This is a genomic window from Pseudofrankia coriaricola, assembly GCF_032027725.1.
In the GTDB taxonomy this organism is placed as follows: Bacteria; Actinomycetota; Actinomycetes; order Frankiales; family Frankiaceae; genus Pseudofrankia.
The window spans coordinates 1-57,671 of sequence record NZ_JASNFO010000084.1 but is presented as its reverse complement, the minus strand read 5'-3'; the positions used below and the strand labels follow the sequence as shown (position 1 = coordinate 57,671).

The 57,671-nt window shown below is 65.5% G+C and carries 49 protein-coding genes (1 of these 49 running past the window's edge); 35 read left to right on the top strand and 14 right to left on the bottom strand.

Annotated features, from left to right (window positions below; translation table 11 throughout):
* On the bottom strand, window positions 1–1,446 hold the 5' portion of the coding sequence (locus QOZ89_RS35930) for an MFS transporter (protein WP_312628328.1). 57 nt of this gene lie to the left of the window's left edge; only the first 1,446 of its 1,503 coding nucleotides appear in the window; its start codon is at window positions 1,444–1,446; the stop codon falls past the left edge of the window.
* A gap of 307 nt (window positions 1,447–1,753) precedes the next feature.
* Here QOZ89_RS35930 and QOZ89_RS35925 point away from each other — a divergent pair, with 307 nt between their 5' ends.
* The 5 genes from QOZ89_RS35925 (at window position 1,754) to QOZ89_RS35905 (ending at window position 7,103) form a co-directional block, all read left to right on the top strand.
* Complete coding sequence (locus tag QOZ89_RS35925; protein ID WP_312628326.1) at window positions 1,754–2,449, top strand: TetR family transcriptional regulator; 696 nt, start codon at window positions 1,754–1,756, stop codon at window positions 2,447–2,449.
* Between the two features lie 477 nt (window positions 2,450–2,926).
* Window positions 2,927–3,631 (top strand): GntR family transcriptional regulator, encoded by a 705-nt coding sequence (locus QOZ89_RS35920; protein WP_083419437.1) that lies wholly within the window; start codon window positions 2,927–2,929, stop codon window positions 3,629–3,631.
* A 369-nt stretch (window positions 3,632–4,000) separates the two neighbouring features.
* On the top strand, window positions 4,001–4,912 hold the full coding sequence (locus QOZ89_RS35915; protein ID WP_071051828.1) for an LLM class flavin-dependent oxidoreductase: 912 nt from the start codon (window positions 4,001–4,003) through the stop codon (window positions 4,910–4,912).
* Window positions 4,913–4,967: 55 nt separating this feature from the next.
* On the top strand, window positions 4,968–5,657 hold the full coding sequence (locus QOZ89_RS35910; protein WP_312628325.1) for a GntR family transcriptional regulator: 690 nt from the start codon (window positions 4,968–4,970) through the stop codon (window positions 5,655–5,657).
* A 288-nt stretch (window positions 5,658–5,945) separates the two neighbouring features.
* Window positions 5,946–7,103 carry an NDMA-dependent alcohol dehydrogenase gene (locus QOZ89_RS35905; protein WP_312628323.1) on the top strand — a complete coding sequence of 386 codons (1,158 nt, stop codon included), beginning with the start codon at window positions 5,946–5,948 and terminating at the stop codon, window positions 7,101–7,103.
* A gap of 340 nt (window positions 7,104–7,443) precedes the next feature.
* Here QOZ89_RS35905 and QOZ89_RS35900 read toward each other — a convergent pair whose 3' ends face one another.
* The 7 genes from QOZ89_RS35900 to QOZ89_RS35875 all read right to left on the bottom strand — a co-directional run bounded on the left by QOZ89_RS35900 (window position 7,444) and on the right by QOZ89_RS35875 (window position 16,827).
* Window positions 7,444–8,646, bottom strand: a complete 1,203-nt coding sequence (locus tag QOZ89_RS35900) for an acyl-CoA dehydrogenase family protein (protein ID WP_312628321.1) — start codon at window positions 8,644–8,646, stop codon at window positions 7,444–7,446.
* Window positions 8,647–9,058: 412 nt separating this feature from the next.
* Window positions 9,059–9,535, bottom strand: coding sequence for an SDR family NAD(P)-dependent oxidoreductase (locus QOZ89_RS47805; protein WP_083418322.1), 477 nt, complete (start codon window positions 9,533–9,535; stop codon window positions 9,059–9,061).
* Window positions 9,536–9,584: 49 nt separating this feature from the next.
* Entirely contained in the window at window positions 9,585–11,375 is a 1,791-nt protein-coding gene (locus QOZ89_RS35895; protein WP_131803841.1) for an AAA-type ATPase lid domain-containing protein, read from the bottom strand.
* A gap of 208 nt (window positions 11,376–11,583) precedes the next feature.
* Window positions 11,584–13,026, bottom strand: a complete 1,443-nt coding sequence (locus tag QOZ89_RS35890) for an MmgE/PrpD family protein (RefSeq protein WP_198543148.1) — start codon at window positions 13,024–13,026, stop codon at window positions 11,584–11,586.
* On the bottom strand, window positions 13,023–13,901 hold the full coding sequence (locus QOZ89_RS35885) for a mycofactocin-coupled SDR family oxidoreductase (protein WP_071047716.1): 879 nt from the start codon (window positions 13,899–13,901) through the stop codon (window positions 13,023–13,025). The genes QOZ89_RS35890 and QOZ89_RS35885 overlap by 4 nt, the downstream gene beginning before the upstream one ends.
* Before the next feature lie 216 nt (window positions 13,902–14,117).
* Window positions 14,118–15,104, bottom strand: a complete 987-nt coding sequence (locus QOZ89_RS35880; protein WP_312628317.1) for an amidohydrolase family protein — start codon at window positions 15,102–15,104, stop codon at window positions 14,118–14,120.
* Between the two features lie 238 nt (window positions 15,105–15,342).
* Window positions 15,343–16,827: an aldehyde dehydrogenase family protein gene (locus tag QOZ89_RS35875; RefSeq protein WP_312628315.1), complete on the bottom strand. Its 1,485-nt coding sequence runs from the start codon at window positions 16,825–16,827 to the stop codon at window positions 15,343–15,345.
* 268 nt (window positions 16,828–17,095) lie between these two features.
* Here QOZ89_RS35875 and QOZ89_RS35870 point away from each other — a divergent pair, with 268 nt between their 5' ends.
* The 5 genes from QOZ89_RS35870 (at window position 17,096) to QOZ89_RS35850 (ending at window position 22,470) form a co-directional block, all read left to right on the top strand.
* Window positions 17,096–18,034 carry a zinc-binding dehydrogenase gene (locus tag QOZ89_RS35870; RefSeq protein ID WP_071047713.1) on the top strand — a complete coding sequence of 313 codons (939 nt, stop codon included), beginning with the start codon at window positions 17,096–17,098 and terminating at the stop codon, window positions 18,032–18,034.
* A 297-nt stretch (window positions 18,035–18,331) separates the two neighbouring features.
* Window positions 18,332–19,780 carry an aldehyde dehydrogenase family protein gene (locus tag QOZ89_RS35865; RefSeq protein WP_241841588.1) on the top strand — a complete coding sequence of 483 codons (1,449 nt, stop codon included), beginning with the start codon at window positions 18,332–18,334 and terminating at the stop codon, window positions 19,778–19,780.
* Between the two features lie 249 nt (window positions 19,781–20,029).
* Window positions 20,030–20,494: a cupin domain-containing protein gene (locus QOZ89_RS35860; RefSeq protein WP_198543147.1), complete on the top strand. Its 465-nt coding sequence runs from the start codon at window positions 20,030–20,032 to the stop codon at window positions 20,492–20,494.
* 122 nt (window positions 20,495–20,616) lie between these two features.
* The gene (locus QOZ89_RS35855; protein ID WP_312628310.1) at window positions 20,617–21,681 is read left to right on the top strand and encodes a zinc-dependent alcohol dehydrogenase family protein; all 1,065 of its coding nucleotides are present in this window, start codon (window positions 20,617–20,619) and stop codon (window positions 21,679–21,681) included.
* 69 nt (window positions 21,682–21,750) lie between these two features.
* A complete protein-coding gene (locus tag QOZ89_RS35850; protein WP_198543146.1) occupies window positions 21,751–22,470 on the top strand; it encodes an SDR family NAD(P)-dependent oxidoreductase in 720 nt (239 codons plus the stop codon).
* Window positions 22,471–22,489: 19 nt separating this feature from the next.
* Here QOZ89_RS35850 and QOZ89_RS35845 read toward each other — a convergent pair whose 3' ends face one another.
* Window positions 22,490–23,326, bottom strand: coding sequence for a mycofactocin-coupled SDR family oxidoreductase (locus tag QOZ89_RS35845; RefSeq protein WP_312628308.1), 837 nt, complete (start codon window positions 23,324–23,326; stop codon window positions 22,490–22,492).
* 161 nt (window positions 23,327–23,487) lie between these two features.
* Here QOZ89_RS35845 and QOZ89_RS35840 point away from each other — a divergent pair, with 161 nt between their 5' ends.
* From QOZ89_RS35840 to QOZ89_RS35770, 15 genes are all read left to right on the top strand, one after another.
* Window positions 23,488–24,348: a TIGR03619 family F420-dependent LLM class oxidoreductase gene (locus QOZ89_RS35840; RefSeq protein ID WP_312628306.1), complete on the top strand. Its 861-nt coding sequence runs from the start codon at window positions 23,488–23,490 to the stop codon at window positions 24,346–24,348.
* 50 nt (window positions 24,349–24,398) lie between these two features.
* The gene (locus QOZ89_RS35835) at window positions 24,399–25,277 is read left to right on the top strand and encodes a TIGR03620 family F420-dependent LLM class oxidoreductase (protein WP_312628304.1); all 879 of its coding nucleotides are present in this window, start codon (window positions 24,399–24,401) and stop codon (window positions 25,275–25,277) included.
* 89 nt (window positions 25,278–25,366) lie between these two features.
* Window positions 25,367–26,830, top strand: coding sequence for an aldehyde dehydrogenase (locus QOZ89_RS35830; protein ID WP_312628302.1), 1,464 nt, complete (start codon window positions 25,367–25,369; stop codon window positions 26,828–26,830).
* Window positions 26,831–26,932: 102 nt separating this feature from the next.
* On the top strand, window positions 26,933–27,769 hold the full coding sequence (locus tag QOZ89_RS35825) for a mycofactocin-coupled SDR family oxidoreductase (protein ID WP_071047705.1): 837 nt from the start codon (window positions 26,933–26,935) through the stop codon (window positions 27,767–27,769).
* A 64-nt stretch (window positions 27,770–27,833) separates the two neighbouring features.
* Complete coding sequence (locus QOZ89_RS35820) at window positions 27,834–28,712, top strand: mycofactocin-coupled SDR family oxidoreductase (RefSeq protein WP_083418320.1); 879 nt, start codon at window positions 27,834–27,836, stop codon at window positions 28,710–28,712.
* Window positions 28,713–28,723: 11 nt separating this feature from the next.
* Entirely contained in the window at window positions 28,724–29,542 is an 819-nt protein-coding gene (locus QOZ89_RS35815) for an N-acyl homoserine lactonase family protein (protein ID WP_312628297.1), read from the top strand.
* A 22-nt stretch (window positions 29,543–29,564) separates the two neighbouring features.
* Complete coding sequence (locus QOZ89_RS35810; RefSeq protein WP_071047702.1) at window positions 29,565–30,374, top strand: SDR family NAD(P)-dependent oxidoreductase; 810 nt, start codon at window positions 29,565–29,567, stop codon at window positions 30,372–30,374.
* Window positions 30,375–30,504: 130 nt separating this feature from the next.
* On the top strand, window positions 30,505–31,368 hold the full coding sequence (locus tag QOZ89_RS35805) for a TIGR03619 family F420-dependent LLM class oxidoreductase (protein WP_312628296.1): 864 nt from the start codon (window positions 30,505–30,507) through the stop codon (window positions 31,366–31,368).
* Between the two features lie 314 nt (window positions 31,369–31,682).
* Complete coding sequence (locus QOZ89_RS35800; RefSeq protein WP_312628294.1) at window positions 31,683–32,054, top strand: cupin domain-containing protein; 372 nt, start codon at window positions 31,683–31,685, stop codon at window positions 32,052–32,054.
* A gap of 798 nt (window positions 32,055–32,852) precedes the next feature.
* On the top strand, window positions 32,853–33,692 hold the full coding sequence (locus tag QOZ89_RS35795) for a mycofactocin-coupled SDR family oxidoreductase (protein ID WP_198543145.1): 840 nt from the start codon (window positions 32,853–32,855) through the stop codon (window positions 33,690–33,692).
* Window positions 33,693–34,291: 599 nt separating this feature from the next.
* The gene (locus QOZ89_RS35790; protein WP_071047699.1) at window positions 34,292–35,449 is read left to right on the top strand and encodes an MFS transporter; all 1,158 of its coding nucleotides are present in this window, start codon (window positions 34,292–34,294) and stop codon (window positions 35,447–35,449) included.
* A gap of 425 nt (window positions 35,450–35,874) precedes the next feature.
* Window positions 35,875–36,909 carry an ABC transporter permease gene (locus QOZ89_RS35785; RefSeq protein WP_198543144.1) on the top strand — a complete coding sequence of 345 codons (1,035 nt, stop codon included), beginning with the start codon at window positions 35,875–35,877 and terminating at the stop codon, window positions 36,907–36,909.
* Window positions 36,906–38,429, top strand: a complete 1,524-nt coding sequence (locus QOZ89_RS35780) for a sugar ABC transporter ATP-binding protein (RefSeq protein ID WP_071047697.1) — start codon at window positions 36,906–36,908, stop codon at window positions 38,427–38,429. Before QOZ89_RS35785 ends, QOZ89_RS35780 begins: the two co-directional genes overlap by 4 nt.
* A gap of 131 nt (window positions 38,430–38,560) precedes the next feature.
* Window positions 38,561–39,625 carry a sugar ABC transporter substrate-binding protein gene (locus QOZ89_RS35775; protein ID WP_157910446.1) on the top strand — a complete coding sequence of 355 codons (1,065 nt, stop codon included), beginning with the start codon at window positions 38,561–38,563 and terminating at the stop codon, window positions 39,623–39,625.
* A gap of 438 nt (window positions 39,626–40,063) precedes the next feature.
* Entirely contained in the window at window positions 40,064–40,255 is a 192-nt protein-coding gene (locus tag QOZ89_RS35770; protein WP_312628286.1) for a hypothetical protein, read from the top strand.
* 34 nt (window positions 40,256–40,289) lie between these two features.
* Here the strand turns inward: QOZ89_RS35770 and QOZ89_RS35765 are convergent, their stop codons facing one another.
* The 5 genes from QOZ89_RS35765 to QOZ89_RS35745 form a co-directional block, all read right to left on the bottom strand.
* The gene (locus tag QOZ89_RS35765; RefSeq protein WP_198543143.1) at window positions 40,290–40,721 is read right to left on the bottom strand and encodes a MaoC/PaaZ C-terminal domain-containing protein; all 432 of its coding nucleotides are present in this window, start codon (window positions 40,719–40,721) and stop codon (window positions 40,290–40,292) included.
* Window positions 40,714–41,166 carry an FAS1-like dehydratase domain-containing protein gene (locus QOZ89_RS35760; RefSeq protein ID WP_131803837.1) on the bottom strand — a complete coding sequence of 151 codons (453 nt, stop codon included), beginning with the start codon at window positions 41,164–41,166 and terminating at the stop codon, window positions 40,714–40,716. The genes QOZ89_RS35765 and QOZ89_RS35760 overlap by 8 nt, the downstream gene beginning before the upstream one ends.
* Window positions 41,167–41,315: 149 nt before the next feature.
* Window positions 41,316–42,107, bottom strand: a complete 792-nt coding sequence (locus QOZ89_RS35755) for an SDR family oxidoreductase (RefSeq protein WP_241841586.1) — start codon at window positions 42,105–42,107, stop codon at window positions 41,316–41,318.
* 315 nt (window positions 42,108–42,422) lie between these two features.
* A complete protein-coding gene (locus tag QOZ89_RS35750) occupies window positions 42,423–43,229 on the bottom strand; it encodes an SDR family NAD(P)-dependent oxidoreductase (RefSeq protein ID WP_071047694.1) in 807 nt (268 codons plus the stop codon).
* 315 nt (window positions 43,230–43,544) lie between these two features.
* Complete coding sequence (locus QOZ89_RS35745; RefSeq protein ID WP_071047693.1) at window positions 43,545–44,720, bottom strand: CaiB/BaiF CoA transferase family protein; 1,176 nt, start codon at window positions 44,718–44,720, stop codon at window positions 43,545–43,547.
* 496 nt (window positions 44,721–45,216) lie between these two features.
* Between QOZ89_RS35745 and QOZ89_RS48415 the strand changes: the two genes are divergently transcribed.
* The 10 genes from QOZ89_RS48415 to QOZ89_RS35695 all read left to right on the top strand — a co-directional run bounded on the left by QOZ89_RS48415 (window position 45,217) and on the right by QOZ89_RS35695 (window position 57,310).
* Complete coding sequence (locus QOZ89_RS48415) at window positions 45,217–45,399, top strand: hypothetical protein (protein WP_312628279.1); 183 nt, start codon at window positions 45,217–45,219, stop codon at window positions 45,397–45,399.
* A 632-nt stretch (window positions 45,400–46,031) separates the two neighbouring features.
* Window positions 46,032–46,961, top strand: coding sequence for an HpcH/HpaI aldolase/citrate lyase family protein (locus tag QOZ89_RS35735; RefSeq protein ID WP_312628277.1), 930 nt, complete (start codon window positions 46,032–46,034; stop codon window positions 46,959–46,961).
* 16 nt (window positions 46,962–46,977) lie between these two features.
* The gene (locus QOZ89_RS35730) at window positions 46,978–47,445 is read left to right on the top strand and encodes a MaoC family dehydratase (protein WP_071047691.1); all 468 of its coding nucleotides are present in this window, start codon (window positions 46,978–46,980) and stop codon (window positions 47,443–47,445) included.
* A 39-nt stretch (window positions 47,446–47,484) separates the two neighbouring features.
* Window positions 47,485–49,440 (top strand): AMP-binding protein, encoded by a 1,956-nt coding sequence (locus QOZ89_RS35725; protein ID WP_071047690.1) that lies wholly within the window; start codon window positions 47,485–47,487, stop codon window positions 49,438–49,440.
* A complete protein-coding gene (locus QOZ89_RS35720) occupies window positions 49,437–50,597 on the top strand; it encodes an acyl-CoA dehydrogenase family protein (protein ID WP_071047689.1) in 1,161 nt (386 codons plus the stop codon). The genes QOZ89_RS35725 and QOZ89_RS35720 overlap by 4 nt, the downstream gene beginning before the upstream one ends.
* 603 nt (window positions 50,598–51,200) lie before the next feature.
* Window positions 51,201–52,412, top strand: coding sequence for an acetyl-CoA C-acetyltransferase (locus tag QOZ89_RS35715; RefSeq protein ID WP_071047687.1), 1,212 nt, complete (start codon window positions 51,201–51,203; stop codon window positions 52,410–52,412).
* A 28-nt stretch (window positions 52,413–52,440) separates the two neighbouring features.
* On the top strand, window positions 52,441–53,616 hold the full coding sequence (locus QOZ89_RS35710; protein ID WP_071047686.1) for a CaiB/BaiF CoA transferase family protein: 1,176 nt from the start codon (window positions 52,441–52,443) through the stop codon (window positions 53,614–53,616).
* Entirely contained in the window at window positions 53,613–54,419 is an 807-nt protein-coding gene (locus tag QOZ89_RS35705; RefSeq protein ID WP_071047685.1) for an enoyl-CoA hydratase/isomerase family protein, read from the top strand. The genes QOZ89_RS35710 and QOZ89_RS35705 overlap by 4 nt, the downstream gene beginning before the upstream one ends.
* Window positions 54,416–55,801 carry an acetate--CoA ligase family protein gene (locus QOZ89_RS35700; RefSeq protein WP_071047684.1) on the top strand — a complete coding sequence of 462 codons (1,386 nt, stop codon included), beginning with the start codon at window positions 54,416–54,418 and terminating at the stop codon, window positions 55,799–55,801. Before QOZ89_RS35705 ends, QOZ89_RS35700 begins: the two co-directional genes overlap by 4 nt.
* Before the next feature lie 84 nt (window positions 55,802–55,885).
* Entirely contained in the window at window positions 55,886–57,310 is a 1,425-nt protein-coding gene (locus QOZ89_RS35695; RefSeq protein ID WP_071047683.1) for an MmgE/PrpD family protein, read from the top strand.
* The last annotated feature ends 361 nt before the right edge of the window (window positions 57,311–57,671 follow it).

The window sequence follows — 57,671 nt, the reverse complement described above, 5'->3', positions numbered from 1 at the left end:
AGTACCAGGCGCTCCGATCCGCAACGCCCGCGCGGGTCTACGCGGAGCCAGGCCCGCCACTATCGCGGCGACGACGAACCCAATCGCCATGACCGTCCAGGCGTTAACGTAGCCGCCTTCGGTCGGGACGCCGCTCGACGTAGCGCCTCCCGCGACGATGCCAGCAGTGACTGTCGTCCCGATCGAACCACCGATCGTCCGGATGTTGTTGTTCATCCCCGACGCGACGCCGGTCTGTTCGGCCGGCACCGCCTCCACGACGAGTTGCGACATCGACGAGAACCCGAGCCCGACCCCAGTCCCGAACAAAGCAGTCGCCACATAAACCAACAAACTGTGGTCATGGTTGACGAGCAGGACGACCGGGCCGAGAGCCGCGATCAGCGCCCCCGCGACCAGGACGGTCTTCCAACCGAAACGGCCCGCGAGATCCGCCGCGACGACGCTCGCGACCAGGACGCACAGCGTCGACGGCAGCAGGTACGAGCCTGCCTCGCTGACGCTGGCCCCGAAGCCGTAGCCGGCAGACGGCGGCGTCTCCACGAACTGCGGGTTGATCACGACCATGGAGTAGACAGCGAACCCGAACAGCAGCGCCATCACGTTCGTCCGCAAGACCGTCGGGTGGCACAACATCCGCATGTCGACCACTGGATTGGAGGCCCGCCGTTCGGTCGCTACCCAAGCCGCCACGAGCAGGGCGGTGACGACGAACAGCGCGATCACCTGAGGCGAGGTCCATCCCCACCTCGGGCCCTCGCTGGCCCCGAGCAACAGGGCAACGAGCCAGCTCGCCAGCAACAGTCCGCCGAACCAGGAGACACGGCGGTCGGCTCGCACGCCGGAATCCGGCACCGCCAAGACCGCCGCCATCGTGACAACTCCGATCAGCCCGGCTGGCAGCCAGAACAACCACTGGTAGCCGAGGTGGTCGACGATCGGGCCGGCGAGCGTGACGCCGAGGCCGGCGCCCCCGCCGAGCATCGCGGAGAGTACGCCGATCCGGCTGCCGACCTGCTCTCGCGGGAAGGTCTCACGGATGATGCCGAAGGCAATCGGAAAGATGGCACCGGCCGTACCCTGCACCAATCGCCCAACAATCATGACGGACAGTGACGTGGCCAGTGCGGCGATCAGACTTCCGACGGCGAAGGCGGCCAGAGCGCAGACCAGCATCCGCTTGCGGCCGCAAGCGTCACCCAGGCGGCCGAGCAGAGGCGTCGCCACAGAGGAACTCAACAGGAAGGACGTCATGATCCACGATCGGCCGACCGGACTGAGATGGAGTTCGCTTCCTATCTGGGGGAGGGCAGGGGACACCATCGACGCCTGCAGTGCATAAGCCAGCGCAGCCAGCACCAGGACGCCGAAGACTACCGCCGTCGACGCACCGTAGGCGGGTGCCGAAGCCTGCTGCACGATCATCGACTTCGCTGCCCGCGTCAAGCGCACTCCTCAAGCAGACCCGGCCGGCTCGTCGACGCGAGCTAGGCCCCGAATGCCTGGGTCGTCAGGCGCGGACCGGGGCGGAAGCCGTCGAGATGCGAAGGCGGACTGAGTACCTATCTGAGACTCAGTCTCAGTACTGTATCCCGTCTTGCATGGCATGATTGACGAACACAGTGTGATCTGCGCTTCCCTCCGCGCTTGTTCCCACTGGGCTGCACCAGCGGACGACCGCGAGGGGCACGCCCAGGGAGGATGTACAAGAAGTTGTGCCCTGGTGGCGGCACGCGCGAAAGGAAGGTGGCCGATGACTGCTACGGGCTCGGCTGCAGGAGGCACAGCTGCGGGCTCGCACCCGACGGATACTTCTGGCGCGGCGGCGGTAGGCCTGCGCGAGCGGCTGCGCCAGACCGTTCGGGACGAGCTGTCGACGGTCGCGTTGCAGTTGTTTCTCGACCGCGGATTCGACGCCACGACGGTGGACGAAATCGCGGCTGCGGCCGGGGGCTCGCGTAGCACCTTCTTTCGGTACTTCGCCAAGAAAGACGACGTCATCCTGGCGCAGCTGGAGGCCCGAGCCGACGCGCTGCACGCTACCGCGCTCTCACGCCCGCAGGGTGAACCCCTGATGGTTGTCGCGCGGGCGGCGCTGGACCCGCTCGTGGAGGCGTTCTCGCAGGACCGGGAACGCTCGATCGCGTTGGGTCAGCTCGTGGCCTCGACTCCCTCGCTGGGCGCCCAGGAACTGCGCAAGTACCAGTACTGGCGGGCGGTGCTGGCCGAGGCGCTGGGGCACCGGCTCGGCGTCGAGGCCGATGCCGGGATGCGGGCCTCGGTGGTCGCGTCGGTCGCCGTGAGCGCATTCGACGTCGCTGTGCGCGTGTGGCGAACCACCGACACGGGCAGGAGCCTGGCGGCCACCGTGGACGACGCCTTCGCCGGCCTCGCCACCGAATTCGCCTCCGCCGGGGACTGGCCCACCACCACCAGCCCAACTGCGTGAACTGGGCACCATTGTCGGCGTCCTCCGCTCGGTGCCACTCACCGAAGATCGGCACGACTGCGGATTGCGGTCCACGGCCCAATCATCACATCAATCCGCCGTCTTTGGACTTGCCGGCGGACCCGACCGGACTGGAGCAGCTGCCTCCTGGCCAGTTCCGAGAAGACCACCAGGTCGGTGGCTCCCGACCCGGGCGCCTTGAGCAGCACCCGGCCAGACAGGCCCAGCACGTTCGAGGCTACCGACGACAACGTCACTTCCCGCGCCTTCGAGGATCTTGTCCAGGCGTTGGAGCCCCCGGTCTGACATGCCCACCGAGCACGGCGACACGCTCCACGCCCGTTCCGAGACAGGACACGAGATCGCACGCGGCCGGAGGATGCCCGGCACTCCGCGGCGGATCCCCATGGGATCGCGTATCCTGGATAAAATACTGCCGTTCGCTAGAGTAACCGGGAGAAGGGCACAACGAGCGCCATGGTTGGCATCACCCCGGAGCGGAGAACGAAACGAACACAGCTCCCCGACGAAGTCGCATCCTACGTTCGCGAACTGATCGTCTCTGGGACTGTCCGTCCCGGTGAGTATCTTCGGATGGAGCCTATTGCAGAGGCAGTAGGCGTGAGCAACACTCCCGTCCGTGAAGGGCTCCTAACCCTGCAAAGCGAGGGGTTCGTCCGTCTGGTGCCCCACCACGGGTTCGTCGTGGCGCCGTTCACCCAGCGAGACATCCGCGATCTCTTTTGGGCCCAGGCCCAACTCGCCGGCGAACTCGCCGCACGCGCCGCCGAGAATAGGACCGACGAGCAGCTAGACCGGCTGGCGGCGAATCTTGAGCGCTACGACCAGGCAGTGGCGAACAGCGACAGCGAGCAGATCACGATAATCGGGCATTTGTTCCACCGCGAAGTCAACCTCGCTGCAGGCTCACGTCGCCTTGCCCTCTTGCTGGCTTCCGTCGTGAAACACCTGCCGAACAGGTTCTACACCACGATCGAGGGCCAGGTCAAAGGTGCCCACTTCGAGCACCCCATGATCCTGACTGCCCTGCGAAAGCGGGATGCGCGCCAGGCGCGCCTGCTCATGGAGCAGCACATCCTGGAGGGTGGCGAGCACCTCATCGCGAGGCTCGAAGATCAGGGGCTCTGGACAGAAAAAGCGGAAGACGCGTCGGCCTCATGACGCCGGGTGCGGTGTCGACTCTGCGGTCGACTCGGCACCAGGCCCACGGCTCAGGCCGATGAGCGGTGTCCAGTCTGCGACCAGGCTCGCGACACTCGCGCGGGCCGTCCACGCGCCCGAACCGTGACAGCGACAGCGAGCCCTCCCGCAAGCGGCCTCCGTGCACCTCCCCTACCCCTCTGACAAGGCCTCCTTCGCGCCCGAACCGAACCTCGCCTTCCCCAGCCAGCGACCACCCGCTGCAGGGACGACGCGTCTATGGTGTGTACCGGCTGGGGACCAGTCCGGCCGTCTCGGGCACCCTGAACATAGAACATATATGATGCTCGCATTGAGCAGCGTCGGTCACGCCACACCCCCGAGGTTTCCATGGTCAGCAGTCCACCCATCCCTGTCGGCGTCCGACTCCCGCTCGCCAGCGACAGGCTTCCGCCCGCTCAGCTGCTAGGGATGTGCCGGGCCGCCCTAGAGATGGGGTACAGCTCGTTCTGGGTCGGCGACCACGTGCTGCTACCCGAGACCAGCGCCTCGGCTTACCCACACACCGAGGACGGTCAGCGTCCCTTCCGTGCGGACACACCGTGGCTGGATCCGCTTCTCACGCTGACGTGGCTGGCCGCGCAGCTTCCCGAGGCACGTATCGGGACGAGCATCATCATCATGACGCTACGAAAGCCCGCACTGCTCGCCAAGCAGATCGCTAGCGTGTCATGGCTGACCGAGCGCCCGATCTCGCTCGGCGTCGGGACAGGCTGGCTCCGCGACGAGTACGACGCCGTCGGCATGCCCTTCGAGCGACGTGGCACTCGCGCAAGATCCGACATCGCCGAGATCAAGCAGCTGATCAGCGCAGGCAATCGTAGCTACTCCGTGCACGTTGAGGGCGACGAACCCGCCGAAAAGCCCTTCCTCATGAGGCCGACCGCTCCGGCACCGGTCGAGTTCCTGTGGGGAGGTTTCAGCCGGATGGCGATGCGGCTCATCGCGTCGTCGTGCGATGGCTGGCTCCCCGCAAAGCAGAGCCTGGAAGCCCTCGAGCGGTACCGCGGCCATCTTAAAGCAGCCTGTGACGACGTCGGCCGAGACTTCAGCGAGTTGCGGCTCGTCGCAAAGCCGGGGTCAGGTCCGGACCCGAGGTCTGGCCCCATTGACAAGGACAACCTTGCTGGATACGCCGAGCTCGGCTTCCACGAAGTGGTGCTCGAGATGCCGTACGAGCCGAACGGACTGGCTGACGCGGTCGAGACGCTCGAGCGGGTGGCGGCACGGACCTGGTTGTGATGTTGCCGATGCCGAGGGGGGCGTAGTGGCTGCTCGCGGCCGCGGATCCAAGCGGATGCAGTTGCCAGAAGAGGTCGCGACGTACGTCCGGGAGCTGATCATATCCGGGGCCGTTCGCCCAGGTGAGTTCCTACGCATGGAGCGGATCGCCGAGGCTCTGGGCGTAAGCAATACCCCGGTGCGTGAGGGACTGCTTACGCTGAGGAGTGAGGGGTTCGTCCGTCTCGAACCTCGCCGCGGCTTCGTCGTAGCACCCTTCACCCAACAGGACATCCGTGATCTGTTCTGGGCACAGGCAGAACTGGGCAGCGAACTCGCGGCCCGCGCCGCCATGAACATGACACCGGAACGATTGAGGGTTTTCGAAAAAAATCTGGAGGACTATGACCGTGCCATCGCGAGCGACGACAAGGCAGCCATCGCCAAGATTGGCCACCAGTTCCACCGCGAGGTCAATTTGGCAGCAGACTCGCACCGCCTTGCATTGCTTCAGGGTGCAGTCGTCAGGCACCTGCCCAACAGATTCTACGCCACCATCGAGGGCCAGGTCGCGGGTGCCCGTGCCGAGCACCCAATGATCGTTGAGGCATTTCGGCGGGGCGACGCCCGAAGAGCACGATCCTTGATGGCGGTCCACATCCTAGAAGGTGCGGACCGCCTCATCGACACGCTGGAGAAGCAAGGTCTGTGGGATCCGGAAGGCGCGGAGCCGGCTTCCGGAACATCACCCGGCCGAGTTTCTTGACGTCGCGGCGGGATCACGACGCGTAGCAACGTCAGGTGCCCTTTGCTCGGGCCCGCTCCCCGCCAGGTCCGCCGAGGGCGGCTCGGACACTTCCGAGCGCCGGCACCACCGACCTGATCTGTGACGTGCCCTGGCTTGGTCAGGGCCATAGTGCTGGCCGCGTGGGTCGCGAATCCGCACGTCGGTCGACAGCGCTTCCAAGTTGGAGGGCCCGGCGGAACTGCAGGCTCTGGCGCGCTCAGTTGAGCGTTCCACGGTCTCGGTGCCGCCTTCCGACATATATAGAATATGATATGCAATCAACCTCTCACTGAAGGTGACCATCTGATGCTGACCCGTGGAGCCATCCTTCGGCAGGCGCCGGGCGAGTTCGAGGTCGCGGACCTCGAGTTGGACGACCCGCGCCGCGACGAAGTCCAAGTCACACTGGTCGCGTCGGGGATGTGCCATTCGGACGACCACATCGCGACGGGCGACCTACCCGTCGGCACGTATCCGTTCGCCACGGGACACGAGGGCGCAGGCATCGTCACGAAGGCGTTCGCCAACGATAGGGGGATCAACGAAGGCGACCACGTGGTCTTCTCGTCGATGCCCTCGTGCGGACATTGCCGCTACTGCGCTTCCGGAATGCAGACGCTGTGCAATCTCAGTGCCGGCATGCTTGCAGGGGTGCGGTCGAGTGACGGCAGTTACCGGTTGCACCTCACCGACGGCACTCCCGTCGGGCAGATGTGCGGCATCTCGACATTCACAGCGACCACGACGGCGCCAGTGACGTCGGTCATCAAGATCGACAAAGACATCCCCCTGGACAAGGCATGCCTCGCCGGGTGCGCTGTCGGCACCGGCTGGGGATCGGCGGTCAACTCCGCGAATGTCCAGCCGGGCGACATCGTCGTCGTGATGGGGATCGGCGGCATCGGCGCCAATGCACTGCAGGGAGCGGTGCACGCCGGGGCGTCCCAGATCATCGCCGTGGACCCGTTGGCCTTCAAGCGTGAGAAGGCGATGGTGCTCGGCGCCACACATGCGGTCGCGTCGATGGAGGAGGCCAGCGAGATCGCCCGGCAGTTCACGAACGGCCAGGGGGCGGACTCGGTCGTCATCACGGTCGGCGTCCTCAAGCCCGAGCATGTGGGACAGGGGGTTGCTGCCATCCGGAAGGCCGGCACCTGCGTGCTCACCGCGGTCGCCCCGACAGTCGACGTCGGGGCTCAGATCCCGCTGTTCGACTTCGTGCTCTCGGGGAAGCGGCTCGTCGGTTCCCTCTTCGGCGAGACGAATCCCACCAGGGACATCCCTCGTCAGCTACGCCTCTACCAGGAGGGCAAGCTCAACCTCGACGCCATGGTCACCAACACCTATACGCTCGACCAGGTGGCGCAGGGCTATCGGGACATGCACGCAGGCAGGAACATTCGCGGAGTGATCCGCTTCGACTGATTCTCTATGGAGGATCGTCTGTCCAGCGGAGGCTGGCGGGTGCGCTGGCTTGACCTGGCCGTGTCGCGGCGCGGCGCGGCGCGGCGCGGACGATCGTGGGCGGGGAAGGTCGCCCCGTGTTCGCGTGCTTCGGGCGCGTTGCGTGTCAAGCCCTGTGTGGGCTTGCCGGGGGCCTTCCCCGCTTTCGCTGTCTTGGTGGAGCGTCGTCGGGCGCGGATGTCGGGTAGCACGGTCCACCGCTCGGTCTCGAGGCCTGCGGACAGACAGCGCTGCGGGCACAAGCTTTGTGCCTCACCCGATCACGTGGAAGTCCACTATGCGCGGCGGCGGTGGGACACCGCTACTGGTGATGGATCTCGTACTCCTTGAGCAGGGCGCGGCTGATGATGCGCTTCTGGACCTCGGACGTGCCCTCGCCGATCAGCATGAACGGCGCCTCGCGGAACAGCCGCTCGATCTCGTACTCCTTCGAGTAGCCGTAGCCGCCGTGGATGCGGAAGGCGTCGGTGGTGACCTCGTGGCAGTACTCGCTGGCGAGGTACTTGGCCATGCCGGCCTCGACGTCGTTGCGCTCGCCGCGGTCCTTCTTGCGGGCGGCGCTGACCATCATGAGGTGGCCGGCCTCGACCTTGGTCGCCATCTCGGCCAGCTTGAACGCGATCGCCTGGTGGTCGGCGATCTGGTGGCCGAACGTCCTGCGCTGCTGGGCGTAGGCGATCGCCAGCTCGAAGGCACGGATCATGATGCCGCAGGCGCGGGCGGCGACGTTGACCCGGCCGACCTCGACGCCGTCCATCATCTGGTAGAAGCCCCTGCCGGCCGCCTCGGGCCCGCCAAGAACCGACGTCGCCGGCACCCGGTGGTTGTCGAGCACCATCTCGGTGGTCTCGACGCCCTTGTAGCCCATCTTCTCGAGCTTGCCGGGAATGGTGATCCCACCGGTGGTACCGAACCCCGGCTCCTTCTCCAACAGGAACGTCGTCATGTTCCGGTAGACCGAGGACGCGCCCTCGTCGGTCTTGACCAGGGTGGCCACGATCCCGGCCCGGGCGCCGTTGGTCAGCCACATCTTCTGGCCGTTGATGACGTACTCGTCGCCGTCCCGGTCGGCCCGGGTGGTGATCGCGGAGACGTCCGAGCCGCAGCCTGGCTCGCTCATCGAGAAGGCGCCGCGGATCTCGCCGGTCGCCATCCTCGGCAGGAGCCGCTGCTTCTGCTGTTCGCTGCCGTGCTGGATCAGCAGGTAGGCGAGGATGAAATGGGTGTTGATGACGCCCGAGACGCTCATCCAGCCGCGGGCGACCTCCTCGACCACCAGCGCGTAGGTGAGCAGCGACTCGCCGAGCCCGCCGTACTCCTCCGGAATCGTGATCCCGAACAGGCCCATCTCCTTCATCTGCTCGACGATCTCGTGCGGGAACTCGTCCTTGTGCTCGAGCTCGGTCGCGTGCGGCAGAATCTCCTTGTCCACAAAGATGCGCACCGCCGACAGAATGTCGGCCTGAACCTCCGTGAGACCGTCAGTCTGCGCGATCCTGCCCATCCCAGCTCCTAGCATTGTCACTGACCCCGTTGCAGACGGAGTCGCTGGCGGTCGGGTCCACACGGCGAACTGCTGCGAGTTCCCGGCTTTGGGCGCCTCTCACCTCGCGGCGCCGAGGTGGACGGACAGCCGCGTCTCCACCACCGGCGGGATGTGCCGTGACCCATCGGATGCCTGGTCGGCCCGCGGCGGGTGGGCTGGTGATGTCCACGGGGCACCGCGGGACTCGCGCACGGGCAGGGGGCGGGGACGGTCGGCCGAGGCCTGGGCTCTTCGCCTTCGACCAGTTCGGCTTGGCCCGCGATCCGGGCGCCGTAGACGAGCGACTGAGGAGTCCACCGCGGCTGCCGGCCGATGAACGTGTTGTGATCGACCTCGTCCAGGTCAAGGGGGGCGACAGTCTCCGGCATCGCTACCCGACCTCAGGCTCTGGCCCCAACGCCCCGAACACGCCTGCATCCGCGCCAACGCCAGCAACGCTGGGGATTACCCGGCGCCCGAGCCTCCATGCCGATCTTGTGTTCGACCGCCATGGGCGTGTCCATGAAAACCAGGAGGATGACGTTGGCGCGGATGCCGTAGGCGCATTGGCGATCGTCAGGTGCGGCGTGAACGTCACGATGCCCGCCTTGGAGGTCTGGTAGCCCGCGTAGGGGTAGTCGACTAGCACCGCGTTGGACGAGATGTCGGTGATCACGCCAGCGCCCTGCCAACGCGTCACAGGGACGACGTGCTTGCACGTCAGGACCATTCCCTGAAGGTTGATCGCGACCACGCGGCTAATCCCTCCGGGTGTGATCTCTTCCAGCGTTGCGTTGCCCGCCGACCCGGACGTTGTCGTCGAGGATGTCGATCGTCGACCAGCGCTCCAGGCCCACTTAGCTGGTATTTCCGCTCAGACTTGCGAGCGACTGGCCGCGCGTGTTTCGAGCTGCCTGTCAGTAGTTGACCAAAGCAAGATCAAGACCTAGCGAGCGCATCCGCCGGTAGAGCGTGGACCGGGCGATTCCCAGCCGTTGAGCGGCCGCGAACTTGTTACCGTCTGACTCGCGCAGGGACGCCAGCAGCTCAGAAATTTCGAGTTGTTCCAGCCGGGTGAGCTGGCGACCAGCGGCCCTGGCTTGGACGCCGTCCGGAAGCTGGCGTGAATCGACGTACCCGGTTTGGCAGCGGCGCGCGACGCCGTCGACTACCGACTCGAGCGACCGCAGGTTCTCGGGCCAGTCCACCCGGGCCAGAACCTGTAAAGCGTCTGGCAGCCAGCGCACCGGTTCACGGCCGGCCTCGGTGCGACTGGCGGTCATCTCGGCAACGAGGTCCGGAAGATCGTCTAATCGATCACGCAGTGCGGGAACTCTGACCCATGGACCGACACCGGTTCCGCGCTGGGTGAGACGAGCGGCCTCCCCGCAGACCTCCGTGAGCGTGAGCACGACCGGCGCCTCATGGTGCTGGTCGCCGAGAACGATCTCCTCGACCTCGGCCATAGCGGCGTCGGACAGCCGCTCGAGGTGGGTCACGATCAGGGGACACGGCGCTGAACGCCGCTGGCGCAGAAGTTGGAGCATCTCGGCCTCGGCCGAGCAGTCGACCTCGAGAGCGTCGGAGGGCACGAGGGCGCGAGCGATGTGCCGCTTGCCGGTTCCTGATTCTCCGACGAGAACGACGCGGTCGGAACTGGAACGTGCCGACTGCAGATCCTCGAGCAGTCGGTTCCATCGGCGGCTCTTTCCTGGCAGCGAACACGTCAGACCGCTTCCTGAAGACGGCCGCAGCCGGCCCGATGCTGGCCGATCCTTGCGCGGGCGCAGCGTGATGCGAACACCTACTGGGCCGTCGCGACCGGGAATCCGCTCGAAGCGCGCGTGTTGTGGCCCCGCGTTGGTGAGCGTGAGAACGGCGGTGTCGGGTCGCTCGCCCATGAGGAACTGGGACGCATACTCCCACAGCGTTGCCTGGTCGCCGCCGCCGAGCAGCCGCGAAGCCCCGACGTTGCACAGCAACGTCTGCTGGTTGAGGCAGATCACTGGGCGGCGGTTGGCGGCCCGCGCCGAGAGAAAGTCGCGCATCAACAGCATCTCGCGCTCGTTGGAGTCCTGCCGCAGGCTCTGGCGCATGGCAGCGGCGATCTCGGACGCCCAGGGAAGCAAGAGTGCGCTCGCTGGCATGGCGTTTTCGATCACGAGGGCCCCAGCGGTGCGCTGGGTTGTCGGGCTGATGATCGGGATCGCGATCGAATGGGTACCCAGATAACGTTCGTGGAGGTGCTCGTGACCGACGACCTGCTCGGGACCGCCCGACTCCAACGCCATGTTCGCTGCATGGGTTCCGATACTTGCCTCAGACAGGGACGAGCCAATCGGTGGGAGGCCACCGAACCTTAGGAGCTGCGGGTTCCGAGCGGCGTCGGGAAGACCGTAGTGACTGACGACGACCGAGCCGCGGTCCACCAGGATGGCCATGAGCCGCAAATGGTCAAGTGTGGCCAGCCGCGAGCGCAGCTCCTGATCGAAGGCCCGGGAGAGACCGCATTTGTCGGGAGGCGAATGCACCGGCGCCCAGTCCGCTGTTGTGGACACGAAGCCGCTCGCCCGGGACCGCTGCCACGACTTAGCGATCTCGGGCCGCACGCCCGAAGAGACGGATCTCGTTGCAAGGTATTTCACCCGAGCCGAGTTGATTGTCGGGGAAATATCGCCCCGACTGCGTTCGAACTGAAGTGGCCTCACCCGTCCTCCTAAGTTCGGCCCGGTAAGATGCACAATATATCGAGGATGAGAACGGTTGCTGGTTCACCGGGGTCTGAGTGATCTGAGCGATCCAGCCGACAATGGTTACCCCGGCCACGGCGCTAGCCAACGGCCCCCGCGCGCCGACGGGCCGTGGTCCAGTAGGCAGTGGTTGGAGCGGCGGCGCTACTAGGACAAGACATGGCAATTACGGCCGCAGGAGCCGGGTGAGGTCTCGGACATCGGGGACTTCTTGAAGGTCGAGAACCGTCGCGACGATCGCATCCACAGCTGCGTCTGGCAGCTCACCGTCTGCGTTGGTCCGGAACTTGGCCACAAGTTCCTCCGTGGACATCGTGGTCGACGGGTCGATCGACGGAGTTCCTTTCGGGAACATTCGCTCGGCCGCGAACATAGTTCCCCGTGCGTCGATCTCGATGCGGGCCGGCCGGTTCGCGGGATACTCATTAAGGTACCCGGTATAGCTCGGATGAATTTTTGTGACCACCCTGGTCATCAGACCCATGACGGACGAGTCGAACACGACCTGTTGGTCTTGCCATCGCTTGCTCGGGGGGATGCGGTGAGCCGCCAGAGCCAGGCCGTGAGACATGCTGTTCTGGGCGTCGACGACATGCTCGATGTTCGTGTTCAGCCACGTGGGCTGGCGGTGCCAACCCTCGCCCCAGGACCGAATCTCCTGAATCTCGTCAGGCTTCAGGTCGTGTTCCTCGACCAGCAAGACGAGTGTGTCGATCAGACCATGGAGAACCCGACAGTGAGGGTACGGCTTGTACGTCTGGGCCTTGGGGAACAGCCATTCGACTCCCAGCCCACGCGTAATGGACCGATGGTCCCACCGCGAGGTTCCGATGAACCGTGGGAACCCGAACTCCGTGTCGTCCAGCATCTCGCGGTCTCCGCGATGGCCGAATTTTCCCATGTAAGCGGCCGTCAAAGCGGTTTGTGCGAACGCGCCACCGACCATGTACTTGACTGTCGTACTGGGAGTGTGCGCGCTCCACGCACCGTGCGAATGGACGGGTGCGATACTGCCGACGATACCGATCGCGCTCGCTGTCGGCCCTGGCGGGAGATTCATGAGCTTCGTGCTCGTCGCCGCGGCGCCGAAAACGATGCAGCTATAGCCGACAACCGGCCGTTGCAGGACCTTTCCGCTCTCGACGTCACGCAGACCGTCCATCGCATAAGCGATGCGACAGGAGATTTCGTGTCCGATCGCGATCGCTGTAAGTACTTCCTTCCCGCTGGCAGCCGCCGACTCTCCGGAGGCAAGCGCAACCGGGATCACGACGGGTGCCACGTGCCCGGGCGCGAGGATCGCGTCGAAGTCCAGCGCACTGATCAGTTCCGAATTGGCGAACGCCGCGCCGAACACCGAGCTTGATTCACTGCTCCCGATGACCGTGGCATCGTCTCGAGCCCCGTGACTGAGACTCGCGAGCTCGATGCCGACGATCCCCTTAAGCTGGTCTTTCCCGGCGAGGCCGCAGCCGATGGAGTCGAGAAGGACTCGCTTGGATTCCGCGACGACCTCGGGCGGCAGTTTCGAGAAATCAGTCGCACACGTGAAATCGGCGAGGGCCTCAACTATCGTCGGCCTCAGGCCGGGGGCTCCGGCAGCCGTCACTGCGACAGTTCCGCGAGTCGCTGGCCGACGAAGGGAGTGATTCCGGGTGGTTGGGAGGTCATGCCAGCATCGACCGGAAGCGCGACCCCGGTGACGTACTTGGCATCGTCAGAAGCGAGATACAGCATGGCGCTCGACACCGCCTCGGGCTCGATCCAGGGAACCGGAAGCAGATTTAGCGACTGCGCTGGAAACACCATGTCCTCGACTGTCTTGCTCGGGTCGTCCCCACAGAAGGCGCGCACATGTGCTTCGTTGAGGAACAGCGGCGTCGCAACAGCGGTGGGGCACACCGCGTTCACCCGGATCCAGTACGGCGCGAGTTCTGCGGCGAGCGTCTTGACCAAGCCGATCAACCCGTGCTTGGCCGCGGCATAGGCGGTGTTTCCGAAGAGGGGAACGAGCGCCGCGGCGGATGCCGTCACAAGGATCACGCCCCCCTTCGCCTTCATGTGCGGAAGGACGGCTCGGACGGTCTTGAACACGGCGGACAGATTGGTGTCGACGATGAGGTCCCAGATCTCGTCTGCTTCCTCGCTCTCGACACCGTGCCGGGTGGAGATGCCGTGATTGACGATGACCGTGTCGAGGTGGCCGAGCTGGCCCACGGCGTCGTCGACCGCCTCACGCATCTTCGTCACATCCCGCGCGTCAGCCACATAGCTTAAACAACGGCGCCCCAGCTTCTCGACCAAAGCCACGGTCTCAGCGAGGTCCGCTGGCGTCGCCATGTCGTAATCGACGTACGGAAGCTGCTCGCACACATCCGTCACGACGATGTCCGCGCCCTCCTCGGCCATCCGCACCGCGTGGGAGCGACCCTGCCCCCTTGCCCCGCCCGTGATGAGTACGACCTTGCCGGTCATCTTGCCCATGACTACCCCTCTCCGGCCGGCGCCACCGACCGGCTGACCTGTATGACGTGAGACCCGTCGGCAACGCGGCCGGACGGCCTCGGGAGAGTGGTGACGGCCCTGCGGACACGCCAACGTCGGGCGAACGTGCGTACGAGTTGCAAATGTTCCTCAGTAGAACGAAACGAATGGCCTCGCTGTTCGGACCGCCGCCACGCGGTGACGACGGGTGGGCAGCTACAGGCGGTAAACACGACTGGCCGTCCCAGCGAACATGGCCGCCTTCTCTTCGGCCGTGTACACCGAGGCGACGAGCTTGAAGGAGTTCCACAACGTACGATACGAGCCAGAGAGCTTGTCCGGCGGAAAGTTGCTCCCGAACATACAGCGGCCCGGCCCGAAACTCTCTATGCCGTGTGAGTAGTACTTGCCAGTCGCATCGACGAGCTGAGTCGAGGACGGCAGCCGATCTCCATGGTGCCAGTTGAAGCCGGGGATAAACATGTTGAGCCCGCCGAGTTTGAGGTACACGTTCGGCTCACGGGCAATCGTCGCAATGTCGTCATGCCACTGTGCCCAGAGCTCGTCCCTGCGCCCGACCCACGGCCTGATGCCGATCAGGCCGCCGAGATGGTTCAACACGAAGGTCACTTCGGGAAGCGCCCTTACGGTGGCGATCGCGTCCCCGAGCTGGACCTGGAAGACATATAAGTCGAAGGTCAGACCGCGAGCCGCGAGGCGCCGCAGGCCCTGACGGAAATCCGGCTGCAGCAGTCGGTGCGGATCCCTTTCCGGGGCTGAGCGATCAAGAGCAGCCATGTCCCGAATTCCCCGCAGCCGGTCCGGCGCGGCGGCCTGGTGCGCGTCGAGAACAGCATCGACGTCGGCGCCGAGGTCGAGATCGGCGTACGCGACGATACCTGCGGCAATACGCGTCTTGAGCCCGCGTGCGGCAGCCTCTTCCCCCGAGGCGTTCGCGAACTCGGTCTCGCCTACGCAGCGCAGTTGAGCGGGTCCGTCCGGGCGGTAACGGGCCTCTGCCTCTACGAACACTGTAGACTCGATGTTGTGACCGCTGGCGAGGTCGTCTATGAAATGGTCGAGATGGTAGTCCTCTCGCTGCATCGACGCATCCCGGTCCCAGAGATGGTAGTGAGCGTCGACGATCGGCAGCTCTGGCTCGAGAACATCTTCGAGAACTTCCGGTTCAGCCCTCTTCCGCATTGTGCTACCCCCTAGCTCGTGCTAGCTCGTGCCACCGACGGGACGAACGTTGGATCTCGGACCGTCCGGCAGCCCCGGTGGACTCGTGGGCGTGGCGAGGACTCGTCGGCGTAATGAATCCCGAATGTCGAGACTGTCCACGTCTCACGTACCGCGGACAGCGACGAGCTCGTCCCGATTGCTATTCGCTCTCGGTGACCTGGCCACCGGAAGCGGTGTCCCGACGAGCTGACCGACCTCAGGTATACGGCAGCGGGCGCTCGGTCGAGAGATCCCAGACCACGGCCTTGGACTGTGTGTAGAGGCGGAGAGCCTCGAATCCATTCTCTCGACCATAGCCACTCTCCTTCATGCCGCCAAACGGAACAGTGGGATGAATGGCGCGGTAGGCGTTGACCCAGACCGTCCCGGCGGAGAGGTTCTGCACCAGATGCTGGATCTGGGATGCGTCGTTGCCCCACACCTGCGCCGAGAGACCGAACGGGCTGCTGTTGGCACGGAAGAGCGCCTCGTCGACATCGGTGTAGGGCAGCACGCTCGCCATCGGACCGAACGCCTCGGTGGTCGCGGCAGGGTTGTCGTCGGTGACGTCCACGAGCACGGTCGGAGCGTAGAAGGCGCCGCCTTCCAGGTCGCCCGTGGTGACGGGGGCGCCACCCGCCAGACAGGTCGCACCGTGGGATATCGCGCCCTGGACCAGAACGTCGACGTGGTCGCGGTGCCGCTGGGTGATGAGGGTGCCCATTTGCGAGGCCGGATTCGTGGGCTGTCCAACCTTGACCGCGGCCGCTCGGGACGCAAGCTCGTCGCACACCTGCGCGTACATCGAGCCGTGGACGAAGATACGCGAGCCCGCGACGCAGCTCTGTCCACTCTTCACGAAGTTGGAGTGGAGCACCGAAGGAAGCGCGAGCCGGAGATCTGCATCCTTGAGCAGGATGGCGGGACTCTTTCCACCCAGCTCGAGGCTGACCGGCACGATGTTGCGAGCGGACTGCCTGATGACGGCTCGGCCGGCCTCGGGGCCGCCCGTGAACGCCACCAGGCCGATGCCAGGGTGCTGTGTGAGCAGCGGGCCGGTGACCTGACCACGGCCCGTGACCACGTTCACGACCCCCGGCGGGATGCCGGCCTTCAGGGCGAGCTCGACGATCCGGAACGTCGACAACGGCGCCACGTCCGGTGCCTTCAGCACGATGCAGTTACCGGCGACGACGGCTGGCCCTGCCTTGTAGGCCACGAAGACGGCGTTCGCGTTGTACGGGTTGATGCCAGCGACCACGCCGTACGGTTCGTTGACGCCGTAGGCAACCCGTCCTGGATACGGGGCGTAGGAGCGGCCCTCGAGCTTGTCTGCCATGCCGGCGTAGTAGGTCAGGACGCGCACGCACGCGTCGACGTCCCCCATCGTTTCGGCACGAAGGTTCCCGACGTCGGCGACCTCGAGGTCGGCCAGTTCGTCGCGGTGCGCACGGACCAGATCGGCCCAGGCACGCACGAGTTCACCACGGACGTCCGGCGCCGTCGTCCGCCAAGTGGACTCGTAGACCGTGCGCGCCTGCTCGACGATCTCGTCGAGATCGTCGGCCTGGACCTCGTACGCCTCGCCGATCGTCTCACCTGTGGCCGGATTGAGGACGGGAAGGTAGTGGTCCGAGCGGGGGACGACGGCACCCTTCGCTCCGATGAAGCCGACCCGGCGCAGGATGGTCGAGCTCGCCATGCTGGTCTCCTAGGGTGGCTAGGCCGCCGGCGGCTGACAACGGGGCCAAGACTCAGTCCGTAGCAGCGGCACGATGTGCATGATATATGAAAGGCAGCCTCTGGCAAGGCCTCGCTCGTTGCGGAGGGCTGCCACGACGGTGTATTGCTGGCCAGGAAGATATATGATATAGAGCGGGTCGGCGGAGCGAACGGGATCGGTGCTCGCAGGCGTCAGCTTCGGCGGCGAGGCCTTCGTTCGTCGTCGACCTTGGCGTGAAGGGGTAGTCATGCAGGCTTGGCAGTACGTCGGCGACCACCAGCCGATCACCCTGAACGAGATCGACGAGCCGGTCGCTGGGCCCGGGGAGGTCCTGCTCGAGGTCAAGGGCGCGGGCATCTGCCACACCGACGTGGGACACCTCGAGGGCACCATCAGTCATTTCCTGGCGTTCCGGCCGATCACGCTCGGTCACGAAGTCGCTGGCGTCGTCAGTCAGATAGGGGAGGGCGTCACCAGTTTCTCGGTGGGTGACCGGGTCGCGGTGCGCTCCGTCGTGGAAGGCCCAGGAACCGGCCGCGACGGTGGGTTCCAACCGAGGCTGGCGGTCCAGACAGACGTCCTCGTGCCGGTGCCGGACGGTGTGCCGTGGGACCAGGCGGCGGTCTCCACCGACGCGGGCATGACGTCCTACCACGCGGTCATGGCGCGCGCCGGCGTGAAGGCGGGGGACAAGATCGGGATCATCGGTTTTGGTGGACTCGGGTCGCTCGGGACCCACATTGCGCTGCGAGCGGGCGCGCAGGTCTTCGTGGCCGAGACGAAGCGGTCGTTGCATCCGAAGATCATTGAGGCGGGTGCCGCGGCGGTCTCGTCCACCGTCGAGGACTTCAAGGGCGAGGGACTTGACGCGATCATCGACTTCGCGGGTTTCGGGACGACGACCGCGTCTGCCGTCGAGACCGTGAAGCCCGGAGGGCGGGTTGTCCAGGTCGGGCTCGCCGAACGGTTCGGGACGTTGGACCTGATCGCGTTGACCATGAACCAAGTCGACCTCCTGGGATCGCAGGGAGGAACGAACGAAGACAACGCCAAGGTCCTGCAGCTCATGGCTGCCGGTCATCTTCAGTCAGAGACAGAGCGCATCGCTTTCGACGAGATCGGCGAGGCGATCGAGAGGCTACGGCGTGGGGAGAACGCCGGACGTCTGGCCGTGATCTACGACTGAGCGCGGAGGATGTGGGCGACGCCGGAGAGATGTCGGCGGCTGCCTGCGCAGCCCGCTTGAGACGCAGTCGGTTGGAGATCTTGTCACCCAGTGTGACGGATCGCATCTATCTGAGTTGTGCGAGGGAGCCGGGCCGCCGTCGGCCGCCGTCGCAAGGCTCTGACGCCACGCCCCCGTCAAGGGACTTTCGGGGAGGCGGGCCGGGCAGGAGGTCGAACTCCGCTACGTGAATCCGGCGACCAGCGGCGGGTGGTCGAGGCGGGTGACCCTTGGTTGACCTACTAGTGAGGAACAGCGGTGCCCAGGACGACCGATGCGACGACGCGCGACCTTGCCGCCGAGGCAAGCGTCGCCATGACAATTGACGGGCGGCGCGTGACGGCGGAGCGCGTCTTCGAGGTGCTGAATCCGGCGACCGGACGCCACCTCGCGAAGGCGCCGGACTGTACTCGCGGCCAGGTGGACGACGTCATGGAAGGCGCGCAGCGCGCCTTCCAGACGTGGCGCCGTGACGACGCCGCTCGATGTGCTGCCATGCTGGCGGCAGCCGACGAGCTCGAAACGGTGGCGGAGGAACTCGCCCTGATTCTGACCGCGGAGCAGGGAAAGCCGTTGCGCGACTCGCTCGCGGAGGTTGCAACCTCCGCGAAGTGGCTCCGGTGGTACGCCCATCCCGATCTCCTCACTCCGGAGATCGCTGAAGACAGCGATCAGCGCAAGGTCAGTGTCCACCGTCGCCCGCTCGGGCCGACGGTGGCCATCTCGCCGTGGAACTTTCCCATCCAGACAGTGGGGAAGAAGGCATCTCAGGCACTACGTGCCGGCAACACCATGGTGGTCAAGCCGTCGCCCTATACGCCGCTGGCGACACTGAAACTCGTCGAGGTGCTTCAGCGGGCCTTCCCGCCCGGCGTCCTGAGCGCGGTGAGCGGCGGTGCGGAGCTGGGCGGCTGGTTGACCGGGCACCCGCTGACCCGCAAGATCAGCTTTACCGGTTCGACCGCGGTGGGCAAGCTCGTTGCGGCGGCGGCGGTGCCAGACCTCAAGCGGATCACGCTCGAGCTCGGCGGGAACGACGCCGCGGTGGTCCTGGACGACGCCGAGCCGGACGTCGTGGCGCGGGGTATCTTCGACCGCGCACTGGTGAACTGCGGGCAGACGTGCGCCGCTATCAAACGAGCGTACGTTCCTGAAAGGCTGTACGACGAGGTCGTCGAGGCGCTCGCAGAGTGTGCGCGTGCTGCCGTCATCGGTGACGGCATGGACCCGCTCACCGACTACGGTCCGCTTAACAATCGGCCTCAGCTGCGGATCGTGTCGGACCTCGTCGACGACGCGCTGCACCGCGGAGCGCGGGCCGCGGCTGGCGGCGAGGCTCCTGAGCGTGCGGGGTTCTTCTACTGGCCGACGATCCTGGCCAACGTGGACGATCGGATGCGCATCGTGGACGAAGAGCAGTTCGGCCCGGCCTTGCCCGTGCTGTCGTACGGCAGCCTGGACGAGGCCGTCGAGCGCGCGAACAGCGGAAAGTACGGCCTCGGCGGATCAGTGTGGACCTCCGACCCGCAGCGTGGCGCCCTGGTGGCAAGTGAGCTCGTGTGCGGCACGTCGTGGGTCAATACACATGCGGTCACGCTCCCGCATCAGCCGTTCGCGGGCGCTAAGTGGAGCGGGGTCGGCGTCGAGAACGGCCGCTGGGGCCTGTACGACTTCACTCAGATACAGGCCGTCCACACAGCCTTGTAGCCGTGGTCCGTCGAGTCTTGTCGCGCGGACGAGGTGGCCTGGTGTCGGTCCGCCGCGAGCTTCGTCCGGTCCCGAAAACCAGACCGAACACCTATTTCGTACATTATATATTGTTCCTGCTGATGAAACTCGGTTCTCCAGCAGCAGTTCATCGTCTCTGAGAAGGGCGGCACCATGCCAGGCGAACACCTTCAGGTTCAGGCCCGCCGAGTCGTCACTGGCCTCGACGAGTCCGGAAGATCGACGTTCGTGGCCGACGGGCCGACGCCCGTACGGGTCGCGACACCGGGGTTCACAGTCTGCGACATCTGGCGGGTGGAGACCCTGCCCACGGACGTCCTGAACGAAGACGGCACTACGGGGAAAGTCTTACTCGACCCTCCTCAAGGAGGCTTCGTCTACCGAATCACGACCTTCCCACCTGACAGCGAGTGGGATGCGGTGGCAGAGTACCGCGCCTCACTCGAGGCGATGAGCGGGGCAGCGGCCGTCGACCGTGCCGGGTCGAACGGCGACGTCGTCGGCCTGCACCAGACCGACACAGTCGACATCGTCACGATCATCTCGGGTGAGCTGTACGCGGTCACGGAGACAGGCGAGACGCTCCTGAAGCCGGGCGACACCCTGGTGCAGCGTGGCACCGTTCACACCTGGAGCAACCGCGGCGACAAGCCGTGCATGAAGGTGGCGGTGCAGGTCGGCGGGAAGAGGTGAACAAGGTCGCCGTGTTGCGCTGGGTCCGCGCCGGCAGCTGCCCGTAGTCCGCAGGAGGTCGTGCGAGCTCGGTGACGGCTGGGCGGCCAGGTAGTCGTTCGTCGTACCAGCGAGGAGATGCAATGCGTGGTGTCGTCTTCCGTGGAGACCGTAAGATCGAGATTGCCTCGTTCGACGATCCGGTGCCCAGCTCGAGCGAGGTGGTCATTGAGGTCAAGGCGTCGGGGATCTGCGGCAGTGACCTCAAGTTCTACCGGGGAGGCGCGAATGCTGCCTTAGCCGCGTTCGGTACTGGTCCAGCTGACCTCGATGGCGACGCTCGCGTCATCGCTGGGCACGAACCGTGTGGAGTCGTCGCCGCGACGGGGCCCGGGGTGGACGAACGGTCGGTCCGGGTGGGCGACCGCGTGATGGTCTACCACTACACCGGGTGCGGGATGTGTCGCGAGTGCCGTGCCGGCTGGACGCAGATGTGCGAGCACGGGGCCGGGCTCATCGGGTCGACCGTCGACGGCGGCCATGCGGACTTCCTGAAGGTCCCCGCGGTCGCCGTGCTCCCGTTGCCCGATGAGCTGAGCTACTCTGCCGGAGCAGCAATCTGCTGCGGTACCGGCACCGCCTACGGTGCGTTGACCAGGTTGGACCTCTCTGCCCGCGACACGATCGCCGTCTTCGGTCTGGGACCTGTGGGCCAGTCGGCCGTGCAGTTGGCTGCCTCCATGGGGACGTCAGTCATCGCGGTCGACGTCTCAGAAGAACGAGTCGCTCTGGCTGAAGGCTTTGGTGCGGCTCACGCCATCGACTCGAACAAGGTCGATCCGGTGGAGGCCATTCGCGAGCTGACCCGGGGCCGAGGGGTGACCTGTGCACTGGACGCGGCGGGTTCGTCAGGGGCACGGCGGGACGCCGTGCGAAGCCTGGCGAACTGGGGCAGGGTCGCCTTCGTCGGCCACGCTGAGGCGGAGACGACTTTCGACGTGAGTCGCGAGGTCATCCGAAAGCAGCTCACGATGATCGGGTCGTACACCTTCTCCGACGTAGTGCAGACGGACTGTGCTCGCTTCGTGGCCGATCGCGGTGTCGACGTCGACAAGGTGTTCACCGATCGGTGGACGATCGACGCCGCCGCGCACGCATACGTCGAGTTCGACAAGCAGCTCGGAGGCAAGGCAGTGATCGAGTTCTGACGTCGGGGACACTCCCGACCAACTGAGAGGACGACGAACATCAGCGAACGACTGAGTGGCAAGGTCGCGTTGGTCTCGGGCGGTGCCCGGGGCCTCGGAGCCGCACACGTCGAGTTGTTCGGCGAGGAAGGTGCGTCCGTCTTCTTCGGTGACGTGCTGACCGACGAGGGGTCAGCACTCGAGGCCGAGCTTCGACAGCGTGGCCTCGACGTTCACTTCCTCCGCCTCGACGTGACCCGACCGGACGACTGGAGCGCTGCGCTCGACCGCGTACTCTCCGTGCGCGGCACGCTCACCACGCTGGTGAACAACGCTGCGATCTTCAGTCCGGAAGGAACCGAGGCGCTTTCCCAGCGGCGGTGGAGGCAGGTGATGGGTGTGAACCTGGAGGGCCAGTGGCTCGGTATGCGGACCGTCCTACCCACGCTGGTGGCCTCGGGCAACGCCTCGATCATCAACATCTGCTCCGTGTACGCCCAGATCGGGAGCCCTGACGCGATCGCATACCACGCCTCCAAAGGTGGGGTTCGGATCATGACCAAGTCGACCGCCCTGGAGTATGCCGGCCGGGGAGTGCGAGTCAACTCGGTCAACCCAGGCGTGATCGACACGCTCTTTGCCGGTCCGGCAACTCCCGAAACCGAGTCTGCCGAGATCGGTCTCGTGCCGCTGGGCCGAAAGGCCCAGCCGCGCGAGGTCGCACACGCTTCCTTGTTCCTCGCCTCCGACGACGCCAGTTACGTGACGGGCGCCGAGATAGTCGTCGACGGTGGGTGGACGGCACACTGACCCAGAAGCTCTCTGAGCATTACAGAGTGCGACCGGCGTCGACGACAAGCGTCGTGCCTGTCACGTAGCGGGAGTCGTCTGAGGCTAGGTACATCACCGCGTTGGTGACGTCGTCGACCTCGACCCAAGGGATTGGGATGGTGTGCATCTGCCGGGCCGCCGAGTTGGGCGCCTCGGCATCGGCACGGCTGGGGTTCTGGACGTCGGGGAAGAACAGCTTCCACGTGAGGTCGTTCTGGAACATCGGGGTGGCGACGTTGGTCGGGCACACCGCGTTGACCCGCACCCCCTGCTCGCCCAGTTCCAAGGCCAGGGTCTTGGTCAGTCCGACCACGCCGAACTTGCTCGCGTTGTAGTGGCCGATGCCGGGAACGGCCTGAAGACCGCAGGTCGAGGCGGTGAAGATCACTGATCCGCCGCGACCCTGGCTCAAGATGTGGGGGATGGTGGCCTTCGCTGTGTTGAACGAACCGGTCAGGTTGACGTCGATCTGCTCCTTCCACTCCTCTGCTGTCAGGTCGAGGACGTTCCCGAAGCCGCAGACGCCGGCGTTGACGGAGACGACGTCTAACCCACCGAGTTGGGAAACGGCTGCGGACACGACGGCGTCAAGTCGCTCTGCGTCGCGGACGTCTACCTGGGCGGCAGCAACGCGTCGGCCGCGCGCCTCGACACCGGCCGCGGTCTCGTCGAGCTCGCCCTTGGTACCCAGCGCGTAGCCGATCGTGGGGAGATCGGCGCAGATGTCAAGAACTATGACGTCCGCTCCCTGTTCGGCAAACCTCCAGGCGTGGTTTCGGCCTTGCCCGCGCGCAGCACCAGTGACCAGAGCAATCTTGCCATCGACACGGCCCATCGTTTCCTCCGGCGTAGGGGTAGCAGGATATTCCCACATCATATATAGTATGTCCAGAGAAGCGCTGCCGCCCGATGGTCTCGCTCTCTGCCGTCTACGGGCCGTCCTGGGTCGCACGTGACGAGGTGCTGCCTGACGCCCGGTCTCGACCTGGAGCGTGCATGAAGTTCGGAATCCGCTACTCGGACACCGGGGTGGCCGACATTGTCACGATCGCCCAGGCGGCCGACAGCGCTGGGATCGAGTCGATGTGGCGTGGCGAGCACGTCCTCGTCCCGCGGGAGATCAAGTCGATCGACCCCTACTACGCGCGCGGGTTGCCTCCGGGAATGGAGCGGTTCGCCTCCTTGGACCCGAACACGCTCGCGGCGTATCTTTCGGCGAGGACGGAGAGCATTCGCTTCTGCATGGGTGTCAACCTAATCGCGTTGCACAACCCTTACCAGCTCGCCCGCGTCGTGGCGACCGCCGACATCGTGAGCAACGGGCGGATCATGCTGGCGGTGGGAGTCGGGTGGCTTCGTGAAGAGTTCGACATCATGGGAATCGACTGGGCCACGCGAGGATCGCGGACCGACGAGGCAATGGCGGTGGTACGGGCGCTTTGGCGCGATCCGCATCCTCAGTTCGAGGGCAAGCACTTCCATCTCCCCCCGGTCACTTTCCAGCCCAAGCCCGTCCAGGCGAGTCCGCCACTGTACGTGGCGGGCCTCTCCAGGTTTGCGTTCAGGCGTGCGGCGCGTCACGGTGACGGTTGGTACGGGCACGACCTGTCGGTCTCCGAGGCCGCCGGGATCATGCGTCGCATCGAGGAAGAACGCGTCGCGGCGGACCGTATGGATCATCCGTTCGAGTACACCACTCGAGCCCCCCACGACATCTCACCCGCCCAGGTCGAGGAGTTCGCGGCCATCGGGGTGCACCGGCTGGTCCTCGATGTCGGCTCCGCGGCCTTTGACGGGCTTTCCGTCGTGGTCTCGCGTCTCGAAAAGATCGGCAAACAGCTGGTGTCAGCCCAGTGAGCGCAGCCGCGGGCGGGCCGGGTTCCGCGCCAGAACTGAGAGAGAATAAGATGGATCTTGGCAAGGTCGGTATCTGGACCAACCAGCTCACGCGCCTGACGTCGCCGGAATTCCGTGACACGGTTCAGGAGATCGAGGAGCTCGGCTTCGGGACGCTGTGGTTCGGCGAGAGCGCGTTGGGCCGCGAAGCGTTCACGAACGCCGCGCTTACGTTGAGTTGGACCGGACGCATCGTGGTCGCCACGGGCGTCGCGTCCATCTACGCGCGTGACGCGTCGGCGACGGCGTCAGCCCAGCGGGTGCTCTGCGAGTCGTTCCCTCATCGGTTCTTGCTGGGACTGGGAGTCAGTCACGAAGGACTGGTGAAGGCCCGGGGGCATTCCTACGACAAGCCCCTTGACGCGATGCGACACTATCTGCGCGGGATCGACGTGCATCCGGCGGGAGACCTGCCGCACCCCCCTGCCCCACCGCCGCGAGTCCTCGCCGCATTGGGGCCCGGCATGCTGGAGTTGGCCCGAGACCACGCGCAGGGCGCCCATCCGTTCCTCGTCACGCCGGAACACACGCACCTGGCCCGAGAGACCTTGGGTCCTGGTCGGCTGCTGGCCCCCGAACAGGGTGTCCTGCTGGAAGAGGACCCGGAGGTCGCACGCTCGATCCTGCGAGCCGAGATCAAGAATCGCTTGGGGTACCCCAACTATCGCAAGAGCCTCGTCCGGCTCGGCTGGACCACGGACGACTTCGCCGGCGGTGGTAGCGACGCACTGGTCGACCGCCTGTTCGTGTGGGGCTCGGCGGCGGAAGTCGCCGCCCGCGTGAAGGAGCACCTGGCCGCAGGGGCCGACCACGTTGCCCTGTACGTTCTTCGCGCCAAGGCGGGCGGAGTCCCGATCGAGGAATACCGTCAGCTCGCCCCGATCGTCTGACTGTCGTCCGTTGGACCGTCTCGCCGCAGCAGCCAGCGGCCCGTCCCGAGGCTCCACGGAGAACTTCCTATCACGACCGAGGGTTTATCATGGCGTGGACTGGAAAATACGATCGCCTCTTCATCGGGGGCGAGTGGGTCGAACCCAAGTCGAACGACAGAATCCAGGTGGTCTCGCCGTACACAGAGCAGGTGTTCGCCGAGGTTCCTGCCGGGTCGAGGGCGGACGTCGACCGTGCGGTGCAGGCTGCGCGTGCTGCCTTCGACGGCGGGCCGTGGCCTCGGACCACAGTGGGCGAGAGAATCGAGCTGCTTCGTCGGCTGAGTGCCGCGTTCTCGCAGAACCGGGAGGTGCTCGCTCGTCTCATCACTCAGGAAATGGGATGCCCGATCACCCTGTCCCGGGTCCTGCAGGCCACCAGCCCGCAGATCGTGATCGACACCTACGCGAGGATCAGCGCTGAGTACCCCTTCAGCTCGCTGCGGCGTTCCGGCACCGGCAACGCGCTCGTGACGCGTGAGCCGGTGGGTGTCGTGGCCGCGGTCGTGCCGTGGAACGCCCCGCAGTTGCTCACGCTGTTGAAGCTGGCCCCCGCGCTCGTCGCCGGCTGCACCGTCGTGCTGAAGCCGGCACCGGAGACGCCGCTGGACGCCTATCTCCTCGCCGAGATGCTGCAGAATGCGGGCGTGCCCGAGGGCGTGGTGAACATCGTGCCCGCGGATCGGCAGGTGAGCGAGTACCTCGTCACCCATCCCGACGTCGACAAGGTCACGTTCACCGGATCGACTGCCGCAGGTCAACGCATCGCGTCATTGTGTGGGAAGGATCTCCGAAGGGTCACACTGGAGCTAGGAGGCAAGTCGGCCAGCATCATTCTTGACGACGCCGACATGGACCTGACGGTCGGAGCCGTTGAGGGATCCTCCTTCCGCAACGCCGGGCAGGCGTGCAGCGCCAAAACGCGCCTCGTGGTCTCGCGCAGGCGCAAGACGGAGCTTGTCGAGCGGCTGGTCGCCTTAATCGAAAAGATGCCCGTAGGCGACCCGTTCGATCCCGCCACGAAGATCGGTCCCTTGGTCACGGCTCGCCAACGAGATCTCGTCGAGGGGTACATCGAGTCGGGGCGCTCCGAGGGCGCCAAAGTCGTGGTGGGAGGCAGGCCGCCGCGTCTCGATCACGGCTGGTTCGTCGAACCGACCGTCTTCGACCAGGTCCGACCCGACATGCGGATCGCCCAGGAGGAGATTTTCGGCCCGGTGGTCTCGGTGCTCACTTATGAGAGCGAGGACGAGGCGGTCTTGATCGCGAACAACTCCAGGTACGGCCTCAGCGGCTCCGTCTTCACTAGCGACCTTCAGCACGGAATGGATGTGGCCAGGCGGCTGCGCACTGGCACGGTCGAGTTGAATGGCAGCCCCGCGGGCTATGAGGCGCCGATGGGCGGCTTCAAGAACAGCGGGATCGGCCGCGAGTTCGCTCTCGAAGGCATTGACGGCTACGTCGAATTCAAGTCAGTGGGTGTGCCGGACAGCCTCGCGGACTCGCTGTCCTAGAAGCCGCCGAGCCCGCCGCGACACCCGTCTGCCAATACGATATATAATATGTAATTTCTTTACCTGGTTCGAAGGTCTCGACGCGCGCATCAGGAGGAGCTCATGGCCGGCCGCGTAGACGGCAAGGTGGCACTCGTGACGGGAGCAGCCCAAGGGCAAGGCCGCAGCCATGCCGTCAGGCTGGCGGAGGAAGGCGCCGACATCATCGCGGTGGACATCTGCGAGCGGATCGCCTCCGTGCCCTACCCCCAGGGAACGGAGGAGGGCCTGCGGGAGACGGCGAGCGCGGTGGAGGCGCTGGGCCGGAAGATCTTTGCGGTGCGGGCCGACGTCCGCGACTTCGAACAACTCAAGCGTGCCGTCGACGACGGGGTGGCCCTCCTCGGCCACCTGGACGTCGTCTCGGCCGGCGCCGGCATCCTGAACTTCGGTGAGCTCGCGTCGCTGTCGGACGCCGACTGGCAGGACCTCATGGACGTGAACCTGACCGGCGTCTGGCACACCTGCAAGGCTGCGGTCCCCCATCTCCGGGCCGCCGGCGGCGGATCCATGATCTTGACCAGCTCGACGGCAGGTTTTATCGGCATGCCGGGCATCGGACACTACGTCGCAGCGAAGCACGGTGTCATCGGACTCATGAAGACGCTCGCCCTCGAGCTGGGTGGCGACAAGATCCGCGTAAACACCGTCAACCCGACGAACGTGAAGACCGACATGCTCATGAACGACGCCGTCTTCGCGCGATTCGCCCCCGACCTCCCCGCCGAGGAGCGGACGCTGGAGAACCTGATACCGCGGTTCAAGGCGCCGCACGCGCTCGACGTCGGCTGGATCGATCCGATCGACGTGTCGAACGCAGTTCTGTGGTTGGCATCGGACGAATCCCGCTACGTGACGGGCGTGTCCATCACGATCGACGCCGGTCACACCGCTCAATAGCAGCTCCAGGCCTGTCGCTCCCCGCACGGGTCGCCTGCCCAGCGCTAAGTGAGGAGTTCTCATCATGGGAAAGATGGACGACAAGGTCGTTCTGGTCACCGGCGGAGCGCGGGGCCAGGGGCGGTCCCACGCTATCCGCATGGCTGAAGAGGGCGCCGACGTCGTCGTCACCGACATCTGTAAACAACTGCCCTACGTCGACTACGCGATGGGCACCCCTGAAGAGCTGGAGGAGACCAGGCGGCACGTCGAGAAGCTCGGCCGCCGCTGCCTGGCCTACCAGGTCGACGCACGCGACCGTGCCGGCATGCGAGAGGCGGTCGACACGGCCGTCGCCGAGTTAGGGCGGCTCGATGCCGTCATCGTCAACCACGGCATCGCCGTGCCGCACACTACCCTGGGGCCGGACCACGATGACGACGTCTGGGACCTCGTCATGGACGTCAACCTCAACGCCGTATGGCGCACCGTGCGGGCCGTCGTCCCACACCTGAAGGAGAACGGCGGATCTATTACGGTCACGTCGTCGGCGGCTGGACTCGTCGCACTATTCGGTCGGGCCGCCTACGTCGCGTCCAAGCACGGTGTCATCGGTTTGGTGAAGACTCTCGCCGCCGAGCTTGCGCCGTACTGGATCCGCGTCAACGCGGTCTGCCCGACCGGCGTCGACACCCCGCTCTACCTCAACCAGCCGATCATCGAGGCCTTCACCGGCAAGCCGAACGGTACGCGGGAGGACATGATCTTCCCGGCGACGTCGCTCAACCTGCTGCCCGTGCCGTGGATCGAGCCAGTGGCGGTGTCCCACGCCATGCTGTTCCTCGCCAGCGACGAAGCCCGGTACATCACAGGGGTCGCGCTTCCCGTCGACGCCGGGATGACCACTCAGCCTCCAGGCATCACGCCGTACGTCGGACAGCGACTGGCCGAGCTGGGGAACTGAGGAAGCCTGACATGCTCTACACACCTCGTGCAACAGCCAAGCGGATGGCGGCGCTCCCAGGCGCGGCCTTCGTCAGCCAGCCCCGGCACGTAGGCAATGCGGAGCTGGGTCTCATCGGTGCCACGTCCACCCTCGACGTCACCCAGCCCTGCCCGTCGTTTCTGATCGAACACGACCGCGGTCTCGTGCTCTTCGACACCGGTTTCGACCCGCGCGGCCTGGACGACATGGCTGCATACTATCCGGAGATCTCGAAGGCGCTTCCCATGGCGGGAAACCGTGACCTGGGTATCGACCGGCAGCTCGATGGTCTCGGCTACCGGCCGAGTCAGATCTCGTACGTCATCCCGTCCCACCTGCACTTCGACCATGCCGGCGGGCTCTACCTTTTCCCCGATTCCACTTTCCTGATGGGATCCGGCGAGATGGCCTTCGCCCTCCAGGCGCACGACAAACCGCAGGCCGGGTTCTTCCGAGTCGAGGACCTCCTGCCGACACGTCATTTCGACTGGATCGAAACCGCTCATGATTTCGACCTGTTCGGCGACGGAAGCGTCGTTCTCCTCTTCAGTCCGGGACACACCCCTGGCTCGCTGGCATTGTTCGTCCGCCTGCCGAACCAGAACATCATCCTGTCCGGCGACGTCTGTCACTTTCCGCTCGAGGTCGACATGGGTATCATCGCCACTTCCTCCTTCAGCCCGTCGTACGCTACCTTCGCGCTTCGCCGTCTGAGGATGATTAGCAAGGCGTGGGATGCGCGGATCTGGATCCAGCACGAGGAGGACCACTGGAATGAGTGGCCCCACGCTCCCGAGTACATCGACTAGGCGGTGGACGGGGGAGAACGCAATGGACCCGATCGGTCGGGTGGTCGGCAAGACGGCAGTCGTCGTGGGCGGTGGGCAGGCGCCAGGGGCTACCGTGGGCAACGGGAGAGCCGCCGCTGTTCTGTTCGCCCGCGAGGGCGCCAAGGTGCTCGTGGCCGACCGCCATTTGGCGAGCGCCGAGGAGACGGCTGGGCTGATCAGGTCCGAGGGGGGGACCGCGGCCGCTGTTGAGGTCGATGTCACGCGCGAGGCCGACATCGAGCGCTTGGTGGCCGTCTGTGTCGACACCTGGGGTGGGCTCGACATCCTGCACAACAACGTCGGCATCAGCGAGGCGGGAGGGGACGCGCCGGTCACCGAGATCACTCCGGAGGCGTTCACCCGCATCATGGAGATCAACCTTCTCGGGATGGTGCTGGCCTGCAAGCACGCCCTGCCCATCATGCGAGAGCAGGGACGCGGGGCCATCGTGAACATCTCCTCAGTCGCTGTGAAGATCGACTATCCCTGGGTCACCTACCAGACGTCCAAGGCCGGTGTCGTCACCCTGACCGAGCACCTGGCCATCACCAACGCGCCTTACGGTGTCCGTGCGAACGTGATTCTGCCGGGGCTGATCGACACGCCGATGGCAGTAGAGCGCCACGTGCGCGACGGTATGACCAGGGACGAGGTCGTCGCCAGGCGTTCGGCGAGGACTCCACTCAAGGGACGACCCGGGAACGCGTGGGACGTGGCGCATGCCGCGCTGTTCCTGGCCTCGGACGAGGCTGGCTTCGTCACCGGGGCGACCCTCACCGTGGATGGCGGTCAGACTCTCGTCGTGGGCTGAGCGGTGTGCTGCTGGGTCACTAGGTCATGAGGAAGCCGAACGGGCTACGCATGTCGGGTTGGCGCCTGATCAGCTAGGGATGCCACGTGCCGGCCTCACGTCGCCGTGAGGCGTGCAGAAGGAGAAACACATGCGAATCGGCCTCAACCTCCAGAACTACGGCCCGCTCGGACATCGCGCGGAGCTGATGGCGGCGGTAGATGCCGCTGACGAGCTGGGATTCGACTCGGTTTGGGTGTCTGACCACATTCTGATGCCGAAGTCCCTGCCCGACCCCTACGGAAGCATTACGGAGGCCCTGTCGACGCTGGCGTTCATCGCCGGCCGGTCTGAGAGGCTGAAGCTCGGCACCTCCGTCGTGGTGCTGCCCCAGCGAAACCCCATCCTTCTCGCCAAGCAGGCGGCGACGATCCACGAGCTTTCGGCGGGCAGGTTCACCCTGGGAGTAGGCGTCGGTTGGGTCAGAGCGGAGTACGACATGCTGGGCGCCCCGTGGCCCCAGCGGGGTCGGACTGCCGACGAGTTCATCGAGGCGATGCGGGAGCTGTGGACCAACCCAGATCCTCATTTCCACGGCGATCGGGTCACCTTCCGTGACGCCCTCTTCGCTCCGAGACCGGAGGGGTACCTGCCTTTGGTGGTCGGCGGGGTCGGCGACGCCGCATTGCGGCGGGTAGCGCGGTACGGCGACGGGTGGCACGCCATCCACTCCGACGTGGAGGCCATTCGCACCGCCAAAGCACGACTGGACGAGCTGTCCGAGGGCCGGGAGCTCGAGATCCAACTGCGGATCTCGGCGAACATATGCAGTACTCGACGGCTGGAGGGTCCGGGCATCGAAGGCGACCCGGACACGGTTCGGGCAGCCATCGAGGCCTACCGAGAGGCGGGCGTTGATCTGTTGATCCTGGATTTCCCCGAGCAGCAGCTCGACGACTTCCTCGGCCAGTTGCGCACGTTTGCTGCACAGGTGGGGATCGGCTCCGCGGCCTGAGCTCAACTGGTGCGCCGGCGTCGCGGTTATGGGCCAGGCCGCTTCTCACAAAGGACCTCTTGAAGTCGAACACCATATAGCATATATTACATCATGTGACGCGCCTCACCTTGGCGGTCACTGTCATCCGTAGATAGAGAGGCGCCGACATGGCAGGGGAACACCTTCAAGCACAGGCTCGTCGGGTCGTCACGGGTGTTGACGGAGCTGGTAGGTCGACGTTCGACTCGGACGGACCTACGCCCGTCCGGCGCGCGACTGAGGGATTCACGATCTGTGACATCTGGCAGGTCGAGAAGTTACCGGTCAATGTCATGGATGGCGACGCGTCGACGGGTGAGGTGCTGCTCGACCCGCCTTTGACCGGCTTTGTCTATCGTGTGACCACCTTCCCACCCGACAGCGAGTGGGACCCTGCCGCGGGGTACGCCGCCTCACTCGAAGCATTGGGCGGTGCTGACGCGATGCGCGATGGCGAGGGAAGCGACATCGCTGGTCTCCACGAGACGGACACGGTGGATATCGTCACCCTGCTCTCCGGTGAACTCTATGCGATCACCGAGAGCGGTGAGACGCTTTTGAAGCCAGGCGACTCTATTGTCACGCGTGGCACCAAGCACAGTTGGAGCAACCGCACTGATAAGCCCTGCACGCTGGTCTGCGTGCAGTGCGGAGCGACGCGCTGACGACGAATCTGACACCTCGGTCTCCGAGTGGAGCCCCGGCGTCATGGGCTACTTGTCGTCCGCGAATGCTACTGCTTCACCGTTCAACACCAGGACGCCCGCTGCCGACCTCGTCTCCAGGCGAAGTGAGACCCTCAGCGCGCCACCGGCCGCGAATGCACGCTCCAGGACCGTCGCCACGCATTCGAGCATGTCCCCTGGCGTCATTGGAGCAAGGAAGCGCCCGCCGAAGGAGCTCAGTGTGCCGTGTCCCGCGATCGAGGTGAGGAAGGCCGACGTCAGTCCGGCTGGAGAGCATCGGGATGACAATCTGTGACATCTAGCAGGTCGAGAGCCTGCCCGTCGAGGTTCTCGACCGGGATGCCACGACAAGGCAGGGGGGGTCCTGCTCAACCCGGCGAAGACCGGTTTTGTCCACCGCGTGACGACCAAGGCGCCCGACAGCGGGTGGGATTGTAGCGGGGGAATACCGCGCCCTGCTCGAGTCGATGGGTAACGCCGACGCCTTGACAGACGATGTAACTGGCCTACCCGGCCTTCACGAGTCGGACACGATCGACATTGTCACGATCATCTCCGGTGAGCTGGTGGCCGTCGGCGAGACAGGGGAGACGTTCCTCCGACCGGCGACTCTGTCGTCGCGCGTGGCACCAAGCACAGCTGGAGCAACCGCCCGACAAGCCCGTCGTGCTGGCGTGCCTGCAGATGGGCGCGCTTCGCTAGCGACAAGGTCGACAGCGGACGCCGCTGCAGTGACATTTCTTGAGCACAAATCCACCTATGCGTATGGAGGAAATCATGGGCCGTGTCCAAGGCAAGATCGCACTTGTCACTGGCGCCGCGCGGGGGCAGGGGCGTAACCATGCTCTGAGGCTTGCCGAGCAGGGAGCAGACATCATCGCTCTGGACATCTGCTCGGACCTGCCCACCGTCCCGTACGCGTTGGGAACCGAGGACGAGCTCAACGAGACTGCGGCGCTGATCGCGAAGCTTGACCGCCGTGTCGTCACGGCCAAAGTCGACGTTCGGGACGCAGAAGGCCTGAACGATTTCGTGGCAGAAGCAGTGTCCGAGCTCGGCGGGCTCGACATCGTTGCGGCGAATGCTGGCGTTCTCGCTTTCGGTCAGCTCCTCGACATCTCGCCCGAGGAGTGGAAGGAGCAGCTCGATGTCAACCTGACGGGAGCATTCAACACGATGAAGGCCACCGTTCCGCACATCCTGGCTCAGGGACGCGGCGGGTCGGTGATCTTAACGGCGTCGATCGGAGGTCTGGAGGCGATTCCCAACATCGGACATTACAACGTGAGCAAGTTCGGTGTCGTGGGGCTTGCGAAGACCCTCGCCCTGGAGCTCGGCGACAAGTTCATACGTGTCAACGCGGTGTGCCCAGGCAACGTGGACACTTTCATGATGCAGAATGACGCCACGATGAAGTTCTTCTTCCCTGACGTCGAGAATCCAGGCCGAGCCGACGCGGAGGCTCCCGACTCGATCGCGCGGACGATGAATACCATCCCTGTTCCGTACGTCGACGTCGACGACATCAGCAACGCCGTGCTATACCTGGCCTCCGATGAGGCGCGCTACGTCACCGGTACCACGCTCGTCGTGGACGCCGGTCGAATGCTCAAGTAGACGGACGGCAGGTCCGGTGCCTGGACGACTCAGCCGAGGACGGCGAGGGGCGCCAGTCCAGTACGTCGCGATCGCCGCCGTCGTCCCGGCCCGGACCAGCCCCCGCAGGTCCGCGGCAGGCGGACTGTTCGTCAGGTCCCTGACCGCCGAGACCTCGATGGCGGGCACGACCATGTCCCCCTCTCGGGCCGGGCGCGTGTGGTCGCAGCCGTGCCAACCGCCGATCGTGATCAGGTAGGGAAGGGTCTTGGTGGCCCGCGCCAGGCCAGGCCAATCCTGTCCCAAAATAGGCGACAATAAATATATGATATATAGAAAGTTGGTTTTGCAATGGAGACAGCTCATGAGCACTGAGAGGTGTACATGGGGGGCGGCCACGCAATGCCCACCAGGTCGAGGCCATCACGGCGAACCTGATAGGCATTAACCGCCGGCGCAAGTCGCATGCCGGCATGCGCGTAACGGACATCTCACAGATCGGGGGACCGACCTGGCTCCGTGCCGTCGATGCCCGCTTGAAGTCAGTTCAGATGGGGAGGGCGGACCCTTCCCTCCGTCGATGGTCGACACCGCGTATGCCGGGTTCTCGTGTGCAACACGTGTGGGTGCTGATGTTCCCGGGGATTGTGGCAGCGTTGACCGCCATTCCTGTGATGGCTCTAGGCCCGATCGCGTTCGCAGTGCGTGCTGACATCGAGCTGAGCACGGCAGACATCGGCGTCGCCTTCTCGTCGTTCTTCCTCTGCTCGGCGTTGTTCGCCAGCGCGGGGGGATGGCTTGTGGTGAGGTTCCCAGCGAGCGCCGTGGCGCGCGTCGGGACGTTGTGTTCGGCAGGTGTTTGCGTCGTGTTGGGAGTGGCGGAGGTCAAGCCGCTTCTATTGGCAGCCTGTCTGGTCGGGGGGATGGTCAACGGCGCGGTGACGCCCTCGCTGAACATTCTGATCACCAGAGTCGTGCCTGATCGGCGGTGGGGGCTGGCCTTCGGCATCAAGGCCGCAGCTGCGCCGGCCGCGGCTTCGCTAGCAGCTTCCGGGGCATACGCGGCAGCGTCGTCGGGGTTCTCCTGGCGGCATATGTACTGGATGTGCGCCGCCGCGGGAGTCGTGGTGGTCGCGGCTTCTCGAGGCTTGGACTCGGGTCCTCCGTCGAGGAGTCCTGTCCGGGTCCCACGCAGGAGGGTCCGCCCACGGCTGTCCTTGAAGATTCTCGGTGCGGGGGGATTGCTTGGCAGTACAGGGTCCTCGGTCCTGACCCCGTACCTGGCCGACGGCCTCATCGCTCAAGGCGAGCCCCCGGGCAGAGCGGCTGGGCTGTTGGCGGTGTCCGGCTGGTTGGCGATCACGGCGAGGATCATTGTGGGTGTCTTCTCTGACCGCTCACCTGACCCCCTGACGCACCTGCGAGCCGCGGCGCTTCTGCTCCTCGGGGGCTCGATAGGCATGGTCGGGCTGGCGACCGGCGGCACCTTCCCGGTCCTGCTCGTAGCCACGCTCGTGGCGTTCGGGCTGGGCTGGGCATGGCCAGGGCTGGTGCACCACGCGGCGCTGGCGACTCATCCCGAGAACCCGGCCGGTGCGACCAGCTACATGCAGACCGGCACGTTCCTGGGGGCTCTGCTCGGGCCGCTGGGGTTCGGCTTCGTCGCAGCCCATGGTTCCTTCACCTTGGCCTGGAGCATCTCGGCCGCGTCTGCGTTGCTTGCCTGCGGGTTCATGCTGGCGACTGTCCGTCAGCTTGAACACGGCGCCGCGAGCTGACTCACGGGATTCAAGCGGCGATCAGGAGATCGGACAACATAGACCGTTGACGGTACGCATCATATAAAATATTGTGTCACGCAGCGTCCATCCCACCTGACTTGGGCCATGTTGATCGTCCTAACAAGATCCCGAGCCCTTGACCCGTGGTGTCGCCGCAGCGGGCGTCGAAAAGTGCGCACCAATCCGGCTTCCTAGACTCCCGCCGCCGATCCCTGCCGCGCCCTCGGACGCCTCCACCAACTCCATGCGACGAGGAACGTATCTACGGAGAACCAACCCATCCGCGGACAGGACCCTCCGAGTCTGTTTGGTGCTAACCGTTCGTGCCAAGGAGATCTTCAGAGCAAGGCCGATGGCACCGGTGCGCACCAAATCGAGCGAAGCGATCAAGGGCCCTGTAAGCGTGAATCCGGAGGAACAAAATGACTGTGCGCGCGCCCGATCCGGTAGAAACGGCAGCCTCCCCGCCGGATTCCGCGAATGAGGTGGAAACTGACAGTCTCTTACGAAGGTTCGCGTCGTTCGCGCTCCGCTGCGGGATGCTGTGGGTCCTGGTGGTGCTGGTCATTGTGGCCCAGAACCTCTACCCGACGTTCCTCACCGTCGACAACGTTCGTAACATGATGTCCCAGAACGCCCCGGCAGCGATCATCGCGGTCGGCATGACCTTCGTCATCATCGGTGGTGGGTTCGACCTCTCCGTCGGAGCCATCTACGGGCTCGGCGCGGTTACGTTCGCGAAGATGACCTCGCACCTCTCGCTTGGAATCAACCTGGTCGTCGTCGCGCTCGTTGGCATTGCGGCCGGGCTGATCAACGGTCTCATTATCACAAGATTCAAGGTCAACCCGTTCGTGGCGACCCTGGGCACGTCTTCCTTGTTCCTAGGGGCTGGGTTCATTTATTCCAACAACTACCCCGTGGTGGCCGAGGCTGGTTCCGATTGGCTTGGGGCGGGCCAGTTCCTGGGTGTCCCGATCAGCGGGATTGTGATGGTGTTGGTCTTCCTGGCTGGGGGCATCTTGCTCTCGAGGACGACCTTCGGTCAAAGCGTCCGTGCTGTTGGCGGCAACGGGGAGGCGGCCCGTCTCGCTGGTCTTCGCGTAAATACCGTGCGGTGCACCACGTACGTCTTGACAGGCGCGCTTGCGGCAGTGGCTGGTTCCATCGACACCTCCAAGCTCAGTTCTGGACAGGCCGACCAGGGTGCATCCCTGCCCCTCTTGACTATTGCGATTGTGATCCTCGGTGGAACCTCGCTCAGCGGCGGTGAGGGAGCGATGTGGCGCACGGTGGTCGGCTTGCTAATCATCGCCACCATGACGAACCTCTTCGACTCCCTCGCGGTGACCACCGCGGTTCAACTGATGGCACAAGGGGCTGTACTCATCGCAGCAGTCGGCTTCGACATGTTCGGACGTGCGGCGCTGCCCCGCAGAAGAGTTGCAAAGAGATGACCGGAACCGCGGCGCCCACCAAGGACATCATCATCTCTGCGGCTGATCTGGGCAAGATGTTTGGGGGGATCGCGGCCTTGGCGGGCGCCAATCTCACCGTCCGTGGCGGGACCATCCATGCGCTGGTAGGTGAAAACGGAGCCGGCAAGTCGACCGTCCTAGGGGCGATTGCCGGCCGTCTATGGGTGGATTCAGGGAAGATCCTCCTTGACGGGCATGATGTAACACGCATCACGCCCAGAGCTGCGCGAAAACTGGGCGTGGCGGCGATCTATCAAGAGCTGACGATCATCTCAACGCTTACGGCGTGCGCCAACGTATACCTGGGCCAGACACCCGCTCGCGGTGGAGTGGTGCTACAAGGCGCCGTGAGAACGCGGTTCGAGGCGCTCTGCCGTCGGGTCGGCGTATCTATTCCAGCGGACGCCCGGGCGGGCGACCTGTCTGTCGCAGATCAACAGATGCTCGAAATCATGCGAGCATTGGAGTCAGGCGCACGAATCATTCTCCTGGATGAGCCAACCGCGTCTCTGGTCCAGGCCGAGCGCGAAAACCTCTTTCGCATCATGCGTGAGCTCCGAAGCGACGGGGTCACCATGGTGCTGGTGTCCCACAACCTGGGCGAAGTGCTCGCGATCTGTGATGAGATTACCGTCTTCCGCAACGGCGCGACCGTCGCTACGGGCCCTGTTGGCGAGTGGACCAGGGATCGCCTGCTTGGGGCGATGCTGGGACAGGCTGCACCCGATCTGCTGGCCAGCCACCGGACAGGCGAGCCCGTTGGTGATGTGGAGATGGTCCGCATCGACGACCTTCATGTTCCGGGCGTGTTGGATGGAATCTCCATTCGGGCGTGCCGTGGTGAAATTCTTGGCGTTGCCGGCCTTGTCGGATCTGGGCGCACCACGTTGCTCCGCGCGATCGCCGGACTCGAGCCGACAGCCACCGGTGAGCTGACTGTCGATGGTAGCCATACGCACTGGCCGACGACCGTGCGTCGGGCACTCCACCTGGGCATCGCACTGATTCCAGAGGACCGTAAGGTTCAGGGCCTCCTTCTTCATATGAGCTCGCGAGAGAACGTTGGCATCTCCAGCCTCAGGCGCTACTCGCGGTGGGGATTTGTGCGCCGAAGGAAGATGTCGCGAGAGGTCGGTGACCTCGTGACGGTCTACTCGCTTGATCCGAGCCGCATCGAACAACCCGTGCGGAACCTTTCTGGGGGCAACCAGCAGAAGGTACTTCTGGCTCGGTGGCAGTTGACGAGGCCGAAGGTTCTTCTAGCAGATGAGCCGACGCGGGGCATAGACGTGGGAGCCAAGGCATCGGTTCTGGAAAGCCTGCGGGCCTTCGCCAACGACGGAGCGACCGTCATCGTCGTCTCATCGGAGCTAGAGGAGCTCACGGTCCTTGCTGATCGCGTCGTTGTGCTCTCCGGGGGACGGTTGGTGGGGGAGATCGATGCCGGGCCGGAAGGCGTCAGCGTGGACCGTATGCTCGCGGCGGCATTTGCCGACTGAGAAGCAGCTGAAAGGTCTCGCCCGCGCCGCCGGTTGTTGCAGCGCTATCGAAGCTGTTTCTCGGAAGTGAAATCCGAACAGAAAGAGGTAAATCAATGATCCGATCGCCGGGGACCGCGAGGCGTAAATCGATGGTGCTCATGCTGTTATTAGCGACGATGCTTCTCGTCGGCGCCTGTGGGTCGTCAGATGCCACCAGTCCTGGAAGCGGTAAGAAAGTGACCATCGACGTCGGCGGCGGGAAGATCATCACCGTGACCGGCCCGCCCAAGGTCGCGTTTTTCACCTTCGGTAGCAACAACGCCTACATGTCGGTGATCAACCCGAGCATGAAGCGGGCTATCGAGGCGATCCCGGGTGCGGAGTTTACGATGTTCGACCCGGCGTTCGATCCGCAGAAGCAACTCAACCAGTTGCAGAACGCGTTGGCCAGCAGGAGGTACAACGCCTGGATCGTGGACGCCGTGGACGGTTCTCTCATCTGCAACATCGTGACCAAGGAGGCGCCGGCTGCCAACATCGCCGTCGTGCAGGTGGCCGGCCCCGCGTGCGGCTTGGAGAAGGAGCCGAGTTCCCAGGATCACTGGGCGCCGGGGACGGTGGCGATCGTAGACAACCTCAGCACCAACTTCCTGGTGGACTGGTATGAGTACGTGGTCAAGAAGAACCCAGGCCCACAGAAGGTCATCGTCGTGACGGGGCCGGACACCCACCCGACCTTCCTCCAGCATAAGAACGCCCTGGCGGAGATCCAGGCCAAGTACCCGGATTTCAAGGTCGTGGCGATCGCGCCTACCGACTTCTCCCGCCTCAAAGGTCAGCAGGTGACACAGTCGCTGCTCCTGGCGCACCCGGATGCGACGTTGCTCATGGGGATCTACTCGGACATCACCGAGGGCGCGTTGACTGCCATCGCGCAGGCGGGAAAGACTGGCCAGATCAAGGTCTACGACCGGGGCGGCTCCGCGCCCATCATCGAGGCAATCAAGGCTGGGACGGTCGCCGCGACGACGGCGAACTACCCGATCGATGCCGCCAATGCCGCCACCGATGCCCTTCGCAGGGCCTTTGCCGGGGAGGAAGGTCCTCGCGTCATCCTGAATGACGGTGGACCGGTTCCGGCTGGATCTGAGACCGGGATGACCCCGATCGACTCGTCCAACGTGGCTGACTTCCATGTCGAGTACGGCGGCTAGAAGTTCGTAGTGGCCGGCTCCAGGAGGCGCTCGGTCCCTGGAGCCGGGCCACGGATTTCGGGTGATGGGTAGGCCATTTGATACCAGAGATTCTCTGGGCACCTGGGCTGCGTGAGCGGCACCTCGGCGGCGGCCACCGAGGTCCCGGGAGCGCATGTGCGCCAGATGGACGACCTCATAACGATCGTGTCCGGAGAGCTCTACATCGTGCTGCAGGGAGGCGGAGACCCTGCTGAGGCAGGGCGACACGGTGATCCTTCGCGGGGCCATGTGCGCCTGGAGCAATCGCGGCGACAAACGGGCACAATCACCTCTCTGATGATGGGCGCCCGGTCGTGAGAGACAAACTGGCTCCACTCTAGTGTCCCGTGATTGAATTTAATTCACAGGCGAGGTGGATTAAAATAGCGGAATGGGCTTGCCTGCGGATGAATGAACGTGTCCGGTACCCGTTGGATCGAGGGACCCGGCACCGAAGGCGACCCCGCGGCGGTTCGGGCAGCCGTCGACGCCTACCGGGAGGCCGGCGTCGATCCGCTGATCCTGGACTTCGCCGAGCGGGAGCTCGGCGGCGTCCTCCGCCAGCTTCGGACGTTCGCCGAACAGGTCGGGGTCGGTTCCGCGACATGAGCCTGTGGGCGGCAGGCGGTGTGCTGCGTACTGCCTACCGCGATGTCACGCACGCCTCCGCTTCACCAGCGAACAGCAGAACGCCCGTTGCTGACCTGGTCTCCAGGCGAAGCGACACTCTCCTCGTGCCGTCGTCTTCGGTGACGACCTCGCAGACAGTGGCCAGGCATTCGAGCGTGTCTCCTGGCCTCACCGGAGCAAGGAAACGACCTCCGAAGGAACGCAGGGCGCAGTGTCCCACGATCGAGGTAACGAAGGTAGCGGTCAGACCCATCGTCAACATGCCGTGCGCGATCACGCTGGGCCTGGCGGCCTCCAACGTGGCGAAGATCTCGTCGACGTGCACGGAGTTGAAGTCGCCCGAGGCGCCGGCGTACTGGGCGATGTGGGCACGTGAGAGGTTCTCCACAAGCCGTGCTCGGAATTCGTCGCCGACGGAGACGGTCTGGTCGCTAATGTTAGCCACGAGCTTCACTAGGTGGACTCACCCGAACGCTGACCTTTCGGGCACGTACGAGGAGGTGGCCGTCTTGGTTGCGGTACTCGGTCACCGTCTCGGTGAACTCGAGCTTTCCCGACATTCCTTCCTTGGTCCAGGCCTGGCCAGCGAAGGTCGCCACGACGATTCGATCACCGACCCGTAACGGTGCGAGATAGTCGAAGTACTGCGCGGCATGGACGGTGTCGGTTCGGCCGCCGTGTCCCGGTTCGTTCCTCGGCAACGTGGGCCGTGTCTTTCCGGCCGGGTCGAAATGGTCGAGGGCAGCCACGAAGGTTGGTGGAGTGACCAGGGCGGTCCCCGGCTCCGCGCCGAGCTGGGTCTCGTAGCACGGGTCGACGTCGCCCACGCTGCGGGCGAACAGCATCACGTGACCCGGTTCCACATGGGCCTCGTATCTCGTCGTCAGCACACCGCCACCCTGACGCGGTCGGCGCTGTCGGCGACGACTTCGCAGTTCGGAGGCAAGGTCGGTTCGTCCATAGAGGCTCCCCTTCAGCGGCGCGGGCTCATGGCATGTGAATCCAGGTAGAGGCGAGCTTCGTCCCTGGATTCGACGCCCTACAGGGTCGTCGCGTGCCCGCCGTCCACAGGGACTATCGCCCCAGTGACGAAGGAACCCGCGGTCGAGGCGAGGAACAAGGCGGCTCCTGCCATGTCGGAGGGCCTCGCGAACCGCTTAAGCGGCACGGAGGCGAGGACGGCCTCCTCGCCGAGCGTCTCGATGGTCCCGGCAAGCATCTTGCTTCTGAACAGGCCCGGGGCGATGACGTTCACGGTGATGTGGCGTGACGCGAGCTGGGCCGCCAGATGGCGGCTGAGTTGGTGCGTAGCGGCCTTGGACGAGGTGTAGGCGTAGGTCTCGTGGTGCGGTACGTGGAAGGCGTCGATCGAACCGATGTTGATGATGCGGGCTGGCTCGTCGGGCGAAGCCGCGCTCTCGATGAGTGGCATCAGCGCTTGGACGAGGAAGAACGGACCCTTCACGTTGACGTCGAACACCTTGTCCCAGCCTGACTCCGGGTAGTCGGCCAGGCTCTCGGCCCAGATGGAACCGGCGTTGTTGACGAGCACGTCGAGCTTGGACTCACGTTGGCTGAGACCGGCGGCCAGCGAACGGCAGCCCGCGACACTTCCCAGGTGAGCGGGAATGGAGTGGCACTCGCCGTAGCCGGACAGCTCTTTGGCCGCTAGGTCCGAGGCCTCCGCGCTGCGTCCGCACACGTAGACCCGAGCTCCCGCCTTGACGAACCCTTCGGCGATCGCTCGGCCGATGCCGCGACTACCACCGGTGACCAGAACGGTCTTTCCCTGGACGCCGAACAGTCTTTCGAGCACGATTTCTTCGGACACATTCGCTCCTTCGATCGTCACAGGCGTCTCCCGCATCACGGGCGAACTCAGGCACCACGGCTCGTCGGCATTCCGTCCAACTCGACCACGCGGAACGGTGGGCTCTCCCCACCGCCAAGGCAGTGCGACGGTTCAGACTGCGCGGGTACCAGGCGCGTCGGGCGAACGAAGCTGGCAAGCAGGGCGAGTCGCCGACGCATCCATCGACTGGGGTCGTCGAGCCGATCGCCCTCGCGGAGGTTTCATACATGATACACGATTGCCGACGGGAGAGGGGGCGACAACCTTTCGGGTGAGGCTCGACGGCGCGGCCGCTCACCAGCCGCCGAACGAGAGCCCGCCGTTGACGCTGACGGTCTGTCCGGTGATCTGGGCCGCCTCTGGTGACGCGAGGAACACGATCGCGTTCGCCACGTCGTCGGCATCGGGTGCCTTCCCGAACGGGAACCGTGATATCGCCTTCTCGAAGAGATGTTTCTCAAAGCTCTCGGTCGCGAAAATCCTGTCCCACGACCGGGTCCCGGCGGTGAGGGTCATGGCGACGGCGTTGACGCGGACCTGGTCGCGTGAGAGTTCTCTTGCCAGCGTCTTGGTGGTTTGGATGATTCCGGCGGCATATGCGCCGATCATGGTCTCGCCGGTAGTGGCGTGCCGGGCCGCGTCCGTGGTGAGCATGACGACGCATGAACCGGGCCGGGCACGTAGTAGCGGGATGGCGGCATGCACGGGGTACATCCTTGCCAGAAACCTTGTCATCACCCCGTCGCGGACCTCGTCCGGCGACATGTCGGCAAACGGCTTGGGGTCTCCCTTCCCCGATGCGCCCGCGCTGACCAAGACGTCGATGCCGCCGAAAGCCGCGGCCGACTCCTCGACGAGCCGGGACGCCTGTGTGTGGTCAGCGCAGTCGGCGATGCTCAACGCCACTCTCGAAGAGTGCTCCCGAAGCGCATCGAGCGCTGCCTGGCCTCGCTCGGGCGAACGACCGTTGACGACCACGTTCGCGCCGCGGTCGAGGAACCGCTGAGCGGCGCGGAAGCCGGTACCGCTCGTTCCCCCCGTGATGACGACCGTCTTGTTCGACCATGGCTGGCTGGCTGGCGGAACGTTCGTTCCGTTCATGCGGTCCTCCTCAGGGCTTTGGGCCACGACTCGGTGCTGCCTGACCGGCGCGTCGCCGTCGTGGGTGGGGACGCGTCGTCCAGCGGAATTGCCGTCACGTCCCGGCAGACGAGCGCCGGGCCTTGGTGCCGGCTCCGGCGTCCTCCGCCATCGAGCACGCCGGAGGACGTCACCGGTCGTCAGGCGCGACAGGTTCTACTGCTCCCGTGCATCGCCGCGTGGCTGTCCGGCGGTCTCCGTACTACGACGAGGTGGGTTTCGTGCGGGTGTCGTCCGACGTGGGGACGCTGGTCCGGCCGCATGATTCCCGCGCGCTCAGTCGTCGGCGAACAGGACGCCGGCAGCCAACAGCTCTTCGACGTGCTCCGTGTCGTACACCTCGGCAGCGATGTCCCGGGTGTCCTGGCCGACCCGTGGCGGACTGCTCGAACGCTCCGGGCGTTCGCCGCCGAATCGCCACGGGGGACGTACCAGCGCAAGACCGTTGCGCTCTCGTTCGACGAGCTGCAACCACTCGGTCTGCGGATGAGCGATGAAACTGCCCATGGTCAGGACCGGAGCGAACGGTACGTCGTTCGCGGACAGCAGCTTCTCCCACAGGAGCGCAGGCTTCTTGAGGAACTCCGCCTCGACGATGTGGGCCAACTCGAAGTAGTGGTCGGTACGGCGCTCGTAGGTGGTGAATCGCGCGTCCTCGGCCAGGTCCGGCCGGCCCATCGCGTCGCAGAAGGCCAGCCAGAACTTCTGCGACGAGGACAGGTGGACGGCGATGTCCTCGCCCGTAGCGGTCTTGAGGCAGAAGTTCTGCGCCTGTGGGTGGCGGCTCTGTCGGCTCGGATCCGTCTTGCCGTCGTCGTAGTACTGCGTGAGAGCGTCGACGGTGAGCGTGCTGACAGCCTCCATCAGAGACGTCTCGACGTGCTGACCCGATCCTGTCCGGGCCCGCCCCACGAGCGCGGCCAGCACACCCGCTGCGTTGGTAAGACCCGTGATCAGGTCAGCCATACAGGTGCCTGCGAGTTGGGCCTGCCCTGCGTTGCTCAGCACCGAGTACAGGCCGCCGACTGCCTGACCGATCGTGTCGTACGCGGGCCGCTGTTCCAGCGGACCCCCGCTGCCGAACCCGGTCACGGACGAGTAGACGAGATCGGGACGAAGTCGGGCGCATTCCGCCTGACCTAATCCCAGTCCCGTCATTTTGCCTGGCCGCATGTTCTCCATGACCACGTCGAACCGGGGGATGAGTGCCTTGACCAAGGCGATTCCGTCGGGGTGCTTGAGATCTACGGCGAGACTACGCTTCCCCGCGTTATATTGAACCCAGAACTTGCTGTCGGTGTTCTGGGTTCGACGGAAATCGTCCCCTCCACCGGGCTTCTCAACCTTGACGATCTCCGCACCTAGAGCGCACAGGAGGGATGTCGCGTACGGGGTGGAGATGTATCCGCCGATCTCGAGGATCCGGATGTCCTGAAGAGGTTTGTGCTGCATCGGTGGACCTCGCTCAACCGTCGTGTGCTGTCATTGTGGCACTAGCGTTCTGAGCTGCTATTTCTTGTGTAGATCGCAGACTGCGGGTATGCCTGGATCGCGCGCCGTGCCGATCGAGCTTTCCGACGAGGAGCGGGACGTGTTGGAGGGCTGGGGGGCACCGTCGGATACGGCGCAGAGCGTTGGCGACTTGGTCGCGGATCGTGCTGGGCTGCGTGCGCGGGTGGGACGAACGGGCAGGCCGGGGTGACGGTGGTGACGTGGCGGCCAGGTTCGCGGCCGACCGGTTGGAGGGCCCGCCGGACGAGCCGCGGCCGGGCCTGCCGCCATCCGGAGACCGACGCCCAAGTCCACGAGGTGACCACGAAGACGCTGGAGCAGACGCTGCCGGACCGTGCACCCACCGGTCCACCTGGTCGATGGCGAAGGCCGTGGACGTGTTGCGGTCGACGGTCCCGCGGATGTTGAACCGCGCCTGGTCGAAACGTGGAAGCTCTTGATCGGTCCCCAGTTCGTCGAGAAGGTGCGCGACGTCGTGGGGGTCTACCTCGACTCGCCGGAGAAGGCGACCGTCCTCTGCGCCGACGGGGAAATCCAGATCCAGGCGCTGGACCGCATCGCACCGGTGCTGCCGCTGATGCCGGGCTCTGGAGCAGGCGACGCACAACTACGGCTGTAACGGTACGACCAGCCAGTTCGCCGCGCTCGGCCCGACGTCCGGGTCGGTGATCGCCCCGCACTGCCGGCGCCACCGCCACCAGGAGTTCCTCCGTTCCTCCGACTCATCGACGCCTCGGCACTCGCCGGTTACGCCCTGCACCTGGTCCTCGACAACTACGCGACCCACAGGACCCGACGGTGAAGAACTGGCTGCTGCGCCGCCCGCGGTTCCACCTACACCTCATCCCCGCCTCGGTCTCGTGGATGAACCCCGTCGAACGCTGGCTCGCCGAGCTGACCACCGCAGGCCGCGTCGCGCCACCACCGCACCGTCGTCGCGCTCGAGGCCGGCGTCCGCGGGTGGAGCAACGCCTGGAACAAGGACTCCAAGCCACTCATCTGGACCAAGAGCGGACGAGATCGTTGAGACCCTCGCCGCCTACTGCCGACGAGTCAACGACCCAAGACGCTAGCGAGCCGACACATACTATACAATATATGATCCTCTCATCGCGGGCTGCGACCGGCCGGCTGCCGTCCGCCGCACCTGCCTGGCCACGGGCGGGAAGTCGCCTCGACGGACAGTCTCTCACGCCGAGGCCGTTGTTCATACGTGATATATAGTGTATGTTCCCGCATCGGGAGGTAACCGTGAGGCCGCTTCGTTCACTGCTGTTCGTCCCCGGCCACCGAGGGACATGGGTAGAAAAGGCTGTCGCCAGCGGTGCCGACGGACTGATCCTCGACTTGGAGGATTCGGTTCCCGAGGGCCTCAAGGCTGATGCCCGTGCCGAGGTCGTTCGCTCCATCGGTCGGCTCCGTCAGTCCGGATCGATGGCAGGCGTGTACGTCCGGGTCAACGCGTTGGACACCGGGCTGTCGGGTGACGACATCGAGGCCGTCGCGGTCGGGGGGCTCGACGGCCTGAGCCTGCCGAAGATCTTTGGCCCGGAGGACGTCGTCCGGTTCGACGCTCTCGTGACCCACTTCGAGCGGAAGAACGGACTGGAGCCGGGTGCGATCGAGTTCATCTGCAACCTGGAGACGGCCGAGGCGTATGCCTCCTGCGAGCAGATCGCCGCGGCGTCACCGCGCGTCGCCGCGCTGTTTGCGGGCACTGCCAGGGACGCGGACGTGTCCAGGTCGATCGGCTTTCAGTTCACAGCCAGCGGCCAGGAGACCCTCTACCTCCGGAGCCGGGCGGTGCTCGCGGCGCGTGCCGCGGGGTTGGAGTTCCCGCTCGTCGGGGTCTGGCAGGATCTGGCCGACCCCGAAGGTGCGCGGAGGTTCTCGGAGCAGAACCGCGATCTCGGCTTCCGTGGCCAGGTACTGATCCACCCTTCCCATGTCGAGGTCGCGAACGAGGTGTTCAGCCCGTCGCGGTTCGAAGTGGAGTTCTACGAAGGAATGATCTCCGCTTTTGAGAAGGCAGAGGCCACCGGGGCGGCCGCCGTCCGCTACGAGGGCATGCACGTCGACTACGCACACATCAAGACTGCCCGTGAGGTTCTCGCGTACAACAACCGGCTCCTCGACCGGAAGGGCGCCCACGGGTTGGCGACATCGCCAACCCGCAGCTGACGAGGAAGGAAAGACCGTGCCTGGCCTTTACTACGAGGAGTTCGAAGAGGGTGCCGAGATCGAGCACCCTACCCGGCGTACGGTCACCGAGACGGACAACATCCTGTTCTGCTCAATGACTCTCAACTTGGCGCCACTACATCTCGATGCCGAGTACAGCAGGAACAGCATCTACGGCCAGCGGCTAGTAAACAGCCTCTACATACTCGGGCTCGTCACCGGCATCACCGTACCGGACACCACGCAGGGCACGACGCTGGGAAACCTCGGATTCCAGGAAGTCTCGTTCCCGAAGCCGGTGTTCCACGGCGACACGATCCGGGTGCGTACCGAGATCGTGTCCAAGCGCGAGTCCAAGAGCCGCAACGACTCCGGGATCGTCTACTTCCGGCACTACGGCATCAATCAGCGCGACGAGGTCGTCTGCGACGCCCGCAGGGCGGGTCTCATGCTGAAGCGTTCCACGGTCGATCGGGCGGCGTGACCCTTTTCACTGCCTGACCAACCTCTGGCAGGAGTTCGCATGGCCACTGTCCATCTCTCCGGCTCCGCGGCGAACGTGGTGTGGACCCCGGGGGAGAGTATTCGTGAGCGCAGTCGGCTCTTAGGTGCAATGCGCCGCTGGGGTTTCACGACCATGGAAAGTCTGCACGCCCGGTCGGTGCAGGACCCTGAGTGGTTCTGGCGTGCCGTCGTCGAGGACCTCGACATCACGTTCGGGACGCCGTTCGACGCGGTTATGGACGACCGGGAAGGCAAGCCGTTCCCGCGCTGGTTTGTCGGCGGCACCCTCAACGTGGCCGGCCTCTGCTCGCACCGACACGCCGCCGGTGCGCACGCCGGCCAGACTGCGGTCGTCTACGAGGGCGACGCGGGGCAGGTTCGGACTCTGACGTACGCAGAGCTGGACGCGCAGGTACGTCGGTTCGCGGCCAACCTTGTCCAGTTGGGCGTTGGCCGAGGAGACCGGGTGGTGCTCTTCCTGCCAGTGGTGCCCGAGGCGACCATAGCGTTCCTAGCCTGCGCCATGATTGGGGCCCTCAGCGTGCCGGCCTTCACCGGGTACGGCGCCGAGGCCCTCGCGATGCGCCTGCGGGCCTCTGGGGCGGTCGTACTGCTGACCGCCGACGGGACCACCCGCCGCGGCAAGCCGGTCTTGCTCAAGGCGACGGCGGACGAGGCGCTCGAGTCCGCTGCCTCCGTGCGCAACGTGGTCGTCGTGCGTCACCTCGACAACAAGGTCGCGATGCAGGACGGCCGTGACCTGTTCTGGGACGAGCTCGACAGCGACCCCCCAGCCGTCGAGACCGTCGACGCGGACGCGAACGACCCGCTGACAATCATCTATACGTCGGGTACCACCGGCGCTCCGAAGGGCATCGTCCACTCGCACGCCGGGTTCTTGGTCAAGGCAGCCGTCGACTTCGCCTACGGCTTCGACATGCACGACGACGACGTCGTCGCCTGGATCGCGGACATGGGGTGGATGCTCGGCCCCCTCCTTCTCATGGGTGGGCTGCAGCTGGGTGCGACGGTCGTCATGATCGAGGGTGTACCGACGTATCCGACGCCTGATCGGCTGTGGCAGATCGCAGGCCGCCACGGCGTGACGATCCTGGGCGTCGCGCCGACCGCTGCGCGTGCGGTGAAGGCTGTGGGCGCCGGCGACACCGCCGGGCTCGCGCGCGTCCGCGCCTTCGCGTCTACCGGGGAAGCATGGGACGAGCCGACCTGGCGATGGCTCTTCGAGACCGTGGGTGAGGGCCGCCGCCCGATCGTCAACTACAGCGGCGGGACCGAGACCGGAGGCGGCATCCTGGTGAGCTACCCATTTCTCCCGAGTGAGCCGGCGTCCTTCAACGGGCCTCTGCCAGGCATGGACGTGACCGTGCTCGACGAGTCCGGCCAGCCCATCGTGGGCAAGATCGGCGAGCTCGCGGTGCGCAACTGCTGGCCGGGCATGACGCACGCCTTCTGGCACGACCGCGAGCGCTACCTCGAAACGTACTGGCGGCGCTGGCCCGACGTGTGGCAGCACGGCGACCTGGCCAGCGTCGACGTCCACGGGACGTGGCGGATCCACGGGCGTTCCGACGACGTCATCAAGGTCTCCGGCCGCCGCGTCGGACCAGCCGAAATTGAGGCCGCGCTACTCCGGGACAGCCGGATCAGCGAGGCCGCCGTCGTTGGCATCCCCGACGACCAACGCGGGCAGCGTGTCGTCGCCTTCGTCGTGCTTCGTGACGGTGACGCTGACTACGACGACCTGGTCGCCTTGGCGGTGCACAACGTGGGCAAGTCGTTCGCGCCGAAGATCCACGTCGTGCCCAGCCTCCCAAAGACCAAGAACGGAAAGATCATGCGGCGCGCGATCCGAGCACGTCACCTGGGAGAGCCGACCGGTGACATGACCGCGTTGGACCCGAGCACCCCCTTGGAAGACGTCCCCGCCCAACAAGGAGCAGGAGCTGAGCGATGACGAGTGACGCCGACGACCTGGAGCTGATCCGCAAAACCACCCGCGACCTGGCTCGGCGTTTCGACCTGGAGTACTGGCGCAGGAAGGACAAGAACGCCGAATATCCGTGGGAGTTCGTCCAGGCGTTCGCCGAAGGCGGTTGGTTGGGAGCGATGATCCCGGAGGCGTACGGCGGTCTCGGCCTCGGGCTCACCGAGTCGGCGGTCATGCTGCACGAGGTGGCCGCGTCCGGTGCGGGCACCAGCGGGGCCTCAGCCATCCACTTCTACATCTTCCCGCCCGGCCCGATTATCCGGCACGGCTCGGAGCAAATGAAGCGGAAGTACCTGCCAAAGGTTGCCGCCGGAGAGCTGCTCATGGCATTCGGCATCACCGAACCAACCGCGGGCGTCGACACCTCCCGAATCACCACGAAGGCGACCAGGGCGGACGGCGGCTGGGTGATCAACGGCCAGAAAGTCTGGATCACGAACGCCCAGAACGCCCACCGGATCCTCATCCTCGCCCGCACGTCGCCTCGCACCGACGAGACGCCGCTAGATGGCATGACCTTGTTCTTCACCGACCTCGACCGAGAGCGGATCACAGTTCGGGAGATCGAGAAGCTGGGCCGCTCCTGCGTCGACTCCAACGAGCTGTTCATCGACAACCTGGAGGTCGCGGACGACGAGGTCGTCGGTGAAGTGGGCAAGGGCTTCTACTACCTGCTGGACGGGCTCAACCCCGAGCGCATCGTCGTGTCGGCCGAGCAGATCGGTCTGGGCCGTGCCGCCCTCGAGATTGCCACCAGGTACGCCAACGAGCGTGTGGTCTTTGACCGCCCAATCGGCAAGAACCAGGCTGTCGCGCACCCGCTGGCCGACTCGTGGATCCGCCTCATGGCAGCCGAGCAGGTGGCAATGAAAGCCGCCGCGCTCTTCGACAACCACCAGCCCTGCGGGCCGGAGGCGAACGCCGCGAAGTTCCTCGGGAGCGAGGCCGGCTTCGAGGCGTGCGACCGGGCCATGCAGACGCTCGGTGGCTACTCATACTCGAAGGAGTACCACGTCGAGCGTTTCTGGCGGGAGTCGCGGCTTCTCAAGGTCGCCCCGGTCTCGCAGGAAATGGTGCTCAACTACATATCTACCAAGGTTCTCGGCCTCCCGAAGTCGTACTGACGACGTCGAGCGGGGTCTCCAGGGTGCGGCCGGCTCGACGGCCTGGCCGCTATCGTGACAGGTGCTGATCAGGGCATTGACCGGTCGGTGGCCAAAGCGTTCCTCGAGCGGACGAGCCAAGGTCGTGGTCGCTGATGTCGAGGACGAGCATGGAGAGCTTCAAACGATCTGGGTGTCAGCTTGCGGGGTGCCGTGCAACGCCGTCTGGCTTGGCTTAGTTGAGACCGACATGACGCTCGCCACAAACCTGAGATCTTCGCGATCAAGGAGGCGGAGGTCGTACCAGCGCCGTGGCTGACAACATTCGCCCCATCGGTCGCGTCCAAGCGGCGTCCGGCAAGGCGCCGGACCCCGCTGTGTGGCGGAGTTGCTCAACGAGTTCGGCAACGCCGGGCGCCGGCTGGGCGCGGTCCGGCGCGGTGAAGGTTGGCGGACTACGGCGCGGGTGAGCGCCGAGGTCGTCGGCGACGGCGTCCGCCTGGCCTTGTACGGCGGCGGCCCGGTGCTCGACTGGACCGGCGGCCGCAGGATCTGGCCGTCCAGCCGGGAGAAAGACCTGTCAGCAGAAACACTCGCCGTAGAAAGAGCAGGGAGGAGGATGCGATGCGCGACGTAGTCGTCTGTGAGCCTGTGCGGACGCCGGTCGGACGGTACGGCGGCGTGTTCAAGGACGTGCCAGCAGCCGAGTTGGCCGCGGGCGTCGTGACCGAGTTGGTACGGCGTGCGGGCCTCACCGGCGCTGACGTCGACGAGGTCATCTTTGGGCAGTGCTACCCCAACGGCGAGGCTCCAGCGATCGGCCGGATCGCGGCGCTCGACGCCGGTCTGCCGGTCACTGTTCCCGGCTTGCAGCTAGACCGTCGGTGTGGCTCAGGTCTGCAGGCCGTCATCGACGCAGCGATGCGCGTCCAGACCGGCATCTGCGACCTCGTGCTTGCCGGCGGTGCGGAAAGCATGAGCCAGGCGGAGCACTACGCCCTCGGGTTGCGCTTCGGGTTCAAGGGGGATTCGACGCAGCTGTCTGACCGCATCGCGCGTGGCAGGATCACCTCTGGCGGCCGACAACACCCGGTACCGGGCGGGATGCTCGAGACCGCGGAGAACCTCCGCCAGGAGTTCGGTATCACGCGCGCGGCGCAGGATGACCTCGCGTTGACGTCGCACCGCCGAGCCGTCGCGGCCCACACCGAGGGAAGGTTCAAAGACGAAATTGTGCCCGTCACCGTCGTGACTCGGCATGGGGAGACCGTGATCGACACCGACGAGCACCCGCGGCCCGACATCACCCTTGAGGCGCTCGCCCGACTGCGCCCAATCCGGCAGCGGCTCGACACCGAGGCCACCGTGACCGCCGGGAACGCCAGCGGCCAGAACGACGGCGCCGCAGCCTGCATAGTCACAACCCGTGAGCGGGCCGACGAGTTGGGTATCCGTCCTCTCGCGCGACTCGTCACCTGGGGCGCCGCCGGTGTCGAGCCCGCCCGGATGGGAATTGGTCCCGTGCCGTCCACCGAGGTCGCGCTGCGACGCGCCGGGCTGCGGCTGTCGGACATCGACCTCATCGAGCTGAACGAGGCCTTCGCAGCCCAGGTCCTGGCCGTGACCACCACCTGGGGTCTGACCGATTCTGACTTCGACCGGCTCAACGTCAACGGCTCTGGCATCTCGCTGGGTCACCCAGTCGGAGCCACAGGGGTGCGGATTCTGGCCACGTTGCTGCGTGAGCTCGATCGGCGCGAGCAACAGTACGCGCTCGAGACAATGTGCATCGGCGGCGGCCAGGGTCTGACCGCGATCTTCGAACGGACGACGTGAGTGGCCCAGAGCCGAGTCGAAGGGCGGAATGACGGTGGAGCAGACGAACGGGCCGCTGACGGGCGTGCGTGTTCTGGTCCTGGCTGGCATGGGACCGACCCCGTTCGCGTCCATGCTGCTCGCGGATATGGGCGCCCAGGTCGTGCGGATTACCCGGCCGGTGAGCCAGCCCGGGCGCGTCGTGAGCCAGGTCGAGTCGATGCGACCGGAGCACGACATCGCAAATCGCGGTGTCGACACGATCGCGCTCGACCTGAAGAGCAAGGCCGGCCGGAACGCGGTGCTCGAACTCGTCGACCACGCGGACGTCTTTGTGGAGGGCTTTCGCCCGGGCGTCACCGAGAGGCTCGGGCTCGGTCCCGAGGTGCTGCTCTCACGTAACCCACCTCTCGTCTACGCCCGACTCACCGGTTACGGCCAGACCGGCCCGCTCTCGCTCGACGCCGGGCACGACATCAACTACGTCGCACAGTCCGGCGTGCTGCACGCGCTGCGGCGCCAAGGGGAAGCGCCGCACCCGCCGATGAACCTGCTCGGCGACTACGCAGGCGGTGGCACCTTCGCCGCGCTGGGGATCGTCTGTGCCCTCTTGGCGTCCCGGACATCAGGGGAGGGCCAGGTCGTCGACGCGGCCATGATTGACGGTGTGGCGCTGCTGTCGGCCCGGATCCAGGGTCTGCGAGCCGCCGGCGTGTGGACCGACGAGCCGGGCACGAACCATCTCGACACCGGCGCGCCTTTCTACGACACGTACCGGTGCGCCGACGGAAAGTACCTCGCCGTGGGCGCCTTGGAACCGGACTTCTACCGGGAGTTTGTCAAGGGGCTGGGCATCGACGTCTCCGACTGGCCGGATCAGCATGACACGGCCCAATGGCCGCTGCTTCGGCAGTTGATCTCCGACGCCATAGCGGCCCGAACCCGCGACGCCTGGTCACAGGTTTACCAGGGCACCGACTCCTGCGTTACCCCGGTCTTGGACTTCGAGGAGGCGGCCACCGCCGCCCACAACGTGACCCGGGGTCTCTTCCGGAAGATCGGCGGGGTGCTGCACCCGGCCCCTACGCCGCGCTTCAGTCGGACGCCTGCCCGGCCAGTCGGCGTGCCGGCGGCGGACGAGGTCGATTTCCATCGGGTCGTGTGTGAATGGCAAATCGTGGGCGATCCTGGGGTCGCCCACACCATAGGAAAGGACGGGTCGTGACCGATCCTTATCAGCAGTTCACCCGACTCACCTTCGAGCGTAACCAGCCGGGCGTTCTCGAGGTCGTCTTCGACGGGCCGAATCTCAACGCGGTCGACGAGAAGACGCATTCTGAGATCCCGGCGCTCTGGCCGGTCGTCGACCGGGACCCTGAGGTCCGGGCGGTCGTCGTCCGCGGTGCTGGCAAGGCGTTCTCTGCCGGTGGCAGCTTCGATCTGATCGATGCCCAGATCGAGGACTACGACGTCCGGATGCGTGTCATGCGCGAATCGCGCGACCTCTTCTACAACCTCATCAACTGCTCCAAGCCAATAATCTCGGCGATCCACGGCCCGGCCGTCGGTGCGGGTCTCGTTGTCGCGCTCATGGCCGACATCTCGATCGCGGCGAAAAACAGCCGGATCATCGACGGCCACACCCGACTGGGCGTCGCTGCCGGCGACCACGCGGCCATGGTTTGGCCGTTGTTGTGCGGTATGGCGAAGGCGAAATACCTCTTGTTGACATGCCGGGAGATTTCCGGTGAGGAGGCGGAGCGGGTCGGCCTGGTGTCGCTGGCCGTCGAGCCCGAGGCGCTTCTGGACACCGCGAGGGACCTCGCGGGGCAGCTGAGCGGCGGCGCTCAGGAGGCGATTCGTTGGACGAAGTACTCGATGAACCAGTGGTACCGGCAGCAGGGCCCACTGTTCGACGCGTCCCTGGGCCTGGAGTTCCTCGGCTTCGGCGGTCCCGACGTCCGTGAGGGAGTGGCGTCGCACCGCGAGCGTCGGACGCCGTCCTTCCGCACAGAAGCGTTCTCATGACCCGGTCGGTCGCCGACCTGCTTTTCCGGCCCCGCAGCATCGTCGTGTACGGGGCGTCGTCCGACCCCGACAAGCTGTCCGGCCGCCCGCTCGACTACCTCAAGAGGTTCGGGTTCGGCGGGCAGATCTACGCGATCAACCCGCAACGGACGGAAGTCCAGGGTATGCGGGCGTACGCCGATTTGGCTGACCTCCCGGGGCCCGTCGACTTGGCGATCGTCGTGGTCCCAGCGCCCGCTGTCGTTGACGCGATCCGGGAGTGCTCCAAGACGGGAGTCGGCGCGGCGATCATCTTCGCTTCCGGTTTCGCCGAGATCGGCGAGAAGGGGGCGCCGCAGCAGGCGGAGATCAGCGCGATTGCTCGCAGCAGTGGGATGCGGATCGTGGGACCTAACTGCCTCGGGTCGTTCGGTGTGACGGACCGCGCTTTCGCCACGTTCTCTACCGCATTCGACGAGAACGGTGATCGACCCGTCTCGCCGATCGCGCTGGTGTCTCAGAGCGGCGCTGTGGGCACGTTCACCTACAGCACGATGAACGCCCTCGGACTCGGCGTCACCTACCTCGCCAACACGGGCAACGAATCGGACGTCACAGTGACGGAGGTGCTCTCCTCGTTGGTCGAGGCTCCCGACGTCCAGGTCCTCATGGGCCACATCGAAGGATGCCCGGACCTGGACGCGCTCGCCGCTCTCGCGTCGGCCGCGAGGCACAGCGGCAAGCCGCTGATCCTGCTGAAGTCGGGCCGCACACCTGCGGGTGCGCGTGCGGTGGCGGCACACACCGCCAGCGTTGCGGGCGACGACGCCGCATTCGACGCCGTACTGGCCGCACACGGGGCACTGCGCGTACCGAGCATGGAAGCAATGGCCGATTCCGCTCTCGCACTCGTCGAGGGCCGCCGTGCCGCTGGTCGCAGACTGACCATCGTGACTCTCAGCGGTGGGGGTGGCGCACTGGCCGCCGACCGTGCCGTCGAGCTCGGAGTGGAGGTCGATACGTGGGCGAACGAGCAGGACAGGGCTGCGCTCGCCGCCGAGCTGCCGTACTTCGGCTCGACCGCGAACCCCATCGATGTCACTGGCGCGATGATTAACGACCTGTCGCTGCTGGAGCGGACCCTGCGCGTGGTCAGCGACAACGGGGACACTGACGCAGTGCTCGTGCTCCTGGGCAACGCCGACAGGGGCTCCGAGGAGATCGTCGCCACTCTGACCAAGGCGCATCGAGCGACGAGCAAGCCGTTCCTCGTCGCCTGGACCGGGGGGAGCGGACGGGCACGCGCCTCCCTGCTACAGGCGGGCGTGCCGACCTACACCGACCCGCATCGTGCGACTGAGTGCATGAGCCGCGTCATGGAGTTCAGCCTCCACTCGACCTGAGTCGGCTACGTCATCATGTGTCACCCACCAGCCTCTGGGTTCGTTATTGAGTCCGTGGGGTACGGCCTACCAGGAGCGTGACCAGTGTCAGAGACCCACATCGAGCGGTTTGCTGCGTTCGCCGCCAACACGCGATTGGAGGACTTGCCGACGGTGGTCGCCGAGGAGACAAAGAGGGTCCTGCTCGATGCGATCGGGTGTGCCCTGGCATCGGCCGACCTCTCGACCGGGCGAGCGGGCATCGACTACGGTCGGATCCTGGGGAGTTCTCGCGACGAAGCGACGATCATCGGTTTAGGTGAGCGGACGTCTGTGCACGGTGCCGCCTATGCGAACGCTGAGCTCATCAGCGCTCTTGATCTTCATCCGGTATCTCTTCCCGGTCACGTAGCGCCGTATGTGGTGCCCATTGTCCTAGCTCTCGGTGAAACCCGGGGAAGCACCGGCGGGCAAGTCATGTCCGCCCTTGCGGTGTGCCACGAGATGTCATTCCGGCTTGCACGCGCAATGGATCGGAACCGCGACGTCAAGGACGGCAAGGCAGACACGTCTCCGGTCCTCGGCTACGCCAGCACGGTGTTCGGGGTAACTGCGGCGGCGACGATCATGAAGTCGATGCGTCAGGACCGGGTAGCCGATGCGTTGGGTATCGCGGGCAGTACCTCGCCAGTGAACGCTCACCGTGCCTGGCTCATGCATATACCGACGACGACCGTCAAGTACAACCTGATGCCCGGCGGGCAAGTCATGAATGCACTCCAGGCGGCGTACATGGCCGAGTTTGGTCACCGCGGCGATAAGCTCATCCTCGACGACGCGGAGTTCGGCTACCCACGCTTCATAGGAACGAGACGCTGGGAACCTTCTCAGCTCACCACCGGTCTCGGCTCCGAGTGGGGGTACCCGGCAGCATCGTTCTTCAAGCCTTATCCACATTGCCGGGTCACACACCCGCTGTTGGACGCGTTGATCGATGTTGTGAGGACCAATGATCTGAAGCCGGACGAGATCGAGGTGCTGACCGCCTACGGCGAGGAGTGGGTGTCTGGCATGCCCACGTTCATGAACCAGAACATAGAGCGGCCGTACGACGCCCAGTTCAGTTTCGCGCACGGGCTTTCGATGGCTGCCCACCTGGTGCCGCCAGGAAAGGAATGGCAGAAGCCAGGAAACGTGTACGACCCGTCGGTCTTGGGTCTGATGTCAAGGGTTGTGTGGAAATCGCACCCCGACTGGGCTTCGGCCGTGTCTGCCGACCCGGCCGCCCGACCCGCTCGAATTGAGATCGCGGCGCGCGGAACCACGTTCACCGGTGAGCGCAAGTACCCCAAGGGAAATCCCTCACCGGATCCAACGACGTTCATGACGAACGACGAGATCATCGAAAAGTTCCGCTACAACGCCGCTGGAGTCGTCAGCCCGGAGGACGCCGAGTGGGTGGCTGATCGCGTGATGCGTCTCGAGGAGGTCGACGACGTCGGCGCGGTCATGAGCCGCCTACGTCCGTAGGAGCCAGATTGGGATCTCGGCTGGCGTCTTCCGAAGCTGGGGTGATCTCGCGAGTGTACGGTTAGCTATCAGGAGAGACGGACAAAACGGACGCCAAACTGACGCGGACCGTTCACTCGTCGGAGCACGGACCGCGAAAGCCGAAGCGCGTCATGTAAGAGACTCCAGCGCTTGATCAGTCCGGGGGTCGCAGGGTTGCATGAGCATCCCGGCTGGCCCGGTGGGTGGCGTTGAGTTCGGCTCTGAGGGTGAGCCTCGTTCTCTGCGCCGCGAGGACAGGCGCCCGGGCCGGGAGTTCGCAGCAGTCCGCCGCCTAGGCCCGACCGCCAGTCCGCCGGAGACGGTCGGCTTCCAAGGCCCC

Coding starts and splice junctions, on each gene's coding strand:
- QOZ89_RS35720 (WP_071047689.1), top strand. CDS start 49,437: ATGACGAGTGACGCCGACGACCTGGAGCTGATCCGCAAAACCACCCGC.
- QOZ89_RS35905 (WP_312628323.1), top strand. CDS start 5,946: ATGATATGCAATCAACCTCTCACTGAAGGTGACCATCTGATGCTGACC.
- QOZ89_RS35840 (WP_312628306.1), top strand. CDS start 23,488: ATGAAGTTCGGAATCCGCTACTCGGACACCGGGGTGGCCGACATTGTC.
- QOZ89_RS35825 (WP_071047705.1), top strand. CDS start 26,933: ATGGCCGGCCGCGTAGACGGCAAGGTGGCACTCGTGACGGGAGCAGCC.
- QOZ89_RS35870 (WP_071047713.1), top strand. CDS start 17,096: ATGCAGGCTTGGCAGTACGTCGGCGACCACCAGCCGATCACCCTGAAC.
- QOZ89_RS35820 (WP_083418320.1), top strand. CDS start 27,834: ATGGGAAAGATGGACGACAAGGTCGTTCTGGTCACCGGCGGAGCGCGG.
- QOZ89_RS35920 (WP_083419437.1), top strand. CDS start 2,927: ATGGTTGGCATCACCCCGGAGCGGAGAACGAAACGAACACAGCTCCCC.
- QOZ89_RS35710 (WP_071047686.1), top strand. CDS start 52,441: ATGACGGTGGAGCAGACGAACGGGCCGCTGACGGGCGTGCGTGTTCTG.
- QOZ89_RS35845 (WP_312628308.1), bottom strand. CDS start 23,326: ATGGGCCGTGTCGATGGCAAGATTGCTCTGGTCACTGGTGCTGCGCGC.
- QOZ89_RS35915 (WP_071051828.1), top strand. CDS start 4,001: ATGGTCAGCAGTCCACCCATCCCTGTCGGCGTCCGACTCCCGCTCGCC.
- QOZ89_RS35830 (WP_312628302.1), top strand. CDS start 25,367: ATGGCGTGGACTGGAAAATACGATCGCCTCTTCATCGGGGGCGAGTGG.
- QOZ89_RS35855 (WP_312628310.1), top strand. CDS start 20,617: ATGCGTGGTGTCGTCTTCCGTGGAGACCGTAAGATCGAGATTGCCTCG.
- QOZ89_RS35775 (WP_157910446.1), top strand. CDS start 38,561: ATGGTGCTCATGCTGTTATTAGCGACGATGCTTCTCGTCGGCGCCTGT.
- QOZ89_RS35885 (WP_071047716.1), bottom strand. CDS start 13,901: ATGGGCAAGATGACCGGCAAGGTCGTACTCATCACGGGCGGGGCAAGG.
- QOZ89_RS35925 (WP_312628326.1), top strand. CDS start 1,754: ATGACTGCTACGGGCTCGGCTGCAGGAGGCACAGCTGCGGGCTCGCAC.
- QOZ89_RS35785 (WP_198543144.1), top strand. CDS start 35,875: ATGACTGTGCGCGCGCCCGATCCGGTAGAAACGGCAGCCTCCCCGCCG.
- QOZ89_RS35805 (WP_312628296.1), top strand. CDS start 30,505: ATGCGAATCGGCCTCAACCTCCAGAACTACGGCCCGCTCGGACATCGC.
- QOZ89_RS35795 (WP_198543145.1), top strand. CDS start 32,853: ATGGGCCGTGTCCAAGGCAAGATCGCACTTGTCACTGGCGCCGCGCGG.
- QOZ89_RS35835 (WP_312628304.1), top strand. CDS start 24,399: ATGGATCTTGGCAAGGTCGGTATCTGGACCAACCAGCTCACGCGCCTG.
- QOZ89_RS35800 (WP_312628294.1), top strand. CDS start 31,683: ATGGATGGCGACGCGTCGACGGGTGAGGTGCTGCTCGACCCGCCTTTG.
- QOZ89_RS35750 (WP_071047694.1), bottom strand. CDS start 43,229: ATGAACGGAACGAACGTTCCGCCAGCCAGCCAGCCATGGTCGAACAAG.
- QOZ89_RS35875 (WP_312628315.1), bottom strand. CDS start 16,827: ATGGCGAGCTCGACCATCCTGCGCCGGGTCGGCTTCATCGGAGCGAAG.
- QOZ89_RS35725 (WP_071047690.1), top strand. CDS start 47,485: ATGGCCACTGTCCATCTCTCCGGCTCCGCGGCGAACGTGGTGTGGACC.
- QOZ89_RS35780 (WP_071047697.1), top strand. CDS start 36,906: ATGACCGGAACCGCGGCGCCCACCAAGGACATCATCATCTCTGCGGCT.
- QOZ89_RS35700 (WP_071047684.1), top strand. CDS start 54,416: ATGACCCGGTCGGTCGCCGACCTGCTTTTCCGGCCCCGCAGCATCGTC.
- QOZ89_RS35880 (WP_312628317.1), bottom strand. CDS start 15,104: ATGCGGAAGAGGGCTGAACCGGAAGTTCTCGAAGATGTTCTCGAGCCA.
- QOZ89_RS35715 (WP_071047687.1), top strand. CDS start 51,201: ATGCGCGACGTAGTCGTCTGTGAGCCTGTGCGGACGCCGGTCGGACGG.
- QOZ89_RS35810 (WP_071047702.1), top strand. CDS start 29,565: ATGGACCCGATCGGTCGGGTGGTCGGCAAGACGGCAGTCGTCGTGGGC.
- QOZ89_RS35900 (WP_312628321.1), bottom strand. CDS start 8,646: ATGGGCAGGATCGCGCAGACTGACGGTCTCACGGAGGTTCAGGCCGAC.
- QOZ89_RS35910 (WP_312628325.1), top strand. CDS start 4,968: ATGCAGTTGCCAGAAGAGGTCGCGACGTACGTCCGGGAGCTGATCATA.
- QOZ89_RS35745 (WP_071047693.1), bottom strand. CDS start 44,720: ATGCAGCACAAACCTCTTCAGGACATCCGGATCCTCGAGATCGGCGGA.
- QOZ89_RS35815 (WP_312628297.1), top strand. CDS start 28,724: ATGCTCTACACACCTCGTGCAACAGCCAAGCGGATGGCGGCGCTCCCA.